The following is a 57,289-nucleotide window of genomic DNA, read 5'->3' as shown; positions in this document are numbered from 1 at the left end:
GCGCGGCGGTGATTCCGTGCGCCCCGAGGGGGAACCCGTCGTCGGGTTCCCCGGCTTCCGCCTACATCGGAATCAACTCGTGGAGTTCACGTGGTCACCTCATCGACAAACCCGTCCCTTCGACGCAGTGCGCTCCGCGCCGACTGCGACCGCTGTTTCGCCCTGTGCTGTGCGGCTTTCGGCTTCGCGCAATCAGCAGATTTCGCGGAGGACAAACCCGCAGGATCACCGTGCCGCCACCTCGACGACCGGCATTCCTGCACCATCCATGCCGTGCTGCGCGACAGGGGATTTCGCGGATGCACCGCCTTCGACTGTTTCGGCGCGGGACAGGCCGTCTCGCAGCGACTGTTCTCGGGGGTGAGCTGGCGGGAACGCCCCGACACCCGACGCCGCATGTTCGCGGCGTTCGGCGTCCTGAGGCAGGTGCACGAGATGATCTGGTACCTCGCCGAGGCACAGGAGCGAACGTACGACGCAGACATCCGGCAGCAGGTGTGTGACCTCACGGAGACGCTCGAGTCGTTGTCGCGCGGGAACGTGGACCGCCTGCGGTCGGCCGACATGGACAGCGTGCACGCGTCGGTGCGGACGCTCCTCGTCGAGGTCAGTGCTGAGGTCCGCGGTTCGTACTTCGCCGACGACGGCGGTCTCGATCTGCGAATCGGGCCCGGCGCCGACCTCGCCGGATGCGACCTGCGTCGCACCCGGTTGTGCGGCGCCGACCTGCGCGGTGCAGTTCTCATCGGTGCCGACCTGCGCGAATGCGACCTCACCGCGGTCGACCTGCTCGGCGCGGACCTACGCGACGCGCGAATGGCCGGCGCCGACCTGTCTGCCTCGTTGTATCTGACGCAACCCCAGATCGCGGCCGCGCGGGGTGACGCACACACACGGCTTCCCACGGCGGTGTCTGCTCCACTCCACTGGTGAGCGGCGGGGTATCCATGCGAATCATCGAATTCCCGGGTCGTCACACGAGCCGGAAGGCAGACTGTCCGGGCAGAGGCGCGGTGCGCGCCGCCCACGGCAGAGGAGTCCCCGACGATGACCGGATCGACCACGCCTGCGCTGCGCCGCTGGGCCGTCCTCACGATGACCGTCGTCGGGTCGTCGATCCTCACGGCGGCACCTGCACTCGCACAGGGATCGGTCGGGTCGAGCGGTTCGGCGAGCGGATCCGATGCCGTGGATGCGAGTTTCGAAACGCTCTGCACACCGACGGAATCCGGACTCGCCGAGATCTCCGGGCTGGCGTCGGACGGTTCCAGGATGTTCGCGATCGGGGACAGCGGAACGGACCGCACTCTCTGGGTACTCGGCGTCGACTGCGCGGTCACCGAGTCGCTGCCGGTGCCCGGGACCCCTGTCGATGTGGAGGACCTCGCACTGTCCGGTGGCAGGTTGTGGCTCTCGGACACCGGCGACAACAACCGGGTTCGGCCGTCGGTCGCACTGACCTCGATGGACCCCGGAACCGGCGCGGGCGGGAGTCGCACACTGACCTACCCGGACGGCGCCCACGACGCCGAGGCGCTGCTCATCGGTGCGGACGGACGGCCGGTGATCGTCACCAAGGAGGTCCTCCTCGCGGCGGGGATCTACACGGCCGATCAGGCGGTCGGCGATCTTCCCGCCGGCCCGACGGTGTTGCGTCGCGCCGGGCAGGTCCGGCTCGGTCCGACAGACACTCCGGGCGGTCCGGTGCCGATCGCCGGGTCGACTCTCGTGACCGGGGGCGCGGTCAGTGCCGACGGCCGCGTCGTCGCGCTGCGGACTTACACCGACGCCTACCTGTTCGGGGCCCCGGACGGTGACATCGTGGCCGCGCTGACCGGTTCGACGCCGGTTCGGGTGCCGATGCCGAACCAGCCGCAGGGGGAGGCCATCGCCTTCACCCCGACCGGTGACCTGCTCAGTGCGTCCGAGTCCGCGGGTGGCGCGCTGCAGCCCGTCCAGATCCTGCGGGGCGCGACTGCGCTCGTGTCCTAGCCCGAGGCACGTCCAGGAGTTTCGGTCACCGACGAGAAGATTGGTGGTGCCGTGCGTCGATGAGGCACTCTGGTCGGCGATCGTTCCCGCGAGCGCAAGCTGTGGAGAAGGAATTTCGATGCCTGACACGAGTGCCATCGTCGACCGGCCCGGCTACCGCCCCTATCGGGCGACGGTCACCGCCGTGCGGCGCCTGAGTCCCACCTTCGTGCGCGTCAGCTTCACCGGTCCGGAGTTCGAGCACTTCGCGGACCACGCCCGCGACCAGCGCGTGAAGGTGGTGTTTCCGAAGGACGACCGGTGCTACGCCGACCTCGGAGTCGACGACGAGGACGCGATCCTGCGCGGTGAGTGGTATGCGCGATGGCGAGCCCTTCCCGACGACCGGCGCAGTCCGTTCCGCACCTACACCGTGCGCGCCGTCGACACCGCGTCGCGCCGCGTCGACATCGACTTCGTCACCCACACGGAGGACGGACACCCGGCCGGGCCCGGCTCCGCCTGGCTGCACACCGCGATGCCGGGCGATGCCGTCGTCATCGTCGGCCCCGATGTGCGCAGCGAGCACTCCGACACCGGGATGGACTGGAAGCCGGGCCACGCCACCGAGTTGCTGCTGCTGGGTGACGAGACGGCAATGCCCGCCATCACGGGCATCCTCGAACGGCTGCCCGCGCCGTGCCGGGCGACGGCCCTGATCGAGGTGCCCGACCGCGGTGACGTGATCCCCGTCGACAGCGTGGCGGACGTTGACGTCCGCTGGTTGCCCCGCGGCGGTGCGCCGGTCGGGTCGCTTCTCGTCCCAGCGCTGCACGAGTGGCGCCGCGCGGATCGTTCCGTGGTCGACGCGGCACACGCCGACACCGTGCAGGAACTGGACGACATCGACGTCGACACGCAGATCCTGTGGGATTCACCCGAACCCGAGTCGACCGGCGAGTTCTACGCCTGGCTCGCAGGGGAGTCGGCGGTCATCAAGCAGCTCCGCCGACTCCTCGTCACCGACTGGGGCGTGGATCGGAGGCGAGTCGCCTTCATGGGGTACTGGCGTCAGGGCGTTGCCGAACGGACCGGCTGAGCGCGCAGAACCCCCGGGCGCACCGGCGGCGAGCAGGACTTGGGCGGTTCGCCCGGGCTGTCCGAATCGTCCTCTGTCCGATTCGTTTTCGGTCGACGACCGACAGATACTGGCGCGATGCCCGGTGCTCACGACGTACTCAGGTCGCTGTCGCGGCTGTCGCTCGTCGGGCCGGTCGCGACGACCGCGATCGTGGTCGTCGGCGTGTGTGCGTCGATCGTTCTCGGCGCGCTCGCGCTGCGATCGTGCCGGCGTGCCCTGTGGTCGACCGGTGTCACTGCCGCGCTGACCGGGGGAGTCGTCCTCGTCTCGTGGGCCGTGTCGCGTCCGATGCCACCGGAGGTGGCCGGGGAGATCGCGGTGGCCGTCTTCATTGCGGTCACGGGGTGGTGCCTTGCGGGTGCCGCGGCCACGGGGGATCGTCGCGCGATCAGGACGACGCTGACTGCGGTTGTCGCGGCCGTCGCACTATCGGTGACGGCGGTCGTCGCGGTCAACCGCGACGTCGAACGCTTCCCGACCGCCGGATCACTGCTCGGGCACGGGCCTGCGCCTGGCGTCCGGTTCGTCGACTTCGCAGAGGTCCCGGGGCCGCAGTCACGCGTGCAGGCGGGGACTCCCGTGGAAGGGGTGTGGCGGCGGCCGCTTCGGTCGGTACGCGACGGGATCGTCACCCACGCGCAGATCCCCGGACTGCGTTCGGGTTTCGCCGCCAGGCCGGCGTTGGTGTACCTGCCGCCCGCCTACCTCGACACTCCACGCGCGCTGCTGCCGGTGGTGGTTCTCGTCGCGGGCAACCCGGGCCGGCCCGACGACTGGCTCGGGATCGGGCTCGCGGGCACGGTCTCCGCCTTCGCCGCTGCACACGACGGTCTGGCCCCGGTCGTGGTGGTACCGGACGCGCTCGGTGCCGACGACGCGCTTCCGCTGTGCCTCGACTCCCGGCTCGGGAACGTGGAAACCTATCTGGCCGAGGATGTCCCGGACTGGGTCACCGGGCATCTGCAGGTGAACACCGCCGCCAGGGCGTGGGCGATCGGCGGCTACTCCTACGGCGGCACCTGCGCGGTGCAGCTGGCCGTCAACCGTCCCGATGCCTACCCGACGTTCCTGGACATCTCCGGTCAGGACGAACCGTCGGTCGGGGACCACGACGGAACGGTCGCGGCGACGTTCGACGGCGACGAGGCGGCCTTCGCCGCGGTCAGTGCTCGTGCCGAACTCGATGCCGGAGCCAGGCCGGATGTGTCGGGAGTGTTCGTCGCGGGTGACGACGACGTGGAGTACCGCCCGCAGCAGCGGCGGATGTACGCGGCCGCGGCCGCCGCGGGCCTGGACGTGCGGTACTACGACCTGCCGGGCGCACACAGCGGACAGGTGTGGGGTCCGGCGTTCGCGGGTGAACTCGGCTGGATCGCCACCCGCACCGGACTGCTCGCGCCCTAGCCGTACGTCCCGGGCACCTCGCGCGCAGATACCTCAGGCGTCGAGGTCGGCCGCCACCAGTTCGGCGACCTTGTCCAGCGTGGGCTGATCCTCACTCGACACGGTCACCTCGACGCCCTTGGTGGCGCCGAGTGTCATGATCATGAGTGCCGAGCCGGCGTCGACCGGATCGGCTCCCTCGACGGCGAGCGTGACGGGGACACCCGCGGCGGCGACGGCGTCCGCGATGACGGCGGCGGGGCGGGCGTGCAGGCCGATCGACGATCCGACGGCGACGGTGATGCTGGGCATGAGACGTCCTTTCAGGGTGTGAATCTCTGGAGTGGGATCAGACGGTCACGGGGGTCAGGTCGACCTCCGCCGAGGAACCACGACGGGTGAACTGCTTCGCGGTGACGACTGCCAGCGCCGAGACGACGGTTCCGGCGGCGAGGGAGACGAGGAACCAGCCGATTCCGCCGATCGCGAAGAAGACGAAGATGCCGCCGTGCGGGGCGCTGAGGGTGACGCCGGTAGCCATGATCAGCGCACCCGTCACGGCGCCGCCCGCCATCATCGACGGGATCACGCGCAGCGGGTCGGCCGCCGCGAACGGGATGGCGCCCTCGGAGATGAACGCGGCGCCCAGGAACCAGGCGGCCTTGCCGTTCTCGCGCTCGGCCTCGCTGAACAGTCCCGGCCGAACGGTCGACGCGAGTGCCATCGCGAGCGGGGGAACCATGCCGGCAGCCATGACCGCGGCCATGATCCGCAGGGTCGCCGGGTCGTTGACGTTCAACCCCGCGACTGCGAAGGCGTATGCCGCCTTGTTCACGGGGCCGCCGAGGTCGAAGCACATCATCAGGCCGAGGATGATGCCGAGGATCACTGCGGAACCGCCGGACAGGCCGCCGAGCCAGTTGGTGAGGCCGGTCGTGACCGAGGCGAGCGGACGACCGAGCACCATGAACATCAGCGCGCCGACGACCAGCGTCGCGAACAGCGGGATGACCACGACAGGCATCAGGCCGCGCAGGACAGCGGGCACCGGCATACGGCCGATCCACAGTGCCGCGAAACCGGCGATGATGCCGCCGACGAGACCGCCGATGAATCCGGCGCCCACGAACACCGCGACCGCGCCTGCGGTGAATCCCGGTGCGAGACCGGGCCGGTCCGCGATCGCGAACGCGATGTAGCCGGCCAGCGCAGGCACCAGGAACGCGAAGGCGAGCGACCCGATCTGGAACAGGACGGCGCCCAGGTACGCGGTGAATCCGCCGGCGGGCAGGTTCCACAGGGAGTTGTCGAGGACGATGTCCTTGGCGCTGTCGCCGATCTCGTAGCCGCCGAACAGGAAGCCGAGTGCGATCAGCAGGCCGCCCGCCGCGACGAACGGGATCATGTAGCTGACGCCGGTCAAGAGGATCTGCCGCAGTCGCGTGCCCCAGCCGACGTCCGACGAGCCCGTGTCGGACGCCGCGTTCTCGACCGACCCGGAGACCGTTGCCGCGGAGGGGTTCTCGGATGCGCGCAGTGCCTCGGCGAGCATCTCGTCCGGTTCGTTGATCGCCCGCTTGACGCCGGACGCGACGACGGGTTTGCCCGCGAATCGTTCACGGCCCTTGACCCCCACGTCGGTGGCGAAGATGACTGCCGACGCCCCGGCGATGACGTCCGGGCTCAGTGCGGTGCCGCCGCTCGACCCCTGCGTCTCGACGCGGACGGGAACCGACGCCCGCTCACCGGCGGCGACGAGGGAGTCGGCGGCCATGTAGGTGTGCGCGATGCCGGTCGGGCAGGCCGTGACGGCGACGATGTAGCGACCGGACGCCTCGGCCTGCTCGGGTTCCGCGGGCGCCGGAGGTGCGGGCGTCTCGGTGGCCGGCCCGCCCGGGACCTCGAGTCCGAGTGCCTCGTGAACCAGCCCGACGACGGCGGCGGCGTCCGGAGCCGCTCGCAGCGCGGCGACGAAGTCGGGTTTGACGAGCGACCGGGCAAGTCCGGACAGCAGTTTCATGTGCTCGGCGCCCGCACCCTCGGGAGCGGCGATGAGGAACACCAGGTCGGCGGGACCGTCGGGGGCGCCGAAGTCGACCTTCGGCTGCAGCCTCGCGAACCCGAGGGACGCGGTGGTGACGGCCGCGGACCGGCAGTGCGGGATCGCGATTCCGCCGGGAAGGCCGGTCGCGGATTGCGCTTCGCGGGCCAGCGCCGCATCGCGCAGCGCGGTGGCGTCGGTCGCGCGTCCCTCGGCGGCGAGCCTGCCCGCCAATGCGCCGATCACGTCGGCCGACTCGGAGCCCAGGTCGGCGTCGAGGTCGATCAGACCGGCGTCGATGATCGCCGGGGAATCTGCGGTGGGAGTGGACATGTCGGATCCTCAGAGATCGGAGGCCGGGTCGGCGACCGGGGTGGATGATGCGACACCCGCGACGGGAACGCCGGGGGTGGTCACAGTGACCGCGTCGCGGTCGACCTGATCGGGGCGGGGGAGCGCGGTGCCGGGAAGGGCCGCCGCCGCGGTGCCGTGCGCAACGGCGAGTTGGAGTGCGCGATCGGGGGACTCACCCGAGACCCGGGCCAGCAGGTAACCGGCGAGCGATGCGTCTCCCGCGCCGACGGTGCTCCGGAGAGTGATCCGCGGTGCCCGGGCGAACCACGCACCGTCGGCCGTGACGAGGACGGCTCCGGCACCGCCGAGGGTGACGAGCACCGTCCCGACGCCGCGGTCGACGAGTGCGCGGGCCGCCCGCACCGTCGGGTCGGGGTCGCCCTGCTCGGCAGCGGCCTCGAGGGCGCCGCCGTCGCAGCCGGTGAGCTGGGCGAGTTCGTCCGCGTTCGGTTTCATCAGGTCGGGTGCCGTGTCGGGGAAGCCTGCGGCGAGCGCCCGCAACGGCAGGTCCGAGGTGTCGACCGCGACGGCGCACGGCAGCGTCCGCAGCGCCCGCACGAGCGTCGCGTACCAGTCGTCGGGTGCCCCCGGCGGAAGAGACCCGCACAGCGCCACCCAGTCTGCGGTGGCCGCGTGCCGGGACACCAGGTCGGCGAGTGCCTCCAGGTGTTCGGCGTCGACAGTGGCGCCCGGCGGATTGATCTTGGTGGTGGTGCCGTCCGGTTCGGTGACGGTGACGTTGGCCCGGACGGGGCGTCCGGTGGAGACGAGTCGGTGAGCGACACCGCGGTCGGCGAGGGCCGTGACCAGGGGGTCGTCGTCGCGGGCGGGCAGGATCGCCAGTGCGGGGCTGCCCGCAGCCGTGACCACCCGGGCGACGTTGACGCCCTTGCCGCCGGGATCGGTTGTCGTGGACCTGGCGCGCTGCACGGCGCCGCGTTCGAGGCGTCCGGCCAGTTCGATGGTGGTGTCGAGGCTCGGGTTGGCGGTGAGTGTGACGATCATGCGAGCACCACTTCCACACCGTGGTCCTCGAACGCCGCACGGGCCAGCGGATCGAGGTCGACGTCGGTCACCAGTACGTCGATCTCGTCGACGGCGGCGAAACGCACGAGATCCTCGCGGCCGAACTTGCTCGAGTCGGCAACGACGACAACGAGATTGGCGCACCTGACGAGCGCGGACTTCACGGCGGCCTCGTCGAAGTCCGGCGTGGACAGTCCGTGCTCGGCGGTGATGCCGTTGGCGCCGACGAAGGCGACGTCGACGCGCAGCGACGTGAGCGTCGCGACCGCCTGATCTCCGACCACTGCCTGTGTGACGCCTCGGACGCGTCCACCGAGGATCTGCAGGGTGTGTCGGCCGGTGCAGCGCGTCGCGACGGGGATCGAGTTGGTGACGACCGTGAGGTCACGATCCGACGGCAGTTGCGCCGCGATCCTCGAGGTCGTGGTTCCGGCGTCGAGGACGATGCTGCCGCCGGTCGACGGCAGGTACTTCAGTGCTGCTGCGGCGATCCGGTCCTTGGCGGGCGCGTTGCTGTGTTCGCGCTCGCCGAGTTCCTTCTCGCCGAGGGTGATCGCGGAGGCCGACACGGCGCCTCCGTGCACGCGGCGGATCAGTCCGAGCCGGTCGAGTGCGGCCAGGTCGCGTCGGACGGTTTCGGTGGTCACGTCGTAGGTGCCGGCGAGATCGGCGACCGACACCCGCCCGCGCTGGCTGATCAGCCCCGCGATCGCCTGCTGTCGCTCTTCCGCGTACATGTGACCTCCTGCCTGAATGAATGTTGGTTTATGTTGTTTTACGCCTGGGTGTGTTGACATGTCAATGGGTTGGAGTAATCCTGGTCACATACGACCGGGTCGGGTGATCTGGAAGTCGAAGCGAGTCGGAGCCGAGGAGTGGACATGGACGGGATCGGGTCGGAAGACGGTTCGGTGCAGCTGGAAGCGGGTGCGCAGGCCGAGGGGCGCGTGCTCGCCGGTACCGCTGTCGTCCCGGGTGTCGGCTACGGCCCGACGATCAGGCCCGGCGAGCGGCCCCGCCGTCCGGCACGCGGCGCAGACCTGCCTGCCGCGGACCGGCCGGCCGAGAAGCAGCGCTTCCTCGACGCCGCGGACGCCGTGTCCTCGAGGCTCCTCGCGCGGGCGGACGGGGTGAAGGGCGCGGGCGCCGGGGTCCTCCGGGCCACCGCTGGTCTCGCCACCGACCGTGGCTGGCTCGGCGCCGCCACCGCACTGGTCGACGCGGGGGCGCCCGCCGAGTCCGCCGCCACCGATGCGACCGACAAGTTCGCCGCAGTCTTCACCAAGCTCGGTGGCCTCATGGCCGAGCGGGTCACCGACCTGAAGGACATTCGCGATCGGGTGATCGCCGAACTGCGCGGGATGCCCGAACCGGGCGTCCCGACGCCGACCGAGCCGTCGGTGCTCGTGGCCCGCGACCTCGCACCCGCGGACACCGCGGTGCTCGACCCGACGCTCGTCGTCGCGATCGCCACCACCCTGGGCGGACCGACCGGCCACACCTCGATCATCGCGCGGCAGCTGGGCATCCCGTGTGTCGTCGGCGTGCCCGGGCTCGACGACATCGATTCGGGTGCACAGGTTCTCGTCGACGGCAGCGCCGGAACCGTCGAGGTGGACCCCGAACCCGGCCGGGCCCGGTCGACCGTCGCACATGCCGAGGAGGTCCGGCAACGCACCGCGTCCTGGACGGGTCCCGGACGCACCCGCGACTGTCATCCGGTGGCGGTTCTCGCGAACGTCCAGGACGGCCCGGGTGCCCGCGCCGCCGCCGAAAGGTCCGCGGCCGAGGGGGTGGGCCTGTTCCGCACCGAACTGGCGTTCCTCGACCGCGACACCGAGCCGGGCGTCGAGGAGCAGACGCAGATCTATCGGGAGGTGTTCGACGCGTTCCCGGAGGGCAAGGTCGTGGTCCGCACCCTCGACGCCGGATCGGACAAGCCGATGAGATTCGCCGCGACCGGGGAGGAACCCAACCCGGCGCTCGGCGTCCGGGGGTACCGCATCGCGGCCGACCATCCCGGACTGCTCGAGCGTCAACTCGACGCGATCGCCACCGCGGCGAGGGAGTCGACGGCGACGGTCCTGGTGATGGCACCGATGATCGCCACGGTCGCCGAGGCCGCCGAGTTCGCGGCCGCCACCCGCGCGCGGGGTCTCGTGCCCGGCGTCATGGTGGAGGTTCCCGCCGCCGCATTGCTGGCCGACCGGATACTCGAACACGTCGACTTCCTGTCGATCGGGACCAACGACCTCACCCAGTACACGATGGCCGCCGATCGGATGTCGGCCCCGCTCGCCGGCCTCACCGATCCGTGGCAGCCGGCGGTGCTCGCGTTGGTCGCGCGGACCGCCGCCGACGGTGCGCGCGCGGGCAAGGGCGTCGGGGTGTGCGGTGAAGCGGCCGCCGACCCACTGCTCGCGTGCGTCCTCGCCGGCCTAGGTGTCACGTCGCTGTCGATGGCAGCCTCCGCGGTCGCGGCCACCGGATCGGCGCTGGCGGCGGTGGATCTGGACCAGTGCCGCCGCGCCGCGCAGGCCGCACTCGATGCCGCCGACCCGGCGACGGCGCGCGAGCGGGCGGCCGAGATCCTGCGCTAGCCGGGCCGATGGAACAGGATGGGGGAATGGACCCCGTCGAGGCGTTACGGGAGATCGCGTTCTGGCTCGAACGCGGTCGGGCGGAGACGCACCGGGTCAAGGCGTACCGCCGCGCCGCCGACGTCGTCGAGGAGCTGACCCCCGAACAACGGAACCGATACGGCCGCACCGACACGTGGACGGCGCTGACCGGGATCGGGCCGAAGACCGCGGCCGTGATTGCGCAGGCGTGGGCGGGGGAGGTGCCCGCCTACCTGTCCGAGGTGAAGGACGCGGCGCAGCAGATCGGCGAGGGCGGACGCGAGCTCCTCGCGGCGCTGCGCGGCGACCTGCACACCCATTCGGACTGGTCCGACGGCGGCAGTCCGATCGAGGAGATGATGCGCCGCGCGGCACTGATCGGTCACGAGTACTGCGCGCTGACCGACCACTCGCCGCGTTTGACGGTCGCGAACGGGTTGTCCGCCGACCGGCTGCGCCGACAGCTCGACGTCGTCGTCGAACTGAACGCCGAGTTGGCGCCGTTCCGCATACTCACCGGCATCGAGGTCGACATCCTCGACGACGGCAGCCTCGACCAGGATCCCTCGCTGCTGGCCGAGCTGGACATCGTAGTCGCCAGCGTGCACTCGAAGCTGCGGATGGATCACCACGCGATGACGCGGCGGATGGTGCGGGCAGTGGCGAACCCGGTCGTCGACGTGCTCGGGCACTGCACCGGCAGGCTCGTCGAGGGTGGCCGGGGCACCAGACCCGAGTCGGACTTCAACGCGGAGGTGGTGTTCGAGGCGTGCAGGCAGTTCGACACCGCAGTGGAGATCAACAGTCGCCCCGAACGCCGTGACCCGCCGTCGCGGCTGATCCGGATGGCGCTCGAGCGGGGATGCCTGTTCTCGATCGACACGGATGCGCATGCGCCGGGCCAGCTGGACTTTCAGGGGTACGGGTGCGAACGGGCGCAGGCCTGTGAGGTGCCCGTGGAGCGGATCGTCAACACGTGGCCGGTCGAGCGGCTACTCGAATGGGCAGAAGCTTGACCATATGGTCAATCAAATCGTAGTGTCGCGACACCGGCCGTGACCACGAACCGGTGTGATCTCGACGAAGGAATCCCCGTGATCCGATCCACCCGACGTCGCGCCGGAGTACTCGGCCTCGCCCTGGCCGTCGGCGGCGTCCTGCTCGGCGCCGCACCCGCAGTCGCGGCACCCGAATCCGCCGCGCCCGGCACCGTCACCGCGAGCGAGACTCTGCCCCGCGACCTCTGGTACCCCGGCTCCGCGGACGCGAAGAAGCTCACCTACTGGACCACCGGAGCCACGGGCGAGCCCGCGCTGAGCACCGGCACCGTCTTCGTCCCCGAAGGTCCGGCACCCGAAGGCGGTTGGCCCGTCCTGTCCTGGGCGCACGGCACCGTCGGCCTCGGCGACGGCTGCGCACCGTCCGTCGTCGGACCCGGCGCGCGTGAGCGGGACTTCGCGTACCTCGGCACCTGGCTCGACCAGGGCTACGCCGTCGTCGCGAGCGACTACGCCGGCCTGGGTACCCCCGGCACCATGGCCTACCTCGACGGCAAGTCCGAAGCGCACAACGTCGTCGACATGGTCAAGGCCGGGCGCGCTGTCGAACCGTCACTGTCGAACACCTGGGTCGCGATCGGGCAATCGCAGGGTGCGGGCGCGGCGATCACCACCGCGCGCTACGCCACCGAGTTCGGCGGACCCGACCTCGACTACCGCGGCGCCGTCGGCACCGGAGTGCCCGCCTACATCGAGAACATCGTCGCGCTCGCCGGTCCGGGCTTCCCGCCCGTCGCGCTTCCCGGCGGACTGACCGTGTACTCGCTCTACATCCTTGCCGGCCTCAACGCGGCGCACCCCGAGCTCGACCTTCCGTCGCTCCTCAACGACAGCGGGCGCAGTTGGCTCGCCAAGGCCGAGACCGAGTGCTACGACCAGCTCAAGAGCTCGGCCGGCGGACTGGTCATCGGATCGCTGTTCGCGAAGCCGCTGTCGACGATCCCGAACATCCAGGGTTTCCTCGCCGACTACATGGGTGTCCCCGAAACCGGTTACGACAAGCCGTTCTTCATGGGTCAGGGCCTCAAGGACACCGACATCATCATGCCCTCGACGCTGCTCCTCGCGTCCACGCTCGCACGGAACGGTGAGCCGGTGACCTTCAAGACCTACCCGACGGACCACAGCGGAACCATGGCCGCCTCGCTGCCCGACACCCTGCCGTTCGTGCGGGCACTGTTCGACGGTGAGACCCCTGCCCCGTCCACCGGGAGCTGATCGACGCTCCCGTCCGGACACCCGGACGTCCTAGGATCTGCCTCGTGACCAAACGAGACATCGCCGCGCGTGGCGGATTCGGATGGACCCTGCACGGTAACGGCAGAACGATCGCCGACGGTGCCGTGGTCGCACCTGACGAGCGACTCAGCTGGCCCCGCACCGTCGGCGTCGGGATGCAGCACGTGATCGCGATGTTCGGTGCGACGCTGCTGGTTCCGACGATCACCGGGTTCCCGGTGACGACGACACTGCTGTTCTCCGGCATCGGCACCGTGCTGTTCCTGCTCATCACGCGCGGACGCGTCCCCAGCTACCTCGGATCGTCGTTCGCCTTCATCGCACCACTGACCGCGTCCGCCGCCGACGGACCCGCCGCGCAACTCGGCGCGGTGCTGTCCGTCGGCGTCGTGCTCATGCTCGTCGGCGTACTCGTGAGGATGGCGGGTGCCCGAGTGCTCGACGCGGTGATGCCGCCCGTCGTCACCGGCGCCGTCGTCATGCTCATCGGCCTGAACTTGGCGCCTGCAGCGGTCGGCTCGTTCGAAGCGCAACCACTGATCGCAGGCGTGACCCTGGTCGCGATCCTCGTCGTCACCGCGGTCGGGCCCGGACTGCTCGGCCGACTCGGCATCCTCGTCGGTGTCGTCGTCGGCTGGGCGTTCGCGGCCGTCACCGGTGGTCTCGACGACGCCCGCGTCGACGCACTGCGCGATGCGGCGTGGATCGGTGTCCCGCACCTGCGCGGCCCCGAGTTCAACTGGTCGGTGATCGCCCTGACGCTTCCGGTCGTCATCGTCCTGATCGCCGAGAACGTCGGGCACGTCAAGGCCGTGTCCGCGATGACCGGCCGCAACCTCGACGCCGTCGCGGGCGACGCGTTGTTCGCGGACGGACTCGCGACCACCCTGGCAGGCGCAGGCGGCGGCTCCGGCACGACGACCTACGCCGAGAACATCGGCGTCATGGCCGCGACCCGCGTCTACTCCACCGCTGCCTACTGGGTCGCCGCCGCGACCGCGATCGTGCTCGCGTTCTCCCCGAAATTCGGAGCCCTCGTCTTCACAGTTCCCGACGGTGTGATCGGCGGCGCCACCCTCGTCCTCTACGGACTCATCGGCATCCTCGGCGTTCGCATCTGGGCTGACGCGAAGGTCGACTTCACCGACCCCGTGAACCTCACCGTCGTCGCCGCAGCGATCGTCGCAGGCATCGGCGACCTCACCCTGTCCATCGGGTCGGTCGAACTCGGCGGTATCGCATGGGGATCCGTCGGCATTCTCGTCGGCTACCCACTGATGCGATGGCTGGCAGGATTCCGCCGCTGACCCCGACTCTCGGTCCCGCTTCCAGCGGCGCGGTGTCACTCGCGCTTCCAGCGGCGGGTCGCCCGCACCACACTCGACCAGTCCTGATACCCGAGCCGTCGAGCGATCTCGTGCCGTGACATCGACCGGTCCAGCAGCAGGTTCTCCGCGACACTGCGGCGCACCTCGTCGAGCAGTTCACGGAACGTCGTGCCCTCGTGCTCGAGATGGCGTCGCAGAGTGCGCGGTGCGTAATGCAACTGCAGCGCAACATCTTCGAGTGTGAGATCCAGCGACGTCCGATCGAGGAGGTGCGCGCGGACCCGAGCGGCGACCCCGGTGTGGTGCAGTCGTTCGGCACGAATGCGTTCGCATTGCGCCACGAGGAGTTGCGCAGTGTGGGTGTTCGCCATCGGTGGCACCTCGTCGAGGTACCCGGCGTCCAGCACCACCTCGGTGCATGGGCATCCGAACACGACCGGAACCTGGAAGAAGTCCGCGAAAACCCCCGTTGGCCCCTCCTTGCCGGTGGCGAGGCGGATTTCGCGGAGCGGCACCCTGCCGGAACCGGGAAAGATCTCGCGATGGATCTGCACGACGGCAGCCGTGTCTCGCTCCAGCACGAACCCCCTGACGTCCTCGGGCACGTCATCGGCCTCGAGAGTCAGCACGTACCGTCCACCCGAATCGATCCGCGCCGTCATCGTCGTGAACGCGAAGGTGAGGAGCGCGAAGTGCAGGCCCCGCTCGACGGTGTCGCGGGCGGTCGCGGACGCGGTGAGCAGATATCCGAGATATCCGTAAGCCGTCAGGTGGTAGAGCGAACCGAGTTCGACCCCGAGTCCGGGTCGATGGCCGATCGCGGTGACGAGGTTGCGGATGACGGCCATCTCCTGCCGGGCCTCGACCAGGACCTCGGGGTCGTTCAGCGAACCCGAGGCGATGCGCGTCCCGCGCAGCAGCGTCTCCACCTCGATGCCGTGGGACGCGCCCCACTCGCACATGAGCGCGACCGAGACCATCGTCCTCGGGTGGTCCCATGGATCGGTGATCGCGGCGATGACCCGATTCGAGGCCTCCGTCACCGCAGGCGCCGCCGGTGACAGTTCGCGACGGACCACGGCACCGGGGATCATGTGGCCAGTTTCACCGACCGCCGGGACCGCGTCAACGAGTCCGATGTCCGGCGAAGGCTCCGGCCGCCGTCGGTCACTGATCCAGTCGAGACCGTCGCCATGATGGCCGGAAATGTTGCGTTGTGGCCCCGACGGTTCTGGTCCATTCCCCGGTCGAGCCCTACCGTGTGATCAGAGTGAGGCATGTCACATTGAGTGGTGACTGTGTCCGCTCGCATACACGAGGAGGCGTTGCATGAAGGTCAAGGCTGCGGTTGTCGAGGAGATCGGTGCACCCTGGACGATCACCGAGGTCGAACTCGGTGATCCGGTGGCGGGGGAGGTTCAGGTACGGCTCGCCGCCTCCGGACTGTGCCACTCCGACGCGCACGTGGTCGCGGGCGCCAGCCCGGTGCCGCTGATGCCCGTCCTCGGCGGCCACGAGGGCGCAGGCGTCATCACCAAGGTCGGCCCCGGCGTCACCGGACTCGAAGAGGGCGACCACGTTGTGCTCGCGTTCATCCCGGCCTGCGGCACCTGTCCGTCCTGCGCCACCGGGCTGCAGAACCTGTGCGACGAGGGCGCCGGGCTGCTGACCGGTCAGGCCATCGCCGACAAGACGTTCCGCGTGACCCGCGACGGCCGGCCCGTCATCCAGATGTGCCTGCTCGGCACCTTCGCGCCCTACGTCACGGTGAGCCAGGCGTCCGTCGTGAAGATCGAGAAGGACATCCCGCTCGAAACCGCGGCGCTGCTCGGATGCGGCGTGTCCACGGGCTGGGGCTCGGCGACGGAGATCGGCAACACCCGCCCCGGCGACACGGTCGTCGTCATCGGTGTCGGAGGCGTCGGCATCAACGCCGTGCAGGGCGCCAAGTTCGCCGGAGCCCGCTTCGTCGTCGCCATCGACCCCGTCGAGTTCAAGCGAAAGAAGGCCATCGAGTTCGGAGCCACCCACACGTACGCCTCGGTCGCGGAGGCCGCCGCCGAGATCGGCGAATTCACCTGGGGCAAAATGGCACACGTCACGATCATCACCGTCGGTGAGATCAAGGGCGAGCACATCCAGCAGGCGCTGAGCCTGACCGGCAAGGGCGGACAGGTCGTCGTCACCGGTATGGGCGACGCCACCCAGTCCACCGTCGACCTCAACCTGTTCGAGCTGACCCTGCTGCAGAAGCGCGTGCAGGGTGCCATCTTCGGCGGCGTCGGCCCCCGCACCCAGATCCCCAAGCTCCTCGACCTCTACCGCTCCGGGCACCTCAAGCTCGACGAGCTCGTCACCACCCGGTACAGCATCGAAGACATCAACCAGGGCTACCAGGACATGTTCGACGGCAAGAACCTGCGCGGTGTCGTCGTCTACACCGACGCCGACCGCTGAGCGGTCCGATCGACACGACCGCTGAGCGGTCCGATCGACACGACCGCTGAGCGGTCCGATCGACACGACCGCTGAGCGGTCCGATCCGCAGCGACCGCCGATTCGACACTCACCGAGCACACGACAGAGAGCAGATTCATGCAGACGCACGACAAGAACTACATCGACGGCAAGTGGGTTCCGTCGAGTGGAACGACACGGATCCCCGTGACGAATCCCGCGAACGACGCGGTGATCGCCGAGGTCACCGCGGGTACCGTCGCCGACGTGGACGCCGCCGTCGCGGCCGCTCGGGCGGCGTTCCCGGGCTGGTCCGAGACGCCGGCTTCCGAGCGCGCGGACCTCCTCACGACGATCGCCGGGAAGCTCGCCGAGCGGGCCGAGGAGATCGCGAGCACCATCTCGTCCGAAATGGGTTGCCCCATCTCGGTGTCGCGGGCGATCCAGGTCCCGTTGCCTCTCAACAGCTTCGCCGAGTCCGCGAACATCGTGCGCGAGTACGAGTTCGAGACCGAGTACCGCGGTTCGACGATCGTCCGGGAACCGTTCGGTGTCCTCGCAGCGATCACGCCGTGGAACTACCCGCTGCACCAGATCGCACTGAAGGTCGCGTACGGCCTGGCGGCAGGCAACACGGTCGTCGTGAAGCCGAGTGAGGTCACTCCTCTCTGCGCGATCATCCTCACCGAGATCGTCGACGAGATCGGCTTGCCCCCAGGCGTGTTCAACGTCGTCTTCGGCACCGGGCCGGACGTCGGTGAGGCGCTCGCGGGCCACGACGACGTCGACATCGTCAGCTTCACCGGCTCGACCCGCGCGGGACGCCGCATCTCCGAGGTCGCGGCCCGCACCGTCAAGAAGGTGTCGCTCGAACTCGGTGGCAAGAGCCCGAACGTCATCCTCGACGACACCGACCTCGCCGCCGTGGTGCCGGCGTCGGTGCAGACGATGATGCTGAACTCCGGTCAGACGTGCACGGCACTCACCCGCATGCTCGTGCCGCGTGACCGGGTCGCCGAGGTGGAGGCGCTGGCAAAGGCGACGGCCGAGGCGCTGCCCGTCGGTGACCCGTCGGACGAGGGGACCGCGGTCGGCCCGCTGTCGTCGCGGGCGCAGCAGCAGCGCGTCCTCGGCCACATCCGCACCGCCCTCGACGAGGGTGCGCGCCTGGTCGCGGGCGGCGAGGTCGACCTCGACGCGCCCGGTGCCTTCGTGCGCCCGACCGTGTTCTCCGACGTCACCGAGGACATGACCCTCCACAGGGAGGAGGTCTTCGGACCCGTCCTCGCGATCGAGGCGTACGACAGCGAGGAGGACGCCGTGCGCCTGGCCAACGCCACCGACTACGGCCTCGCCGGTGCCGTCTGGTCCGGATCGCGGGAGCGTGCCGACCGGATCGCCCGTCGGATCCGGGCCGGCCAGATCCAGGTCAACGACGGCGCCTTCAACGTCAACGCGCCGTTCGGCGGCTACAAGCAGTCCGGCAACGGCCGCGAGGCGGGCGTGTACGGGCTCGAAGAGTTCCTGGAGGTCAAGTCCATTCAGGGCTGACACGCGGCGCCGCCGCAGTACTGATGTGCGGCACCGCCGCAGTACGTCATGTGTGGCTCCGCCGCGGTGGTGCGCTTTCGGAAGTGAGGGGATCGAGAGCGCACCACCGGTGCGGGGCGCCAACCGGAGGAGAATTCATGGCGCTCGAGCCCGTGTCCCAAGCCTTTCTCGCTCTGCTCGCCGAAACGCGTGATCCACCCATACACGAGGGAACACCCGCGCTCGCGCGGATGAGCGGTCCGATCTTCGCCGGTATGAGTGGCCGGGGCCCCGAGGTCGCGTCGGTGCGGAATCTCCGACTCGGCGGGGACGGCGGACGGTTCCGGGTCCGCGTCCTCGTTCCGGAAGGCGAATCCCGGTCGGTGATCGTGTACTTCCACGGCGGCGGATGGGTGATCGGAGACATCGACCTTCAGTACGACCACCTCGGGCGACAGTTGGCGAACCTCACCCGATCGACGGTCGTCCTGGTGAACTACCGCAAGGCACCCGAGCATCCGTTCCCCACCGCGATCGAGGACAGCTGGATCGGATTGAACTGGGCAGCAGAACATTCCGGTGAGTTTGCACCGGACGGCGTGCCGTTGATCGTCGCCGGCGACAGTGCAGGCGGCAACATCGCGGCCGTGATGACGCAGTGGGCGCGCGACCGCGGCGGTCCGCACATCGACTACCAGGTGCTGGTGTACCCGGTGACGGACTGCGACCTCGGCCGCCCGTCGTACCTCGCGCCGGAGAACCAGTTGCTCCTGACCCGCGAAACCATGGCCTGGTTCTGGGGCCACTACTTGCCGAACGAACAGGCGCGAACCTCGCCCGACGCCTCTCCACTACGCGCCGACAACCTTGCCGGGCTGCCCCCGGCCCTGGTGTACGTGGCGGAATGCGATCCACTCCATGACGAGGGTGTGGCCTATGCGAATGCGCTTGCGGCGGCGGGCGTCCCGGTCGCGCTGGAGGACGCGTTCGGACAGATGCATGCCTACTTCCAGATGGTGAACATCCTGCCCGGCGCCGCGACAGGAGTCGCGCTCGTCGCCGACCACATCGGCAAGTTCCTCGGCGAAAGCGGAAAGGTGGTGTGACAGATGGCCGATCACGACGTCCTGATCATCGGCGCGGGGTTCGCCGGTCTCTACCAGCTGTACAAGATGCGCGAGCTCGGGTTCACTGCGCGCGTCGTCGAGGCCGGTCCCGAGGTCGGCGGCACCTGGTACTGGAACCGCTACCCGGGCGCGCGTTGCGACATCGAATCGATCGAGTACTCCTACTCGTTCGACCCCGAGCTGCAGCGAGAATGGAACTGGACCGAGCGCTACGCAGCCCAGCCCGAGATCCTCACCTACATTCGCCACGTCGCCGACCGGTACGACCTGCGTCGAGACATCGACTTCGACACCCGGGTCGTGGCGATGGAGTTCGACGAATCCGCCGACGAGTGGGCCGTGACCACCGACGACGGCACCCGCACGAGTGCGCGGTTCGTGATCGCGGCAACCGGTTGCCTGTCCGTCCCGACCGCACCGCATTTCGAGGGACTCGAGAACTTCGCAGGCGAGGTCCTCCGGACGTGGGAGTGGCCGCTGGAGGGGGCCGACCTCGCCGGTAAGCGGGTCGCCGTCGTCGGCACCGGTTCGTCCGGGCTGCAGACGATCACCGCGATCGCGCCGACGGTCGGGCACCTCACCGTGTTCCAGCGCACGCCCCCGTACGCCGTACCGGCCCAGAACCGGCCGATCGCGGACGAACTCGCGGCGGTGAAGGAACGGTACCCGGAGTTCCGGGAGGTGAGCAGGCTGACGCGGGGCGGCGCGCAATGCGGCGAGGGTCTGGCGTACCCGCCGTTCTTCCCGGATCTCGACACGGATGCGGCCAACGCGGAACTCGGCCGCAGGTGGGAGGGAGGTGGACTGTGCTACCAGCAGGCCTTCTACGACCTGCTCCTCGACCCGGAGGCCAACGATCTCGCCGCCGAGTACGTCCGCGCCCGTATCCGGGACAAGGTCACCGATCCGACGGTCGCGGAGAAGCTGACGCCGCGGTCGTACCCGATCGGTGCCAAGCGGATGTGCGTCGACACGGGTTACTACGAGGTCTACAACCAGGACAACGTCACGCTCGTCGACCTCACCGAGGAGCCGCTGCGCCGCATCACCGAGCGCGGAATCGTCGCGGGCGACACCGAACACGAGGTGGACGTGATCGTCCTCGCCACCGGATTCGATGCAATGACGGGCGCACTCGATGCCATCGACATCCGTAGCGGCGAACGGACGCTGCGGGACAAGTGGGCGGACGGTCCGCGCACCTACCTCGGTCTGATGTCGGCAGGATTTCCCAACCTGTTCACCGTCACCGGCCCGCAGAGCCCGTCGGTGTTGTCGAACATGTTGACCTCCATCGAGTACCACGTCGAGTGGATCAGCAACGCGCTCGAGCACCTCCGCAGCCAGGGGCTCACGCGGATGGAACCGGACCCTGAAGCCGAGGACGACTGGGTGAACGCCACCAACGACACGGCCGACCTGACGCTGTTTCCCGAGGCCGCGTCCTGGTACATGGGGGCGAACGTCCCGGGCAAGCGGCGGGTGTTCCTTCCGTTCGTCGGGGGTGTCGGCATCTACAAGCAGATCGGCGACGGCGTCGCGATCGCGAACTATCACGGCTTCGAGTGCGCCTAGGTGTCCATGGCCTGACCGAACCGTCGGCTCGGTCAGGCCGTTGCGTGTGGCCACGGTTTCGGCGTGGTCCGGGCGTCGACTGTCTCGCCGGTCACACTTTGTGCTCGTTCGGGTCATCGACCGGTCGCTCGACGGCGACCTAGCCTGAGCGTATGGAACGCACTCTCTTCGAGCCCGAGCACGAACTCTTCCGTGAGTCCTACCGCAAGTTCCTCGACCAGGAGGTCGCGCCGAACCACGACCTGTGGGAAGAGCAGAACATCGTCGACCGTGAGGTCTGGAAGAAGGCCGGCGACCAGGGCTTCCTCGGCATGGCTGTGCCCGAGGAGTACGGCGGCGGCGGCGTGCTGGACTTCCGGTACAACGCGATCGTCACCGAGGAGACCACCCGCCGCGGCTTCAGCGGCATCGGCTTCATGCTCCACAACGACGTCGTCGCCCCGTACCTGATGGATCTCGCGACCGAGGAGCAGAAGCAGCGCTGGCTGCCCGGATTCTGTTCCGGCGAGATCATCACCGCGATCGCGATGACCGAGCCCGGCACCGGATCGGATCTGCAGGGCATCAAGACCCGCGCAGTCCGCGACGGCGACCACTGGATCCTCAACGGTTCCAAGACCTTCATCACCAACGGAATCAACGCCGACCTCGTGATCGTCGTTGCGCAGACCGACCCCGACAAGGGCGCGCAGGGCTTCTCCCTGCTCGTCGTCGAGCGCGGCATGGAGGGCTTCGAACGTGGACGCAACCTCGACAAGATCGGCTTGAAGGCCCAGGACACCGCCGAACTCAGCTTCACCGACGTCCGGGTGCCCGCGACGAATCTGCTCGGTGAGGAGGGGATGGGCTTCATCTATCTGATGAAGAACCTTCCGCAGGAACGCCTGTCGATCGCTGTCGTCGCCGCCGCCGCGATGGAATCGGCGCTCGACATGACCATCCAGTACGTCCGCGACCGCAAGGCCTTCGGCAAGTCCATCGGCAGCTTCCAGAACACCCGTTTCGAGCTAGCGGACATGGCGACGCAGACGCAGATCGCGCGTGTCTTCGTCGACAAGTCGATCGAGCTGCTGAATCAGAACAAGCTCACCGTCCAGGAGGCCGCGATGGCCAAGTACTGGACCACCGACCGGCAGGTCGAACTCATCGACCGTTGCCTCCAGCTGCACGGCGGCTACGGCTACATGCGGGAGTACCCGATCGCGAAGGCGTACATGGACTCTCGTGTGCAGAAGATCTACGGCGGAACCAGCGAGATCATGAAGGAGATCATCGGGCGGGGCCTGAATCTCTGACGACGCGATCGCATCACCCGAACCTGTGAGGGGCCGCTCGGGGCCGTGACGGAATCATCCGTCACGGCCCCGAGTGGGTATCACGCCTGGAGCGGACCGCGTCAGATCTTCCGCATCACGGTGACGACCTTGCCGAGGATCTGTGCGTCGTTGCCCGGGATGGGTTCGAACAGCTCGTTGTGCGGCATCAGCCACACCTGACCCTTCGTGCGCTTGAACGTCTTCACGGTTGCCTCGCCCTCGATCATCGCGGCCACGATGTCGCCGTTCTCGGCGACGGACTGCTGCCGCACCACGACCCAGTCGCCGTCGCAGATGGCGGCATCGATCATCGACTCGCCGACCACCTTCAGAAGGAAAAGCGAACCCTGCCCGACCAGTTCGCGGGGAAGGGGGAAGACGTCCTCGACCGCCTCCTCCGCGAGGATCGGGCCGCCTGCCGCGATGCGTCCGAGTACGGGGACCATCGCCGGCTTCACCGACTCCAACTCGGCTCCCTCACCGGCCGTCGTGGAGGAATCCGAGGCCGGGACCACCTCGTCGAGTCCTCGGACGTCGACTGCGCGTGGCCGATTCGGGTCCCGACGGAGGAACCCCTTGCGTTCGAGTGTGCGCAGCTGGTGCGCAACCGACGACGTGGACGTGAGGCCGACCGCATCACCGATCTCGCGGATGCTGGGCGGATAGCCACGCTCGCTGACCGACTCGCGGATCACCTCCAGAACGCGCCGCTGCCGATCCGTTAGCCCCGCCGTCGCGGGCCTGCCGGCAGGCGCGCCTTCGCTGGAGCTGTCGTCCTTCATGGAGCCTCCTGGGCTTGTCCGTCGTCCGTACTGGTCTGTCGTGTCGATTCCTGTGTGCCCACAACCCGCGTGTGATGCGTGTGTACGGGTGAGTCCCATGGGACACCTGGGCGTGGTGTGGCTTCTGACACGAATCTAGACGCATCGAGCGGGCTTATCAAACATCTGTTCGAGATTTTTGCCGTCAGGGGGCGATTTTGTCGGTACGGCGTGGTAGAAATCGAACATGCGTTCTTTCGAACGCGTGATCGAACACCGGTTTCGCGCACATTCCGCACTCGAGTACCAGCGCCGATCGACCGTCATCGATTCGAACGCAGGCGCTGTTCGGACATCAGTGGAGGTTCTCATGAGCGTTGCGACGGACATCTTCGGCGGCCCTGGCTCCACAGGCGGCGGCCCTTCGCGTGGCTCTGCATCCGGTCGCGTGGTCGACACCCGCCGTCGGATCGAGCGCCGACAGGATGCGGACGTTCGTCCCGGTGGCAGGCCGCTGTCATACGAACGGCCCCGCGCAGCGACGTCGCGAACCCCGCATCGGAGCGACACGCAGGACGTCGGGTGGGGGGCGGTCGTGATCACCGCCCTCGTCACGGCACTGGTGATGGCAGGTTTCCTGGGTCTGGCGCAGTGGCGGACGTCGGACCCGGTGCCGGACCGGACTGCCGTCGTTCAGGTGCGCGGCGGTGAGTCCCTCGGGGACGTTGCGGCACGGGTCGCGCCCGGGGTCGACACGTGGCAGGTCGTGGATCGAATCGTCGACCTCAACGCCCTCTCGGAATCCGCGGTGCATCCGGGGCAGACTCTCGTCGTGCCGGTGTCGGCGACCGACTGACCGGGACGTGCGCGGACATGCGTGACACAACGGTATTGTCGAACCCTGTTGGGCCCACCACATCCAGTGGAGCGTGTGGGCTCGGTGCACCTGGGCGTCAGGACGCTCTCGGGGTGCCGGGGACTCACGACCGCCTCTACGGTTCACGCGAAGGACACGCCATGCACTGCCCGTTCTGTCGGCACCCCGACTCGCGCGTCGTCGACTCGCGTGAGGCGGACGAGGGACAGGCGATTCGGCGCAGAAGGCAGTGCCCCGAGTGCGGCCGCCGATTCACCACGGTGGAGACGGCCGTGGTGTCGGTCGTCAAGCGCAGCGGCGTCACCGAGCCGTTCAGTCGAGAAAAGGTGGTGCGTGGGGTGCGACGCGCGTGCCAGGGCCGCGACGTCGCCGACGACGCCCTGTACCAGCTGGCGCAGAAAGTCGAGGAGAACGTGCGCGCCAACGGGTCCGCCGAGATCCCGAGCAACGAGATCGGATTGGCGATTCTCGGTCCGCTCCGCGATCTCGACGAGGTTGCGTACCTGCGCTTCGCATCGGTCTACCGCTCGTTCTCCTCTGCCGAGGACTTCGAGCAGGAGATCAAGGATCTGCGGGTGCACCGCGCCGAATCAGCTCGTGTCGACAGCGATCCGGCCGACGGGTCGGATGCAGACACCCCGTAGCCGGCACCCGTCGAGATCGTCAGCCCGGCACTGCTACCGGGTGATGGCAGACATCGCCTTGCTGATTCGCTTGGCAGACACCGGATACGGCGTCCCCAGCGACTGAGCGAACAGTCCGACCCGCAGTTCTTCGATCATCCACCGGACCGCATCCACGTCGTGGTCGTGGTGCCGCCGCGGGTCGAGGCGCGCAAGCAGTTTCCCGTAGTCGTCGAAAACGCCGTCCAGGACCGTGAGGTTCTGGCGATCGCGGGTCGCCGACCCGGGCAGCGCCTGGAGTCGCGCGATCGCCGCGTCGAGGTAGCGAGGTAGCTCGCGGAGCCTGGTGGCGCCGGTGTCGCCGACGAACCCGCGATAGACGAGGGCGTCGAGTTGCTCGCGGACGTCGTCGTCCGTGTCACCTCGGGTGCCGTCGAGAAGCACGCGGAGCTGCTGTGTTCGAGACAGGATCGGAACAACCAGCCGAACGAGCACCGCCACCTCACGTGCGAGTTCCCCGCGCACCGCGGACTGCAGGGCGTCGAAGGCGTCCGGTGAGCGCGGCGGACCGCCGTGCCGGCTGATCAGTGCGTCCACTGCGCAGGTTCGGCAATCGTCGATGAGCGCGTCGACGCTGCCGTGCGGATTCTGGCTCAGCGCCAGCCGATCGCGGGCGCCGAGTCCGCCGATCGCCGATTTCGTCGGTGTCGGCACCGCGGCCATGAGCAGGACCCGGGTACCTTCGAGCATCGCCCGTCGCTGCTCGGCGGCCGTTGCCATCACCCGTACCGCCACACCGTCGCGTTCGGGAACCAGCGCCGGGTATCCGACGACCTTCTGCCCGCCGAGGGTGCGTGTCACCGTGTCCGGAACCGTTCCCAGCGTCTCGGAGGTCCACACCGTCGCCGCGGGCCGCTCCGTTGTCGCCGTAGCCTTCGACACCGCTGCCGCGACCCGGGTGGCCTGTCCGGCGCGCAGGTCGTCGAGGCTCTTGTTGCGGCCGAGGACCTTCCCCGCCGGATCGACGGCGGCGAACGTCATCCGCAGGTGATCGGGCACGGCGGACAAGTCGAAGTCGCCGGGGTTGAACGGGGTGCCCGCCATCCGCGTCAGCTCTCGGGCGATCGCCACCGTCAGCGGTTCGGTGCGGGGCTTGACGACGGACAGTGCCGCCCGCGCGTAGTCGGGAGCGGGAACAACGGTGCGACGCAACGTCTTCGGAAGGCTCTTGATCAGCGCCGTGACCAACTCTTCCCGCATGCCCGGCACGAGCCACTCGAAACCGACGTTCCGCACCTGGGCGAGCAGCGCGACCGGGATGCGCGCGGTGACGCCGTCCTCCTCGGTGCCCGGTTCGAACTGGTAGGTCAGGGGGAACGAGAGCTCGCCCTGGCGCCACGTGTTCGGGTAGTCGCCGCCGAGGACCGACGACGCCTCGGGATTGACAACGTTCGCCGCGGTGAACGTGAGCAGGTCCGGGTTGCTGCGTCTGGCCTGCTTCCACCACGTGTCGAAGTGCCTCGCGGACACCGCTTCCGGGCCGACGCGCTGGTCGTAGAACTCGTACAGCGCTTCGTCGTCGACGAGGATGTCCCGGCGCCGGGCCCGGGTCTCCATCTCCTCGACGTCGTCGAGGAGGGCGCGGTTGGCGTGGAAGAACTTGTGTTGGGTCTGCCATTCGCCCTGGACGAGCGCGTGCCGGAGGAACAGTTCCCGGGAGGCTTCGGGGTCGATCGCGGAGTAGGTGACCGCGCGTTTGGCGACGAGGGGAATCCCGTACAGCGTCACTCGTTCGTATGCCATCGCGCAGGCCCGCTTGGTCGACCAGTGCGGTTCCGAGTAGGTGCGCTTGACGAGGTGGGGTGCGAGTTTCTCGGCCCATTCCGGTTCGATTCCGGCAGCCATGCGACCCCACAGTCGCGACGTCTCGACGAGTTCGGCGGCCATGACCCAGCGTGGTGGCTTCTTGAACAGGGAGGACCCGGGGAAGACGGCGAAGCGGGCGCCGCGGGCGCCGAGGAAGTCCTTCTTGTCACCCTCCCGCAGCCCGATGTGGGACAGTAGGCCCGCGAGCAGGGCCTGATGAACGGAGTCCGGCGATGCGTCTGCGTCGGCGACGGACCAGCCGAGCGATCGGGTGATCTGGGACAACTGCCCGTGCAGGTCCTGCCATTCCCGGATGCGCAGCCAGTGCAGGAACTCGGCCTTGCACATCTTGCGGAACTGGTTGGAGGACAGCTCCTTCCGCTGTGTGCGCAGGTACTCCCACAGCTTCTGGTACGCCAGGAAGTCCGATCCGGGGACGACGAAGCGGGCATGCTTCTCGTCCGCGGCCTGCTGGTGTTCGGCCGGGCGTTCGCGCACGTCCTGGATCGACAGGGCGGAGACGATGACCAGCATCTCGCGCAGGCAGCCCGTCTCGTTGGCCTGCGCGAGCATCCGCGCCATCCGTGGGTCGACGGGGATCTGGGCGAGTTCGCGGCCGACCGGTGTGAGCTCGGCGGGCGCGTCCTTCTTCGGCTGCGAGATCGCCCCGAGTTCCTCGAGCAGGGCGATTCCGTCGCGTACGGCCCGCGGGTCGGGCTTCTCGACGAACGGGAACGCCTCGATGTCGCCGAGGCCGAGCGCGGTCATCTGCAGCACCACCGACGCCAGGTTGGTGCGCAGGATCTCCGGTTCGGTGAACTCCGGACGCGCGTCGAAGTCCTCCTCCGAGTACAGGCGGATGCAGATGCCGTCGGCGACACGACCGCATCGACCGGCGCGCTGCCGGGCGGAGGCCTGCGAGATCTCCTCGATCGGAAGCCGCTGCACCTTCGTGCGCACCGAGTACCGCGAGATACGGGCGGTACCCGGATCGACGACGTACCGGATCCCGGGCACGGTCAGGGACGTCTCGGCGACGTTGGTGGACAGGACGACCCGGCGGCCGGTGTGCCGCTCGAACACGCGGTGCTGCTCGGCAGCGGACAGTCGTGCGTACAGCGGCAGAATGTCGAGGCCGCGAATCTTGCGCTCGCGCAAGGCGTCCGCGGTGTCCCGGATCTCCCGCTCGCCCGAGAGGAACACGAGGATGTCGCCGTCGCCCTCGGTCAGCAGTTCCTCGACGGCCTCACCGACGGCGTCCACCGGGTCGCGGTCGATCGTCTGCTCGCCGACGTGCACGGTGAGCGGGCGGTAGCGCATCTCCACCGGGAAGGTGCGGCCCGAGACCTCGACGATCGGTGCGGGCACCCCGTCGACGGCGAAGTGCTCGGCGAACCGCTCGGGGTCGATCGTCGCGGAGGTGATGATCACCTTCAGATCGGGACGCCGGGGGAGCAGCTGCTTGAGGTAGCCGAGGATGAAGTCGATGTTGAGGCTGCGCTCGTGCGCCTCGTCGATGATCAGGGTGTCGTAGCGGCGCAGCAGTCGGTCCCGCTGGATCTCGGCGAGCAGGATGCCGTCCGTCATCAGCTTGACCAGGGTGCCGTCCGACACCTGGTCGGTGAAGCGCACCGTGTAACCGACCGCGTCGCCGAGTTCGGTTCCCAGTTCCTCGGCGATCCGCTCCGCGACCGTACGGGCCGCGAGGCGTCGGGGCTGTGTGTGCCCGATCAGCCCACGGATTCCGCGTCCCAGATCGAGGCAGATCTTCGGGATCTGGGTGGTCTTGCCCGATCCGGTTTCGCCGGCGACGATCACCACCTGGTGCTCGGCGATCGCGGCGGCGATGTCGTCGCGGCGCGCACTGACCGGCAGCGCCTCGGGGTAGGTGGTCGCGGGGACGGCGGCTCGACGCGTCGCGACCCGGGCCTGCGCCGTGGCGATCTCCCGCCCGAGCGCGGCGACGGCCTCCGGTGAGCGGGCGCGGTCGAGCTTGCGGCGCAGGCGGTGCTCGTCGCGCAGGGTGAGTTCGGGCAGGAGGCGCGTGAGCTCGCGTCGATTCGGGCCGGACGGCGCGGCGGAAGGCGTGGTGGACATGCTGCGACCAGCGTAGCGGGCGTCGGCAAATCCACGGTGTCGGCGTCACCGCGTGCGACGATCGCCCGGTGACCGACACGCCCGCGAGCACGGCTCCCCACAGTCCCGCCCTCGTTCGAATCCTGCGGTTCGCGTTCGCCGTCCTCGGCTTCGTCGCGCTGGCCTGGATTCCGCTGCGCAACCTCGACACCCCGTCGTTCTCGGTGGCGAACTACTTCAGCTACTTCACCATCCTGAGCAACGTGCTCGCCTTGGTCGTGTTGCTGGTCGGGGCCGTCTCCGACCCGCAGTCCGAGCGCTGGCAGCTCTTTCGCGGCGCTACGACCCTGTACATGGTGATCACCGGGATCATCTACGCGGTCCTGCTGGCGGATGTCGATGTGCAGCTCACCGACAAGTGGATCAACGACACCCTGCACCGCTACATCCCGCTTGTGATCCTGCTGGACTGGCTGATCTGTCCACCGCGCATGCGGATCAGCGACGGGAGGTCCGTCACGTGGCTGTGGTTCCCGTTGGCGTACGGCATCTACACCCTCGTTCGCGGTCCGTTCGCCGACTTCTATCCCTATCCGTTCATCGACCCTCGGCCGAACGGCTATCTCCAGATGGCGATCGGGCTCGTCGTGTTGCTGCTGGCGTTCGTGCTGATGGCGCTGGCGGTGAATGCTGCCGGGCGCCTGGCGGGGCGGTGGCGATACGGTGATGGCAAGGAAGTAGAGACGCACTTCGGCGGCGTCGAGAGAGAGGTCGAGGAATGAGCGATTCGCTCTGGCACGGATTCGCCGACATGGGCGCGGTGCAGCGAGACGGGGCCTTCGTGGTCAGTCGTGGTGAGGGAGCGTACATCTGGGACGACGCCGGAAGGCGTTACCTCGATGCGACCGCCGGACTGTGGTTCACGAATGTCGGCCACGGCCGCACCGAGATCGCGGACGCGGTGGCGAAGCAGCTGTCGACGGTGGCGCACTTCTCGAACTTCGGTGACTTCGCGCCGGAGACGACGGTCGCGCTCGCGGACAAGCTCGCGGAGATCGCGCCGGTGCCCGGCAGCAAGATCTTCTTCACTTCCGGCGGCTCCGACTCGGTCGACACCGCGGCGAAGCTCGCCCGGCGGTACTGGAACGAGGTCGGCAAGCCCGCCAAGCGGATCGTCGTCGGCAGGCAGAAGGCGTACCACGGCATGCACGTCGGCGGAACGGCCCTCGCGGGTATTCCCGTCAACCGGGAGGGCTACGGCGAGCTGATGTCCGATGCCCGAACGGTGGAGTGGGACAACGCGAAGAGCCTGCTGGAACTGATCGAGCGGGAGGGCGCCGACTCAATCGCGGCGTTCTTCGCCGAACCCATCATCGGTGCGGGCGGTATCTACCTGCCGCCGGAGGGCTATCTCTCCGAGGTGCGGGAGATCTGCCGCGAGCACGACATCCTGTTCGTCGTGGACGAGGTCGTCACCGGTTTCGGTCGTATCGGCGGATCGTGGTTCGCGTCCAGCCGATTCGACCTGCAGCCGGACATGGTCACCACGGCGAAGGGCCTGACGTCGGGATACGTCCCGATGGGTGCGGTGTTCATCGCTCCGCGGGTCGCCGAGCCGTTCTTCGCGGGCGGCGTGTGGTGGCGGCACGGCTACACCTACGGGGGTCATGCGGGCGCCGCCGCGGCGGCATTGGCGAACCTGGAGATCATCGAGCGGGAGAACCTGCTCGCCGAGTCCGCTCGCCTGGAGCGGTCACTGCACGAGCACCTGGCGCCGCTGGCGGACCACCCGCGGGTGCAGGAGGTGCGCAGCGGTCTCGGTGCTGTCGCGGCCGTGCAGCTCGCGGACCCGGCAGAGGCGCTTCCCTTCGTGAAGACCCTTCGCGAACACGGCATCTCGGGTCGTGCCGCGGGAGTCGGCGCCATGCAGTTCTCGCCGTCGTTCGTGATGACCGACGAGCAGGTCGCAGAGATGGCGGCAGGCGTCCGCGCGGCACTGGGATAGAGCGGCTCCGCCGTTCGTGCGCGGGTTCGGAGGCAGGAGCCACCGAACCCGCGCACGAGTGCGTCAGCGCCTGCGGAGTCGGTCGCGCAACGATCGGCGGACCGGTGCGAGGTCGACTCGCGGTCGCTGCTCGGCATCTGCGGCGGCCTGCGCGTAGCGAGTGTGCAGCTGCGCGCGCACTTCGTCCGGGGTGTATGCCTGACGTTTGCGCTCGGCGCGGACCGTCAGCGCGCCCGTCGCGGCGACCCCCACGACACCCGCGAGTCCGACGAGCTTCCACAGAGACCTGGCGTTGACCGACATCGCTCTAACCTAGGGGCATGAGTCGGCGCATGCACGAATCCCAGGTCACCCTCGACGTGGCGGTGGACGCTACCCGCACAGGCGACATCTGGATCTTTCGGGGGCACTCGGGCGCCGACCGCGCCATTCAGACGCTGACCAACAGCCCGGTCAACCATGTCGGCATGTCTGTCGTTCTCGACGACATGCCTCCGCTGATGTGGCACGCGGAACTCGGCCACTCGCTCCAGGACATGTGGACCGGAAAGTACCAGCGTGGCGTGCAACTGCACGACCTGCGCGCCGCGGTACAGGTGTGGGGCGCGAAGTACGGCCAGCGAGGCTGGTTGCGGCAACTGGAGTCCCCGGTCACTCGGGACCAGGAGGACGAGTTGCTTCGCACGATCGCGCGATTGAACGGTGCTCCATTCCCGTCGACGGTGAAGTTGGCGTCGCGATGGTTCGGGGGACGCCTGCCCTCCCTGCGTCGACGGCAGGAGGAGAAGGCAGCGGGACTCGAGAGCGCCTACTGCGCGGAGGTGGTCGCGCAGACGTACGAGGCGATGGGTCTGTTGACCGGGCGTCGTAAGACCAACTGGTACGACCCGGGCAAGTTCTGGAGCGGTGATCGCCTTCCCCTGACCGACGGGGTGCGTCTCGGCGACGAGATCGCCGTTCTGCTCGACGATGACGACATGGCGGCGGGTCGCTCGCCTCGATAGGCAACTCCGGGTGACGCCAACCCCTTCTGCGCGTGACCGCCGTCACCAATTGGTGGTGTCGGTCGTCACATTTCCATTCGGAACCGGCCAGTTGGTTTAACGGTAAATCACCATCGTGCCCTGCCGCGACGGCGTTCTATAGCAGCAATTGTGTTGCGCTCGGCGTGGACACGCGGTGCGAGATCGATTCGTGACTTTCGCCTACGGTCGTTACCGGCCCGAGACAACCGGACCACCGCCGACCCGCTACCGCTTGATCCTGTCCCGCGGGCCGGACGCCACCAATTCCCCGGGACAGGAGTGGGACGGAAAGACCTCGAGCGCCGCACGTCGCGCGCTCGGATCGGACTGCCGGCGGCAAGGAGAGGATTTCCCCGTATGTCCAGCTTCACCCCCAAGCGCGCCCTCGGCGCCTTTGCTGCCACCGCTGCCCTCGCCGCCGTCCCGATGGGCCTGAGCGCAGGTACCGCCTCCGCAGCCACCCACAACTGGGATGGCGTCGCGCAGTGCGAGAGCGGCGGCAACTGGTCCATCAACACCGGCAACGGCTACTACGGTGGCCTGCAGTTCTCCCAGAGCACCTGGCAGGCGTACGGCGGCAACGGCTCCGCACACAACGCCAGCAAGGCCGAGCAGATCCGCGTCGCCGAGAACGTCCTCGCGGGCCAGGGTGTCGGCGCGTGGCCGGTGTGCGGTCAGTACCTGACGACCGGTGCCTCCGACATCGCCGAGCCGGTCGCCGAGCCCGCGCCGGCCCCGGCTCCCGTTGCCGACCCGGTCCAGCAGGTTGCGGCCCAGATTGCGGAGTCGGCACCGGTTCAGACCCTCGGTGCGTCGAGCTACGTCGTCCAGGCCGGCGACACGCTCTCGCAGATCGCCCGTGACCACGGTGTCGACCTGTCGGTCCTCGCGTCGCAGGTCCAGAACATCGACCTCATCTTCCCGGGTCAGACGCTCGCGTTCTGAGCCCATTGAGTCGTCAGGCGCTCGCGTTCTGAGCCCATTGAGTCGTCAGGCGCTCGCGTTCTGAGTCTTCCTTTCGCCTACTGCCCGGTGGTCGTCGTCAGACGGTCACCGGGCGGTCGCGTCTGACCTGTCCGCCGATCTCGATCCAGCCGTCGGCGACGATGCGGGTGACGATCTTCGATCCGCGTCCCTGGGTGATGTGCAGGTCGCGGCGGAGGTGGTCGGTGATGCGGATCGCGGCGGCGCCGGTGGCCTCGTCCTCGGGGACGCCGAGTTCGGGTGCGAACATGCGGGATCGGATGGTGCCTTCCCCGGCCCAGGCCCACACGTAGTGGTGGCCGGTCTCGAAGGAGGTTGCGGCGACGGCGGCGACTGCAGCGGTGTCGGGTTCGCAGTGGAGGGTGAACTCCGGTGCCCAGTCGGGTTTGGCTCGCACCCAGGTGTAGTCGCCGGTGGTGTGGGTTGCGACGTCGCCTGCGGGTACGGCGAGGGTGTCGACCGGGAGGCCGCGGTCGGTGAGCCACCAGGCGACTCCGACGGTGGGGTGTCCGGCGAAGGGGAGTTCGGCTGCAGGAGTGAATATCTGCGCCGTCGCCGTGGTGGCGCCTGCTTCGGGTACGTCGACGAAAATGGTTTCGCTGTATCCGAGTGTCGTGGCGATGCGTTGTCGGTCTGGCGGCGCGACCTGTGTCGCGTCGACGATCCCGAGCGGATTGCCGTGGCGCCCTGTGGGATCGGTGAACACCCTGACGACGTCTACCTGTATGCCCATTGTCGAACGATACCGCTCTCCGGGTGTTGTTCGGGTGACAGTGACGCCGCTTTTCGGGCGTTGCGGTGGTCGGCGAATCGCTGACAGTGATCACCAATGAACGGCGCTAAACTCATAGGTATGTCCGATCAGGGATGGCAACCGACGCTGGCGCAGCTGCGCGCATTCGTCGCGGTCGCCGAGTATCGCCACTTCGGAACGGCCGCAACGCGTCTCGGGGTCAGTCAACCCACCTTGTCGCAGGCGCTCGCCGCCCTCGAGAACGGCCTCGGTGTGCAGTTGATCGAACGCAGCACCCGACGGGTACTCGTCACGGCTGCGGGAACCGTTCTCCTCGCGCAGGCGAAACAGATCGTCGAGGGGGCCGACGGATTCGTCACCACCGCCGCAGGTGTGGGGCAGGCACTGGCCGGACCTCTGCGGATCGGCCTGATCCCCACCGTCGCGCCCTACCTGCTCCCGTCGCTGCTCCCGGCGATCAAGGCCGAACTGCCTGCGGTCCTCCCGCACGTCGTCGAGGACCAGACCGCGCGGTTGCTTGCCGCACTGCGCAGTGGGTCGCTCGACGTCGCCGTGCTCGCGCTGCCTGCCGACGCCTCGGGCACCGTCGAGATCCCCGTCTACACGGAGGAGTTCGTCATGGTGCTCCCGCGCGACCACCCACTCGCGGGACGCGTTGACCTGACACCCGCAGCGCTGGACGACCTGCCGTTGCTGCTCCTCGACGAGGGGCACTGCCTCCGCGACCAGACACTCGACCTGTGCCGTTCCGTCGGTGCGCACCCGGTCGCCGGTGACACCCGCGCCACGTCGCTGTCGACGGTGGTGCAATGCGTGTCCGGTGGCCTCGGTGTCACCCTCGTTCCCGAATCCGCCGTCGCGGTGGAAACCGCACGAGGTGACCTGGCCACCGCCCGATTCGCCGCACCGGCCCCCGGACGCACCATCGGACTCGTGTTCCGGGCGTCGAGCGGACGCGGCGAGGCCTACGACCGTCTCGCCGAAGTCATCCGCTCCATCGCCCCGGAGCGAGCCCACCTGCACTCCTGACCGGGATGCGGTGATGGGACCATGGTTGTCGGGCACGCCTGCGGTGGTGTGCCGGAGCAGAAGGAGATCTCAGTCGTGAGCACCAGTGTCATCGTGGCAGGCGCCCGAACCCCGATCGGCAAGCTGTCGGGCGCGCTGGCGTCCCTGACGGCTGCGGACCTCGGCGGCCGCGCCATCGCCGCAGCGATCGAGCGCGCGGGTGTCGGCACCGACGGCGTCGACGCCGTCGTGATGGGCACCGTCGTCCAGGCCGGAGTCGGCCCCAATCCGGCGCGTCAGGCCGCGGTCGCGGCGGGGCTGCCGATGACCGTGCCCGCCACCACCGTCAACAACCTGTGCCTGTCGGGCCTCGAGGCGATCATGCAGGCCGATCGCCTGATCGCGACCGGTGCCGCCAACGTCGTCGTGGCGGGCGGCATGGAGTCGATGACCAACGCGCCGTACCTGGTGCGTGGCGCCCGTACGGGCCTCAAGTACGGCTCCGCCAACTTCGAGGACGCACTCGACCGCGACGCCCTGACCTGTGCGTTCGACGGCATCTCTATGGGTGCGTCGACCGAGGGGTATCAGGCGACGGAATCCGAGGCCATCACCCGCGAGCAGCAGGACGAGTTCGCGGCCCGCTCGCACCGCCTCGCTGCCGCCGCGACCGAGTCGGGTGCGTTCGCCGCCGAGATCGCCCCGGTCGAGATCGCGTCCCGCAAGGGCACCGTCACCGTCGCCGCCGACGAGGGTATCCGCGGCGAGACCACCACCGAGTCGCTCGGCAAGCTGCGTCCCGCGTTCGCGAAGGACGGCACCATCACCGCCGGTGCGGCATCTCAGCTGTCCGACGGTGCCGCCGCTGTCGTCGTGATGCGCAAGGACGTCGCCGAGGCCCGCGGCATCGAGTGGATCGCCGAGATCCGCGCGCACGCACTCGTCGCAGGCCCGGACACCTCTCTGCTGCACCAGCCCGCGAACGCCATCGAGGCCGCCCTCAAGCGGGACGGCGAGACCACCGTCGCGGACCTCGACCTGCTCGAGATCAACGAGGCATTCGCCGGTGTCGCGATCGCATCGATCCGTCAGCTGGGCGTCGACGCCGACAAGGTGAACATTCACGGCGGCGCGATCGCCGTCGGGCACCCGGTCGGGATGTCCGGTGCACGCATCGTCCTGTCCCTCGCGCATTCGCTCAAGGCTGCGGGCGGCGGCACCGGTGCGGCAGCACTGTGTGGTGGCGGCGGCCAGGGCATCGCGATGATCATCTCGGTCTGACGCGCGACCCACTCACGAACGGGTGGTTGTCGGGACGGTCACTCGACCGACGCCCCGGCAACCGCCCGTTCGGCGTTTCGGTCCGTTCAGCGCCGGCCGCGTTTGGGGGCTGATCTGCCCTTGGCGGACTTGCCGGCCTTGCCGGAGCGCTGTGGCGGAATCTTGCCTGCCTCCTCGCGGGCGGCGCGCTTCGCGGCGGCCTTCTGGGACGCGGTGCGCTTCGGGGCGGGTTCGTCGCCGCCGCGTCCCCGCGTGCTGTTCGCGCTGCGTCCGCGGACGATCCCGACGAACTCCTCCACCAGATCCGTGGTCGTGCCTGCGGGCCAGGCCAACGCGACGGGGGAGACCGGTGCGTCGGTGACGGTGCGGTAGGTGAGGTCCTTGCGGTGGTGAAGTCGCGCCAGAGACTGCGGGACCACGAGCACACCTACCCCCGCGGCGACCAGTTCGATCGCATCGGCGGTCGTGTCGGGACGGTGCTGCGCGGCGGTGCCCGGCCTCGACGCCCATTCGAGGGTGTCGTCGTGGGGGTGGAGAACGATCTCGTCTGCGAGGTCCGCAGCGGCCATCTCGTCGGCGGCGGTGAGCAGGTGATCCTTCGGGACCACCACCACGGGTGTCTCCTCGTACAGCGCGATGACGCTGAGCCCGTCACGATCGATCGGCAGTCGCACCAGGCCCGCGTCCGCGCCGCCGCCGCGCAGCAGGTCGACGGCATCGCCCGCGGTCACGGCGATCAGTTCGAGCCGGACGTCAGGCATGCGCTCACCCCAGATTCGCACCCATTTCGCCGGGGTGACACCGGGTACGTAGGCGAGCCGGAACGACGTGGGTGCGGGCTCGGTCATGCAGTCAGGTTACCGGTCGATACCCTTGACCCATGAGTGCCCAGAAGACACCCCAGACGATGAAGCCTGCGACGGCGGCGAAGAAGCTGGACGTGTACCTCGATGCGACGCCCGACGAGTTCCGTGCCGGTGTCGTCACCCGAGACGAACTGGCCGAACTGCGCACCAACCCGCCTCAGTGGCTGCAGGACCTGCGGGCCAACGGACCGCACCCGAAGAACGTGGTCGCGGATATGCTCGGCGTGTCCATCGCCGGACTCGCTCGCGGCGGTGTCACCGACGCGCTCACCACCGAACAGATCGACGCCCTGCTCGCGGACCAGCCCGACTGGCTGGTCGCGGAACGGGCCAGCCTCGTCGAGGTCCGCAAGGACGAGAAGCGGATTCGTGAGCAGCAGGCCGCGAAGCGCGAGGCGTCCAACCGTCAGCAGCGGCGAGCCAAGCCGATCATGCACCCACAGGACTGAATGGGTAACGCCCATCGCGACGGTCGCGATGGGCACTTCGATGTCCGGGCGAGCATCCGGGCATGTCTGTGCGCTGTCACTGTCATGAGGAGGCTCGACCCGTGTCCCATCCGTTCGACATGAATTCCGATCCGACCGTTGTGATCCCACGCGTGGAACCGGAACCGGAACCCGAACCCGAACCGACCCCGGAAGCGCCCGCGTCGTCGGGAGCCCGAGGAAAGATCGTCGCGGTGGGCGCCTCCGTCGCCGCACTGGTGCTCGGTGCCGCCGCCGGCTACTTCGCGGGATCCAGCGGGTCGAGCAGTGAGCCTGCGACCGTCCCTGTCGCAGCGACGACGGTCGCGCCGCCCACCACCACGTCGGCGGCACCGGCGCCAGGCCCCGGGATGTTCCTCGCCGCGTCGGGAACCGTCGACACCATCGCGGGAGACACCTTCGTCCTGAAAGCGGAGGACGGGACCAAGGTCACGATCGGCACCACCGCCGCCACCCGCATCGTCACGCTGCAGGGCGACGAGTTCGAGGACCTCGAGATCGGTGACGCGGCAGTGGTTCAGGGAGAGCAGTCCGGAGGAAACTTCGTCGCCGACCTCGTGATCGCGGGCGCACTGTCCGGGCTTCTGCCGACCACCGAAGCTGCCGCACCGGCGAACGCTGTGCAGCAGCAGACGATGGATCAGGTTCCGCAGCCCACGTGGCGCGCCACGGCGGCACCGACGACAACGCAGGTGCCGGAGTCGGCGCCGATGGACGGAAGCGGCCCGAGCGGCGGCTACGGACCCACCGGCCAGTACGGACCGGACGGTGACTACGGACCGGACGGTGACTACGGACCGAGCGGCAATTACGGACCGGACGGTGACTACGGGCCGAGCGGCAACTACGGGCCGCGTGGGGACTACGGTCCGCGCGGTGGTTACGGACCTGACGGGGGCTACGGACCCGACGGGGGCTACGGGCCGCGGTGACGCCTCGGAGTCGGCGCACAGTCGGTGACCCCATCGACACCGCGCAGTGGCGCCACCGAGTGTGACGCCACTGCGGATCGGGACTACACGCGGCGCCGCGTCACCGACATGCGCACGCCCTCGGGCTTGAGCGTCAGCTGTTCCCGCACGTCGAGCGGGATCGAGGTGTCGATGGTGACGTCGTAGCGGTGCAGGATCGTGGCCAGTGCCAGAATCATCTCGTGGTACGCGAACTGGCGTCCGATGCACGCTCGGATTCCGGTGCCGAACGGCTTGTAGGCGTGCCCCGGTCGGGCGCGCACCCGGTCCGGCAGGAAGCGGTCCGGCCGGAACTCGTCGGCGTCGTCCCCCCACACCGCGGGATCGGTGTGGATGCTCTGCAGCACCACCATCACCATCTGCCCGGCGCGGATGGGGTACCGGCCGCCGAGGACGGTGTCGTGCTTGGCTTCTCGGAAGTAGCCCGGAGCCGTCGGCCACAATCGCAGGGTCTCGTCGAGGATGCGGCGCACGGATCGCAGCTTCGCGACCTGCTCGAAACTCACGGTGGGCGAGTCTGCCCACAGTACGTCGACCTCGGCCCGTGCCTTCTCCACCTCGGCGGGGTGGTGCGCCAGGAGATGCAGTGCGAAAGCCAATGCGGACGAACTGGTTTCATGACCGGCGACGAGGAACGTCAAGATCTGGTTGCGCACGTTGACGGCGTCGAGCATGTCGCCCGTCCCGGGGTCGCGGGTCGTGAGCATCAGGTCGAGCAGGTCGCGCGGGGCGTCGTGTGGATCGGCCTGCCGTTCCGCGATGACGTCGTCGACGACCCCGAACATGTGCTCGATGTTGTTCCGGTGGGCGCGAGCGCGACCCGTGACGGCGTCGTACAGCGCGCGACCGGGGACGGGGACACCCTGCTTCTGGACGTATCCGAGGGCGTTGTTCATCGCCGGGATGAACGGATCGAGTTCGGTGCGGTTGTAGGAGTCGAAGCGGTAGCCGAAACCGCAGCGCCCGATCGTCTCCAACGTCAGCTTGGTCATTTCCGCCGCGACGTCGAGGTCACCGGTGGTCGCGTCCCACGCCGCGCACATCTCGTCGACGACGTCGCGCATCGTGTCGTGATAGGACCGCATCGACGCCTGGGTGAAGGCGGGCGCGAGGATCGCATGCGCCTTCGCCCAGTTCGGTTCGTCATTGCGGGCGGTGAACAACCCGTCGGCGACGATGGGGCGCAGCATCTGCAGCGGACGCGCCACGGACTTCTGCCATGTCGTGTCGTCGTTCACCTCCGCGGCGAGGCCCGCGCCGCCGACGAACGTCAGACGCAGGCCGAGGATGCGACGCTGATAGATCGGACCGAGTTGCGCCAGCATCCGCGCCGTCTTCTGCATCGGCTTGACCGTGTCGATGCCGAGCACATCCCCGAGGATCGGTATGCGGTTCGGGGGGTGGGGAGGTTCGGCGACCCGGGAGACGGACGTCGCGGTCATCCCTCCACCACCTCGAACTCGTCGAACACGACCTCGCCCGCCGCGTCGGACTCCGCGAGGTTGACCTCGCCGACCAGCGCCCAGCCGTGGTCGCCATTGGGGTCGGCGATGGTCTGCCGCACTCGCCACAGTTCCGGCTCCCGCGACACGGTGAACAGCTGTGGGCCGCGGGCGTCGGGGCCGGTTCCGATCTCGTCGTACTCCTCGAAGTACAGCTCCATCAGGTCCGCCCAGTCGTCGGCTTCGAGTCCGTCACCCAACTCGGCGAGCATGTCCCAGCGCTTCCGGGACGCGAGCTCGACCCGCTTGAACATCGCGTTGCGAACCATGACCGTGAACGCGCGGACGTTCGCGGACACCGGCCGCGGGATGTCGGCGCCGAACGCGACCTGCTGGTCGTCGGATTCGACGCCGGGGTTGGTCAGCTGCTCCCATTCGTCGAGCAGTGAGGAATCGACCTGGCGGATCAGCTCACCCAACCACTCGATGAGGTCGTCGAGTTCCTCGGTGCGTGCAGAGTCCGGAACCGTCTGTCGCAGAGCGCGATACGCGTCGGCGAGGTAGCGGAGCACCAGGCCCTCCGAGCGGGCGAGGCCATAGTGGCTGACCAGCTCGGCGAACGTCATCGTCTTCTCGATCATGTCCCGCACCACCGACTTCGGGGACAACGCGAACTCCGACACCCACGGGTGCCCGCCTCGGTACGTCTCGAACGCCGGGTACAGCACGTCGCCCAGAGGTTTGGGCCACGTGACCTCCTCGAGGAGTTCCATCCGCTCCTCGTACTCGATGCCGTCGGCCTTCATCTGCTGCACGGCCTCGCCGCGCGCGGCATGCTGCTGGGCCATCAGGATCTGCCGCGGATCGTCGAGGGTCGACTCGATCACCGACACGACGTCGAGTGCGTACGTGACGGCCTCCTCGTCGAGCAGCTCGATTGCGGCGAGCGCGAACGGTGACAGTGGCTGGTTGAGGGCGAAGTCGCGCTGCAGATCCATCGTGAGCCGCGCCCACGATCCGTTCTCGTCCGGCTCGTCCAGCTGCTCGACGATGCCCGCCTGCAACAACCCGCGGTACAGGGCGATCGACCGGAGAATGTGCTTGCGCTGCTGGGGCCGTGACTCGTGGTTGTCCTCCAGCAGGTGCCGCATCGCGGTGAAGCAGTTGCCGGGTCGGGCAATCACGTTGAGCAGCATCGAGTTCGACACCCGGAACCGCGACGTGAGCTGCTCCGGCGCCGCGGCGACCAGCCGTTCGAACGTGGGCTCACCCCACGAGACGAACCCCTCCGGCGGCTTCTTGCGCTGGATCTTCTTGAGTTTCTTCGGATCGTCGCCCGCCTTCTGTACCAGGCGGTGGTTCTCGATGTCGTGCTCCGGCGCCTGCACGACGACGGTGCCCATCGTGTCGTAGCCGGCGCGGCCCGCGCGGCCGGCGATCTGGTGGAACTCGCGGGCCCGCAGGTGCCGGGTCCGGGTCCCGTCGTACTTCGTGAGACCGGTCATCAGGACGGTGCGGATGGGCACGTTGATGCCGACGCCGAGCGTGTCGGTGCCGCAGATGACCTTGAGCAGGCCGTCCTGCGCGAGCCGTTCGACGAGCCGTCGGTACTTCGGGAGCATTCCCGCGTGGTGGACTCCGATGCCGTGCCGCACCAGTCGCGACAGCGTCTTGCCGAAGCCCGTCGTGAATCGGAAGGCGCCGATCGCATCGGCGATCGCGGCCTTCTCCTCCTTGGAGCACATGTTGACGCTCGTCAACGCCTGCGCGCGTTCCAACGCAGCCGCCTGCGTGAAGTGCACGACGTACACCGGCGCCTGATGTGTGGTGACCAGTTCCTCGATCGTCTCGCCGATCGGTGTCTTCGCATACGAGAAGGTCAGCGGCACAGGCCGTTCCGTTCCGCCGACGACGGTTGTCGGCCGACCGGTGCGGCGAGTGAGGTCGTCCCGGAAGAACGACACGTCTCCGAGTGTCGCCGACATCAGCAGGAACTGGGCGTTCGGCAGCTCGATCAGCGGCACCTGCCACGCCCAGCCGCGATCCGGTTCGGAGTAGTAGTGGAACTCGTCCATCACGACCTGCCCGATGTCCGAGTCCGCGCCCTGACGCAGTGCCAGGTTCGCGACGATCTCCGCTGTCGCGCACACGATCGGCGCCGACGAGTTCACCGATGCGTCGCCGGTCATCATGCCCACGTTCTCGGCACCGAACACCTCGCAGAGGGCGAAGAACTTCTCGCTGACCAGTGCCTTGATCGGCGCGGTGTAGAAAGTGCGTCTGCCGTCGGCGAGCGCGGCGAAGTGGGCCCCGATGGCGACCATCGATTTTCCCGACCCCGTCGGTGTCGACAGGATGACGTTCGCGCCCGACACGATCTCGATCAGCGACTCCTCCTGCGCCGGATACAGCGTCAGCCCACGGTCGGACGCCCAGCCCGCGAAGGCGTCGAAGAGGGTGTCCGCGTCGGGGCGGTCGGGAACCAGTTCGGAGAGCAGCACCGATACAGGTTATGCGAGAGCGATGTGACGGCTCAGGTGGCGCTGCGCTCGTCGGCGCCCATCGCGTCCAGTACCGCCTCGCGCGTCGCGCTGGGTCCGCTGATCTGGGACTCGCCGACGCCGCTGACGAGCATCTGCCGCCACTCGTCCTGACTGAAGTCGTGTGCGCGGGTGGTGGCGACGAAGTCCTCGACGACCCGTAGGAATCGGATGGGATCGTCGTGGAAGGGGAAGTGCCCACTGCCCTCGAAGATGTCGAGCCGGGAGTGGGGGAGCGCGGAGTGCGCGAGGTGCGCGTGACTGACGGGGATGACGGCGTCGCGATCGCCCCAGATGATCTGAACCGGCAGGTCGGCGGTCAGATAACATCGGTCGAGCATGGTCACGACCTGGCCGCGCCAGTCGACGACCGCACGCAACGTGCGGAGAAACGCCTCGCGTGCGGTCGGATCGGGAAGGTCGCGCAGCACCCGCACCAGGTCGGGCGAATCGTGGAAGATGTCCAGCGACTTGAACGGCCCCTTGTACAGGTGGTCGGCGATCATCCCGAGCCCCGCGACGAGGTCGACAACACCAGGTAGCTGCAGTAGCCGCAACGCCTCGTTGGCGATCGGTAGCGCCGCGAACCGCAGTGCCGGATTCACGTCCTTCGTGACGCCACCCGGGGCGACGACCACGAGCCGTTCGATCATCTGTGGGAACTGGTACGAGAACTGCAGCGCCACTCCGCCGCCGAGCGAGTGCCCGACCACCGTCGCGCGGTCGATGCCCAGTACGGTCAGGAGGTCCCGCATCCCGTTCGCGTACGCCGCAATGGAGTAGTCGGCACGCGGCTTGTCGGAGCGCCCGTGCCCGAGCAGGTCGGGGGCGATGACGGTGAAGTTCTTCGCCAGGTGCGGAATGACCTCGTTCCAGGTCGCGGAGTTGTCGCCGATTCCGTGGATCAGGAGGAGTGCAGGACCGCTGCCCGCAATCCGGAACGCCCGGCGATAACCGTGGATCGTCCGGTACTCGAGACGCGGTTCCGTGTCGGGCACGGTGCGAAGTACGCGGGGTCGGTCTCCGCCCATGGGTCACTCCTGTCGTTCGTCGGTCCAGCCAACTAGCTGGACCGACCATTCCGAGCGATGATCTGGACGATCGTATAGATGATCACCCTGGCGCGCCGGGTAACTGTAAAACGAATTCACACACCCCGCTCGCCGGTGTTGGTGTCGGTGTCGTCGTCGCCATCCGAGTCGCCCAGCTCGGCGAGAAAGCGCTCGAATTCGGCACCCAGCTCGTCGCCGCTGGGCAGTTCGCTCTCCGTTGCGAGCAGGCTCGACTGACGTTCCTGCGCGGTGACGTACGTGTCGTACTGCTGCTCGAGCGCCTTGACCACCGACTCGACCTCGTCGTTGCCGTTGACCTGCGCATCGACCTGCTCACGGACCCGTGCGGCGGCCTGACCGAGCGCGGCCAGCGGCAGGGTGAGATCGGCGATCTCGCCGACCCGCTCGAGCAGCGTCTCGGCTGCGGCCGGGTAGTCGGCCTGCGAGAGGTAGTGCGGCACGTGCACCGAGTACCCCATCGACTCGTGTCCGTGCTGCGACATCCGAAGCTCCAACAGCGACGACGCGCTGCCGGGAATGCGCAGATCACCGGGCCAGCCCTCGTTCTCGCCGACCAGATCCGGATTCGCCGAGTGCGCCGTGACACCCAGCGGGCGGGTGTGTGGGACCGCCATCGGGATCGAATTCATCCCGATCGTGCGGCGGACGCCCAACTGCTCCGCGAGCAGCCGAACCGCGGTGGTGAACCGCTCCCACTTCAGGTCGGGTTCCATGCCCGCGAGCAGAAGGAAGGGTGTGCCCTCCGTGTCCTTGAGCGCGTACAGGTTCAGCTCGGGTGCGTCGTAGTCCGAGAACTGGTTCGACTTGAACGTCATCGTGGGCCGCCGCGAGCGGTAGTCGATCAACTCGTCGACGGCGAAGGAGGCGACGAGTTCGGTCTCGAGACTCTCGCGCAGGTGCGTGGTCGCGAGCTTGACGGCATGCCCGGCGTCCGAGTAGCCCTCGAGCCCGTGCACCAGAACGGGGCCCCGGCCGTCCTCCGCGGACACCTGCGGTGCCGGAAACTCCAGCTCGTACATGCCCGACTGCTCGTTCATCGCCAAACCCCTTCACGTTTTCGTTGTGACCAGTGTCCCTTACCGGTCGAGGGTGCGCGCCACCCTGGTCGGGCGCCCAGTCTCCCGCTGCGTTCAACGTGACCGCGGGTGACATCATTCCCATTTCGGCGAGACGCGCCCGCCCGGGGTCGCAGGGGACGGCACCGCCACCTGGCAGAGTTGAGGTGCTTGACCACGCGACCCGAGAGGAAGTTCGTTGAGACGCCGCATTCTGGTGGCCGGATGTGCCGCCGTGACCCTCGCCCTGGCCGGTTGTTCGTCGGATGTGTCCGGCGTCGCCGAGCCCGACGGAGCGGCAGGTGCGGTCGTGCCGGACATCACCGGCCCGGGCACGAGCGGGTCGAACGGGCCTGGAACCGGTACCGGCACGATCGCGGCCCCGCTCTCGTCGATGCTGCTCACCCCGGCCGACTTCCCGGCCAAGTACGAGGCTCTGGTGCTGCCCGACGACGCCGTCGAGCAGGCCACCTCCGACCTCGACGGGATCCCGGCGGGCGCCACCGTCGATCCGGCGGGCTGCAAGCCGCCGCCTCAAGAATTCGGTCCCGATGCCGCCGCCCTGATCGTCGGTACCGACAACGCCGCACGGGCGACGATCTCCGTCGAGCTGGCCCGGGTCGACCGTCCCCTCGCCACCCGCGAAGCGGAACTCGAACAGTGCCCCGAGGTGACGACGACGAGGAACGGTGCCACCGCAACGGTGACGACCACGATGCTTCCCGCGCCGCCGCTGAACGCCGACGACACGATGGCGATTCGTCAGACCGTGACGTCCGGCAACGCGGACCAGACGGTGACCCAGTCGATGCTGCGACTGGTGGCGCAGGTCGACGACGTACGGATTTCCGCGACGCACATGTCGTTCGGCGACGCGGCGCCCGACTCCGCCGCGCTCGATCAACTGTTCACCGAAGCCGTCCAGAAGGTCACGGCAGCGCAGAAGTAAACCTCGCCTCCGAACCTGTGGACGGAGGTGGACCGCCGTCCACAGGTCGGTCGATTCCGGTCGTTGCGGGCGGGGGTGAGGTCGGACGCGTCGGGGACGGTTCGTGGCATGGCAACCACACAACCGAATCCTCTGCCCGACGGTCGATCACGAGTGAAGATCAGCAAGCCGGGCGATCTGATCGCAGCCCTCCCTGCCCTGCTCGGATTCCGGCCGCACCGCTCGCTCATCGCGGTCTGCCTCGGCGGCGACCCGACCGTGGTCCAGTGCGTCATGAGGCAGGACCTGCCGCGCGGGGTCGTCACTGCCGACGACAGTTTCGGCCTCGAACACATTGCCGGGGTGTGCGCGCAGGCAGGTGCCGAGGCCGTCGTGACGGTCGTCGTCGACGACCGGTACGGCGAAGCCGCGGCGGCGAGCAACGATGTGTTCGTCGACCACTTCGTCGACTGCCTCGACGAGGTCGGCATCGCCGCGATCGCAGTACACGCCACGACCGCGCTGGTCGCCGGACGGCGCTGGTGGAGCCTGGCGGGTGACAGTGCGGGCGGGCTCCTGCCCGACCCGAGAGCATCGAGAGTGGCTGTGGCGCAGGTGCTTCGCGGCCGACCCATTCTCGAATCGCGCGACCAACTCGTGGACGTTCTCGCCCCGCTGCACCGGCGGGAACAGCGCGCACTGGGACGCCTGCTGGCGCTCGCGCGGCACCCGGCATCGGGACATCGCAGCGATCGGGAGCAGCTCGAGTTCGTGCTCGTGAGGATCGCAGCGATGGAGTCGACCGGTCACCTCACGGACAACGAGATCGCCGCGCTGTCGGTCGCACTCGAACGGGTACCGGTGCGGGACTCCGTCCTCGGATTGGCTCTGACGGACGCGGCCGACGTCGCCGAGCAGGTGTGGATCACGCTCGCCCGTGCGCTCCCCGGCCGCGCCAGGGCGGAACCGGCCGCGCTGCTCGGGTTCAGCGCGTACGTCCGTGGCAACGGTCCACTCGCCGGAATCGCACTCGCCGCCGCACTCGACGCCGATCCGGAACACCGGCTCGCCGGCCTCCTCGACATGGCCCTGCGCCACGGACTTCAGCCCAGCGCGATCGTCGACCTCGCCGAAACCGGTCGGGACAGCGCCGCGGATCTCGGGGTGACCCTGCCGCCCGTCGCACCGACCTGACGGGCGAGCCGCCGCAGTCAGCGAAAATTGCGTGCGACGAGCTCGTCGACCAGTTCCGCGGTGGGATAGTCGGCCATCACCGCACCGGTGCGCCCGATCGGGTTCGCCTCGAGATAGTCCTCCGTACGGTCGAGGATCCCGACGGTGCCGGGGACGCCCCGTGCCACCGTCACGGGGACGGTTCCGGTCACGAGCGCGGCTGGGTTACCGGTCGCGCTGAGGTGGTTGACGAAGAACGTCTGCGCGTCGCCCGACGCGGCCCGGTCGAACTGGGTCCGGACCAGGTCCCACTTGCGGTCGACGTCGCCGATCCCCGTGAGCTCATAGGTGTCCTGGATGTCCATGCCCGCAGTGCCCCAGCGGGGACCGAACGTCTCCTCGGCATCGAAACCCTCGATCACCACGATCTTCCCGCGTGCCTCACCGAGTGTCGGGAAGCGGTTCCCGTCCGCCGGCCACAGATGTTCGCGCAGCCGGGGGCCGGTCTCGGGATTGTCGTGGATGTACCAGTTCAGGGTGTCCTCGTAGCTGCGCGTGTTCTCCGCGGGCGTGTACTCCTCCTTCAGTCGCATCACCACGGTCTCGGTGGGGTGCTCGCGAAGGAAATCGGTGAGCTGCACAACGACATTCGTGAAGTTGGTGTTCAGGTACTCGAGCCCGTGATGGATCGGGAAGACGTCCCGGAAATGTCGGGTCCGGATGTCCACTGCCCGCACACCTGCCCGAAGCTGGGTGGGCAGGTCCACATCCTGTGTGTCGGCGAACACCGAGGCCCGCGCCGCCATCGTGTCGTGTGTTCCGGGCAGTGACAGCTCGGATAGGCCGGTGTCGTCGGGAAGCGCGCTCATCCAGTCCGGGTTGTGCGCCTGCTCGAGCCCGCTGGGCTCGAGGGAGCCGGAGGAACTGCCGCCTCCGGGCGCACTGGCGGTGTCGACGGATGCCGCGGTGGCGAGTGGCGCCGGAATTAGGAGGAGCGCAGTCAGGAGGACGAACAGCGAACGCGCCGCAGGTGCTGCCCACCTGGTCCGGGAATGCACGGTTCGGATATGCACGGTCACGGGGATTCGTCCTTTGCTCACACACATCGGCGGCGAGCCTGCGACGGCTCTCGAACGGTGTGCAGCATTGCACGTTGCATCCCGTGGCGGTGCGGTATCGGCCGTCTCGGTAGGGGAGCAGCGTGAAACGAGTGAACTCGCGGACCGGCGGTCTGCGCGGTCCGCGAGCTCGTGTCAGTTCCGACGCGCGGCGTGCGAGCGGTCGCCGAGATCCTGCAGGTACTGCCATGCGTCGGCCACGATCACGTCGAGGTCGGTGCGCTTCGGCTGCCAACCGAGATCGGCGATGGCGCGGTCGCTCGACGCGACCAGCACCGCCGGATCGCCTGCCCGGCGCGGGGCGTCCTCGGAGGTGATCGGCAGTCCCGTCACCCGACGGCACGCCGAAATGACCTCGCGCACACTGAAACCGGCGCCACTGCCGAGGTTGTACACCGAGTGGGTCCCCGCCGTGGCGTGGTCGAGTGCCAGCAGGTGGGCGTCGGCGAGGTCGAGCACATGGATGTAGTCGCGGACCGCGGTACCGTCCGGGGTCGGCCAGTCGGTTCCGAACACCGAGATCTTCTCCCGCTGCCCCAACGCCACCTGCAACACCAGCGGAATCAGATGCGTTTCCACGACCCGGTTCTCGCCTGCGCCGCGATACGCGCCCGCCACATTGAAGTACCGCAGACTCGTCGCGGCCAGGCCGTACGCGTTCGCGTACGACGTGATCGCGTGATCGATCGCCAGCTTCGTCGCGCCGTACGGATTCGTCGGTCGCGTCGGATCGTCCTCGGTGATCGGGGTGCTGTCGGGTTCGCCGTAGGTGGCGGCGGTGGACGAGAACACCAGCTTCGGGGTGCCCGCCTCACGCATCGCCTCGAGCAGCGTCAGGGTCGTCACCACGTTGCCCTGCCAGTACTTCGCCGGTTCCTCGACGGATTCGCCCACCAACGACTGAGCCGCGAAGTGCAGCACGCCGTCGAAGTTCTCGCTGCCGAGCACCCGCCCCGCGACATCGGCGACGTCACCCTCGACGAACTCGGCGCCCACCGGCACCGCGTCCGCGTTGCCGGTCGACAGGTTGTCGACGACCACCACGTCGTGTCCGCGCTCGAGCAGCACTGTCGCGCACACGCTTCCCACGTATCCGGCTCCGCCGGTGACCAGAAGTCGCACCCGCGTCAGACCTGCTTGACCTGGACGGCGTGCGCCATCTCGGAGGGAAGGTCCACACCGTCGTGGCCGGGGACGGTGATCGTCACCGAGTCCGGGTGGGTCTCGACCGTCACACGGGCGTCGGGCACGACACCGGCGGCGCGCAGCAGCGCGATGATGTCGGGATCGGACTGCACGTGCTCGGCGAGCCGGCGGACCACCACTGCCGTCGGCTGCCCGGCGGGCACCTCGGTCAGACGGATCAGCGTCTCGGCCTCACTGTCGGGCCGTGTGAGCCCGAGCTGAGCGAGACCGGGGATCGGGTTGCCGTACGGCGACGTCGTCGGATTGTCGAGCACCTGCACCAGACGTCGCTCGACCTCTTCGCTCATCACGTGCTCCCAGCGGCACGCCTCCGCATGCACCTGGTCCCAGTCGAGACCGATCACGTCGACGAGCAGCCGCTCGGCGAGACGATGCTTGCGCATCACCGCCACCGCCAGCTCCCGACCCTTCTCGGTCAGCTCCAGGTGACGGTCGCCCGCGACGAGCAGCAGCCCGTCGCGTTCCATCCGCGCCACCGTCTGGCTCACGGTCGGCCCACTCTGCTCCAGCCGCTCGGCAATGCGAGCCCGCAGTGGGATGACGCCCTCTTCTTCAAGGTCATAGATCGTCCGGAGGTACATCTCCGTGGTATCGACCAGATCCTTCACGCTCACGCCCCTTCGTTCCCGGTGATTCTACCGGGGGTGTCCGACGAACACGTGCCACACGCGCGGACAATGCGACCCGTGCCACACCCGCGTCGCGCGTCGTCGCGCTCGGACACCGCCACCGACACGTCGACAAGTACAACAACCCCCACCGCTCGCGGCTTCCCCGACGGCGCAAGTAGCGTGACAGACATGGACGCAACGACCAGTCCAGGCACTCCGACGCCCGCCGCAGACGGGGTGGTCGTGTGGAGTCCGGACTACCTGAACTATCGGTGGAGCGCAGACCATCCGATGAATCCGACCCGGCTCGACCTGACGATGTCGCTGGCGACCGGCCTCGGCCTGATCGAGGGCGCGGAAGTCGTGGCGCCCGAGCCCGCAACGGACGCAGACCTGCTCCGAATCCACACGCCGGGGCTCATCGCGGCGGTGAAGGAGGCGGGATCCGCTGGGCCGCCCGCGCAGCGGCTGACCGACGCGCGTGCCGACAGCGACGTCGCCCCGCACGGGCTGGGCAGCGAGGACAATCCGATCTTCCCGCGGATGCACGAGGCCAGCGCGATCCTCGCGGGAGGCACCCTCGCTGCGGCTCGGGAGATCGCCTCCGGGCGTGCCCGCCGGGCGGTGAGCATCGGCGGCGGCATGCACCACGCGATGGCGGACTGGGCGTCCGGCTTCTGCGTGTACAACGACGCCGCGATCGCGATCTCCTGGTTGCTGGACAACGGATTCGACCGGATCGCCTACATCGACGTCGACGCGCATCACGGTGACGGCGTCCAGCACGCGTTCCTCGGCGACCCCCGGGTCCTGACGGTCTCCGTCCATCAGCATCCCGCCACCCTGTGGCCGAACACCGGCTGGTCCAGCGAGGTCGGGTCGGGCGCCGGTGAGGGCACGTCCGTGAACGTCCCCGTGCTCCCCGGAACGGTGGATTCCGTGTGGCTGAGAGCATTCCACGCGATCGTTCCTGCCGCTGTCGCCGCGTTCAAACCCCAGATCGTGATCAGTCAGTGCGGCGCGGACAGTCACCGCGAGGATCCGCTCGCCGACCTGTCGTTGACCGTCGACGGCCAGCGCGCCGCGTACCGGGCCATGCGCGACCTCGCAGACCGATATGCGGACGGACGATGGATCGCGGTCGGCGGCGGCGGATACGGCCTCGTCCGGGTGGTGCCGCGGTCATGGACGCACCTGATCGCGACCGTGCTCGGCCGCGATCTCGACCCCGGCGTCGCGGTGCCGGAATCCTGGCGGCAGGCGGTGGCCGCGAAGGCGCCCGCTGTCGACCTGCCGACCACGATGACCGACAACGGCGACACCGACTACCTGCCCTGGGACGGGCCGGGCGGAACGCCCGAGACCGGCGTGAACGCCGTCGATCGCGCGTTGATTCGCGTCGACGCGGCGATCATCGCCACGCGGAGGGCCAGTTTCCCGCTGCTCGGCCTCGACCCGGAGGATCCCCGTGACTGACCCCGGCACCGACGGCACCGACCGAGACACTGCCGCCACGGGACCGGACAAGCCGGTCTTTCCCGCCCACTGGATCGCCGACGTCCTCGCGACCGACGGCGGCGCCGTGCACCTGCGCCCCATCACCCCCGAGGACGCCGACCGGCTCGTCGCCTTCCACGCGAAGCTGTCCGAGCGCACCCGCTACCTGCGGTATTTCGGGCCGTATCCGACGATGTCCCAGCGCGACCTGGTGCGGTTCACGACCGTCGACCACCACAATCGGGTCGCGTTCGTCGCGATCCTCGGAGACGCGATCATCGCCGTCGGGCGGTACGAGCGACTGCTCGACGTCGGGGACGGCAAGTCCGCGGAGGTCGCGTTCGTCGTCGCCGACGAACACCAGGGCCGCGGACTGGGCCCGATCCTGCTCGAACACCTCGCCGGTGCGGCCGCAGAGAACGGTTTGACGATGTTCGTCGCCGAGGTGCTCGCCGAGAACCGCAACATGGTCGCGGTCTTCCGGGGGGCCGGCTATCAGGTCAGTCGCAGCTTCGAAGGCGGTGTGCTGCGACTCGAGTTCGCGATCGACCCCACCGAGGCACTGCTGACGGTCCGCAACGCGCGCGAGCGGGCCGCCGAGGCACGCAGTGTCCGTAATCTGCTCAGCCCGCAGTCGGTTGCGGTGATCGGTGCGTCCACCGACGACGCCAAGGTCGGAAACGCGGTGCTGCGGAACCTGCTCGGCGCCGGATTCGCGGGACCGGTGTTCCCCGTCAACGCCGAACGCCGATCCGTGCGCGGTGTTCGCGCGTACTCGTCGGTGCGCGACATCCCGGACCCGGTCGACCTGGCGGTGGTCGCGGTGCCCGCCGAGGCGATCGACTCGGTCCTCGATGACTGCCTCGCCAAGGGCGTCAAGGCGCTCGTCGTCGTCTCCTCGGGATTCGGCGAGACCGGCTCCGACGGATACGCGAAGGAACGTCGCCTCGTGCACGCCGCGCGGGCACACGGCATGCGTCTGGTCGGACCGAACGCACTCGGCGTCGCGAACACCAACCCGGCCGTCCAGTTGAACGCCACGCTCGCGCCGGTCCTGCCACACGGCGGCAAGGTCGGGTTCTTCTGCCAGTCCGGTGCGCTCGGCATCGCGATCCTCGACGAGGCCGCGCGGCGGCGAATCGGATTGTCCACCTTCGTCTCCGCGGGCAACCGCGCCGACGTCTCGGGCAACGACCTGCTCCAGTACTGGGACACGGACCCCGAGACCGAAGTGGTGCTGCTCTACCTGGAATCGTTCGGAAATCCGCGCAAGTTCTCCCGGATCGCACGGCGCGTCGCCCGTAACAAGCCGGTGGTCGCGGTGAAGTCGGGCCGCCACGCCGTGCCCGCCGCTCTCCGGGCCACCGGAGTCGAGATCGACGACACAATCGTCCACGACCTGTTCGCCCAGGCCGGTGTCGTGCAGGTCGGATCGATCGCCCAACTCTTCGACTGCGCTGTGCTTTTCGGCTACCAGCCCCTGCCCGCTGGGCCCCGGCTCGCCGTGATCGGGAACTCGTCGGCACTCGGACTGCTCGCGGTCGATGCCGCGCGTTCCGAGGGACTCGTCGCCGCCGAGCCCGTCGACCTCGGTCCGCAGGCCACCCCCGAGCAGTTCGCGGGTGCGGTCAGTGCCGCCATCGAGGATCCGGAGGTCGACTCGGTGGTCGCGGTGTTCGTCCCGCCGGTCGCGATGGACCCGGAACCGTACGCGAAGGCGCTACGGGACGCCGCCAGTGATTCCGAGAAGCCGATCGTCACCACCTTTCTCGCCGCCGAGGGCATTCCCGACGTCCTGGCGGTGCGCGGTCCCGACGGTCACCCGGTTCGGGGTTCGGTCCCGTCGTTCCCGGGGCCCGAACGCGCCGCGCTCGCGCTCGCGCGGGCATGGAGGTACGCGCAGTGGCGCGAACGTCCGGTCTCGAGCGTCGTGCGCCCCGACGGGATCGACGCCGAGCGCGCCGCCGCACTCGTGGACAGCTGGCTCGAGGACAGTGGGGGAGAAGGCCGCTGGCTCACCGACTTCGAGGCGGCGGAACTGCTGGCGTGCTACGGCGTCGGTGTCGCCCGGTTCGCGGAGGCGTCGAGCGAGGCGCACGCCGTCGCCGCGGCGGAGAAGCTCGGATACCCGGTCGCGGTCAAGGCGACCCGCGAGCAGTGGCGTCACCGGCCCGACCTCGCCGGGGTGCGTCTCGACCTCGACACAGCGGACGCCGTGCGTCGCGCGTACCGCGACCTCGCGGAGGCGTCCGGGGACCGGCGACTGTACGTGCAGAAGATGGCGACCAAGGGTTTCGGATGCGTCATCGGAGTCCAGGACGACCCGTCGTTCGGGTCGCTGATTTCGTTCGGTCTCGCAGGGGTCATCTCGGGTCTGCTCGGCGACCGGGCGTACCGGGTGCTGCCCCTCACCGAGGACGAGGCGGGAGAACTGATCGACGCGCCGAAGGCGGCGCCGCTGCTGGCCGGCTACCGCGGCGGTCCCGGCGTGAACCGGGCGGCGCTCGTCGAATTGTTGCAGCGCATCTCGGCGCTCGGCGACGACCTGCCCGAGGTTCGGGAGTTGGTGTGCGAGCCGGTGCTGGCGAGCGCGTCCGGCGCTGAGCTCACCGACTCGCGGGTGCGCATCGGTCCCGAGCCGAGCACCCGACTCGACCTGGGCCCGCGCCGCCTGCGCTGAAACCCGAAAGGGTGAGGGGAACCCCTGACCGGTCAGGCCGGTCGGGGGTTCCCCTCACCCTGGGTGGAAAGTCGATCAGCTGGCGTAGGAGCGGAGACGGTCGGCGCGCTCGCCCTGGCGGAGCTTGCCCATCACCTCACGCTCGATCTGCCGGACCCGCTCACGCGAGAGCCCGAAGATCTTGCCGATCTGGTCGAGCGTCCGGGGCTGACCATCGTCGAGGCCGTAGCGGAACCGGATCACCTGCTGCTCGCGCTCGTCGAGCGTGGCCAGCACGCTCCGCACATCGCTGTGCAGCAGACCGGCGATCACGGCGCTCTCCGCTGACGTCGCCTCGGAGTCCTCGATGAAATCGCCCAGCGGGGCTTCCTCGTCGGCACCGACCGGCATGTCCAGGCTCACCGGGTCGCGGCTGTGGTCGAGCAGGTCCGCGATCTTCGCGGCGGGGATGCCCGACTCCTCGGCCAGCTCGTCGTCCGTCGCCTCGCGGCCGAGCTGCTGGTGGAGCTCCCGCTTGATGCGGGCCAGCTTGTTGACCTGCTCCACGAGGTGGACGGGCAGGCGGATGGTGCGCGACTGGTCGGCCATTCCGCGGGTGATGGCCTGCCGGATCCACCACGTTGCGTAGGTGGAGAACTTGAAGCCCTTCGCGTAGTCGAACTTCTCCATCGCCCGGATCAGGCCCAGGTTGCCTTCCTGGATCAGATCCAGCAGCGGCATTCCGCGGCCGGTGTACCGCTTCGCCAGGGACACCACGAGGCGCAGGTTCGCCTCCAGGAGGTGACGCCGCGCCGCCTCACCGTCGCGGACGATCGCCGCGAGGTCGCGCTTCTTCGTTGCACTGAGTCGCTTGCCGGTCTCGAGCACATGAACGGCATACAGTCCCGCCTCGATCCGCTTCGCGAGTTCGACCTCGTCCGCGGCTGTCAGCAGGGCGGTCCGCCCGATCCCGTTCAGGTAGACACGGACCAAGTCTGCGGACGGGGACTGGGCATCCAGATCCTCGGCGGTGGGGCGCGCTCGGCGGGTGGTGGTGGGGCTCGTCATGACTTGCCTCCTCGTCGGTGTTCTCTCATGAGCTTCAACGCCACACGAGTCGGCAAAGTTCCCGAGCGGCCTGCGTCACATCCGCTCTGACCTGCGAGTTCCGCAGGTCCGGCCTGAGAAGTTGCTGAGAAGAACACGCACCCGGAACCGGGCGGTCACCGGGTGGCGGGAACCAGCAGTCCGTGCCGGACCAGGCCGTGCACGAGCGGAACGGAGGCATCGACCAGCTCGTCGGCGTCCTCGCCGTGCGCCGCGGCCAGCAACTCCACCAACTCACCCAACGCCAGGCCGTCCGCGCGCATTCCGCCGAGCAGCGCAGCGGCGAGGTCGTCGATCTCGTGCTGCCACGCGGGCCCGTCGCCTCGGTGCACCCGCGCCACAACCTGACGCCAGCCTTCCTCGCCCGGCAGATAGACCCGCTCGAGTGCGGTCGAGGGGGCGAGCGCGAAGCGGGCCTCCAGCACGTCTCGATCACGCAACCACGCGGCCCGATCCAGGTACCCGAGCGCCTCGTCGCCCAGCGGATCGCTGTACGCGTGCCGCAGATCCTCCGCGAGCACGTCGGACGGCTCGTCGGTGCGTCGCAGGTACACGAACCCGAAACCGATCCCCTCGACCTCGTTGGCGGCGAAATGCGCCAGCCACGCCTCGGCCTGTGCGGCCGTCGCGGGATCGCGGGGGTCGAGACCGGCATCGCGCATCCAGGTCCCGACGTACAGCGCGGGATCCGCGACGTCGCGCTGGACGATCCACGCGTCGACCCCGTGTGCAGGCAGCCACGACGCCACCCGTGCGCGCCAGTCGTCGTCGGCCACGTGCACCCACGACGCCAGCATCGACGCCGTGCCACCCGGATTGAGGTGGTCGACGGCACGGGAGATCATCAGTTCGCTCGCACCGTCGAGGTCGAGCCCGGAGTCCCGGTAGGTGTGCTCGACCCGCGCCCGGCCCACCACGAACGGCGGATTCGCGACGATGCGGTCGAAGGTGCGTCCCGCGACCGGCTCGAACCACGACCCTGCGAGCAGGTCCGCGGTCACGTCGTTGAGCGCGAATGTCGCCGCCGAGAGGTCGAGAGCGCGGAGGTTGACGTCGGTCGCGGTCACCGACTCGGCGTACCCGGTGGCGTGGAGGGCCTGGATGCCGCACCCCGTCCCCACATCGAGGACGCTGCCCGTCGGGGCGGTCGGGGTACCGCGCAGCAGCGACAGCGAGGCGTGCCCCACACCGAGGACGTGGTCCGGCGCGGTCGCCCGAGGTCGCATGCTGCCGTCCAGGTCGGAGACCACCCACACGTTTCCGCGACCGAGGTCCATCGGGCGGAGATCCAGCGCGGCCCGGACGACGTCGCCGTCGCGCTCGAGCAGTCCTGCCGCCACCGCGTGGTCGAGATCGACCGGGGCGAGCGCGGACGCGATCTCGGCTGCCGGGCAGTCGTCGACGAGCAGGAACAGTCGTACGAGGACACCGATCTCACCGGCGTCGCGGGTGGCGCGGCGCACCGGAACCGGCTCACCTCGTCCCAGGGCCGCGTGGGCATCGTCGCCGAGCGTGGCGAGGACCGCGTCAGCGGTGTAGTCGGTGCGGTGCAGGGCCTCGCGCAGCGGGCCGCAGAGGGAGAGGAGGTCGCGGTTCACGCGGCCCATTCTCGCGCAGCGACACGGTGGTCGCGGTGTCAGCCGTCGATCGTGCGGTGGTTCGCCGACTCGATCGCCCCGGCCGATGTGGGGCGGTGGTCGAACCGGCGTGGTTCGTCGGCCCGGCGCGGCGGTGCGTCGTTCGCCACCAGAACCGCGATCCAGGGCAGCGGAATCGAGGCACCGATGATCAGCAGGCTGATCAACCCGTTGCCCCAGGCGCTGTATGCGATCGCGGCCAGGACGAGCGCCGGGATGCGGATTCCCATCATGATCGTGTACTTGCGGACGCGGGCGCGGTGCTGCTCGTCGAACGACTGCGCCGCGTCGGTGATCAGGACCGGATTCCGCGAGTCCTCGTCGCCGTCGCGCGGCGAGTGCTGTGAACTCGAAGCCATGCGTCCAGCCTCCCACTTGTGGGCCCCCGAGTCACGACCGGGGCCTCGCCGGGCGCCGACGGATGCGTCATCATGGACTGGTGAGCACTGTGACCAAGGAACGTCCCGACACCACCACCGACGAAACCACGGACGACGACGCCCCCAAGTTCTTCCACTACGTCAAGAAGAACAAGATCGCCGAGAGCGCCGTGATGGGTACCCACGTCGTCGCACTGTGCGGCGAGGTGTTCCCCGTGACGAAGTCGGCCAAGCCCGGATCACCCGTGTGCCCCGAGTGCAAGAAGATCTACGAGGGACTTCGTCCGGGGGAGTGACCCTGGTCGACCGGCGCGGCCGGCTGGCGTGTCGGTAGTTCGCAGGCGTCCGCATCCGCGGAGTCGGGCGTCTCGTGTCTGCCCCGGTCCGGGTTCACGATGCGGATCGGAGCGGATGCGAGACGCCTCGTCAGTGTGGTCACCGCGCCGGAGTCGGTCGGGTTCGATGCGGTCTGCGCCGCCAGCCATTCCCGGACCTGCTCCATTCGTGTCGCCCGCGCCGGCCAGAACTCCTGGATCGTGGCGTTGAACTGTGCACCGAGAACGACGGCGAAGCCGAGGAAGAACGTGAACAGCAGGAACGCGATCGGTGCTGCCAGTGCGCCGTAGGTGTACCCGGTCTGGGTGATCCACGTCAGATAGCGCCGCAGCACCGCGCTCGCCGCCATGAAGAACACCCCCGCGAGCAGCGATCCCCCGAGCAGTCGGTGCCACGGCAACGACTTCGGCAACGCCACCTTGTACAGGGTCGTGAGTCCCGCGATCAGCAGCAGGCCGACCGCCGGATAGTAGAAGGTGTCCACCAGCTGCGATCCGACGTCGTACCAGGCCTCGGGCATCGCCCGGCCGACCAGGGTCGGACCCAGTGCCACCAGTGGCAGTACGAACACCGCCACGATCAGGAACATCACGTACAGCAGCAGCGCGAAGATCCGCTGCCACACCGGGTGCCGGGCGTCCTTCTGCCCGTGCGCCTCGACGATCGAGTCGACGAACGTGGCGATCGCCGACGACCCCGCCCACAGGGACAGCAGGAAGCCCGCGGAGATGATCTCCGGCCGGCCCCGGCCGAGCACGTCCGTCAGCGTCGGCTG

General features: G+C 68.9%; 49 protein-coding genes (1 of these 49 only partly in view). 28 read left to right on the top strand and 21 right to left on the bottom strand.

Annotation, left to right across the window (positions count from 1 at the left end; translation table 11 throughout):
• The first annotated feature begins 273 nt into the window (after window positions 1-273).
• The 4 genes from RHCRD62_RS25560 (at window position 274) to RHCRD62_RS18315 (ending at window position 4,516) form a co-directional block, all read left to right on the top strand.
• A complete protein-coding gene (locus RHCRD62_RS25560; RefSeq protein ID WP_253277373.1) occupies window positions 274-933 on the top strand; it encodes a pentapeptide repeat-containing protein in 660 nt (219 codons plus the stop codon).
• A gap of 114 nt (window positions 934-1,047) precedes the next feature.
• Window positions 1,048-1,992: a hypothetical protein gene (locus tag RHCRD62_RS18325; protein ID WP_084734347.1), complete on the top strand. Its 945-nt coding sequence runs from the start codon at window positions 1,048-1,050 to the stop codon at window positions 1,990-1,992.
• Between the two features lie 118 nt (window positions 1,993-2,110).
• A complete protein-coding gene (locus RHCRD62_RS18320; protein WP_050066155.1) occupies window positions 2,111-3,070 on the top strand; it encodes a siderophore-interacting protein in 960 nt (319 codons plus the stop codon).
• Window positions 3,071-3,187: 117 nt separating this feature from the next.
• Window positions 3,188-4,516 carry an alpha/beta hydrolase gene (locus RHCRD62_RS18315; RefSeq protein ID WP_050066154.1) on the top strand — a complete coding sequence of 443 codons (1,329 nt, stop codon included), beginning with the start codon at window positions 3,188-3,190 and terminating at the stop codon, window positions 4,514-4,516.
• A gap of 33 nt (window positions 4,517-4,549) precedes the next feature.
• Here RHCRD62_RS18315 and RHCRD62_RS18310 read toward each other — a convergent pair whose 3' ends face one another.
• From RHCRD62_RS18310 to RHCRD62_RS18295, 4 genes are read right to left on the bottom strand one after another with little or no spacing between them, the layout of a single operon-like run.
• Window positions 4,550-4,807: an HPr family phosphocarrier protein gene (locus RHCRD62_RS18310; RefSeq protein WP_050066153.1), complete on the bottom strand. Its 258-nt coding sequence runs from the start codon at window positions 4,805-4,807 to the stop codon at window positions 4,550-4,552.
• Window positions 4,808-4,844: 37 nt separating this feature from the next.
• Window positions 4,845-6,869: a PTS fructose transporter subunit IIABC gene (locus RHCRD62_RS18305; RefSeq protein WP_050066152.1), complete on the bottom strand. Its 2,025-nt coding sequence runs from the start codon at window positions 6,867-6,869 to the stop codon at window positions 4,845-4,847.
• Between the two features lie 9 nt (window positions 6,870-6,878).
• Window positions 6,879-7,895, bottom strand: a complete 1,017-nt coding sequence (locus RHCRD62_RS18300) for a 1-phosphofructokinase family hexose kinase (protein WP_050066151.1) — start codon at window positions 7,893-7,895, stop codon at window positions 6,879-6,881.
• On the bottom strand, window positions 7,892-8,653 hold the full coding sequence (locus RHCRD62_RS18295) for a DeoR/GlpR family DNA-binding transcription regulator (protein WP_050066150.1): 762 nt from the start codon (window positions 8,651-8,653) through the stop codon (window positions 7,892-7,894). Before RHCRD62_RS18295 ends, RHCRD62_RS18300 begins: the two co-directional genes overlap by 4 nt.
• 144 nt (window positions 8,654-8,797) lie before the next feature.
• Here RHCRD62_RS18295 and RHCRD62_RS18290 point away from each other — a divergent pair, with 144 nt between their 5' ends.
• The 4 genes from RHCRD62_RS18290 to RHCRD62_RS18275 all read left to right on the top strand — a co-directional run bounded on the left by RHCRD62_RS18290 (window position 8,798) and on the right by RHCRD62_RS18275 (window position 14,141).
• A complete protein-coding gene (locus tag RHCRD62_RS18290; RefSeq protein WP_050066149.1) occupies window positions 8,798-10,516 on the top strand; it encodes a phosphoenolpyruvate--protein phosphotransferase in 1,719 nt (572 codons plus the stop codon).
• A gap of 26 nt (window positions 10,517-10,542) precedes the next feature.
• The gene (locus RHCRD62_RS18285; RefSeq protein ID WP_050066148.1) at window positions 10,543-11,553 is read left to right on the top strand and encodes a PHP domain-containing protein; all 1,011 of its coding nucleotides are present in this window, start codon (window positions 10,543-10,545) and stop codon (window positions 11,551-11,553) included.
• A gap of 123 nt (window positions 11,554-11,676) precedes the next feature.
• A complete protein-coding gene (locus RHCRD62_RS18280) occupies window positions 11,677-12,813 on the top strand; it encodes a lipase family protein (protein ID WP_253277384.1) in 1,137 nt (378 codons plus the stop codon).
• A gap of 59 nt (window positions 12,814-12,872) precedes the next feature.
• Window positions 12,873-14,141 (top strand): uracil-xanthine permease family protein, encoded by a 1,269-nt coding sequence (locus RHCRD62_RS18275; RefSeq protein ID WP_050066274.1) that lies wholly within the window; start codon window positions 12,873-12,875, stop codon window positions 14,139-14,141.
• A gap of 35 nt (window positions 14,142-14,176) precedes the next feature.
• Here the strand turns inward: RHCRD62_RS18275 and RHCRD62_RS18270 are convergent, their stop codons facing one another.
• Window positions 14,177-15,256, bottom strand: coding sequence for an AraC family transcriptional regulator (locus tag RHCRD62_RS18270; RefSeq protein WP_050066147.1), 1,080 nt, complete (start codon window positions 15,254-15,256; stop codon window positions 14,177-14,179).
• A 235-nt stretch (window positions 15,257-15,491) separates the two neighbouring features.
• Between RHCRD62_RS18270 and RHCRD62_RS18265 the strand changes: the two genes are divergently transcribed.
• The 5 genes from RHCRD62_RS18265 (at window position 15,492) to RHCRD62_RS18245 (ending at window position 22,146) form a co-directional block, all read left to right on the top strand.
• Window positions 15,492-16,619, top strand: a complete 1,128-nt coding sequence (locus RHCRD62_RS18265) for an NDMA-dependent alcohol dehydrogenase (RefSeq protein WP_050066146.1) — start codon at window positions 15,492-15,494, stop codon at window positions 16,617-16,619.
• A 138-nt stretch (window positions 16,620-16,757) separates the two neighbouring features.
• Window positions 16,758-18,170, top strand: coding sequence for an aldehyde dehydrogenase family protein (locus RHCRD62_RS18260; protein ID WP_050066145.1), 1,413 nt, complete (start codon window positions 16,758-16,760; stop codon window positions 18,168-18,170).
• A gap of 137 nt (window positions 18,171-18,307) precedes the next feature.
• Window positions 18,308-19,255, top strand: coding sequence for an alpha/beta hydrolase (locus RHCRD62_RS18255; protein ID WP_050066144.1), 948 nt, complete (start codon window positions 18,308-18,310; stop codon window positions 19,253-19,255).
• Window positions 19,256-19,258: 3 nt separating this feature from the next.
• Window positions 19,259-20,851 carry a flavin-containing monooxygenase gene (locus RHCRD62_RS18250; protein WP_050066143.1) on the top strand — a complete coding sequence of 531 codons (1,593 nt, stop codon included), beginning with the start codon at window positions 19,259-19,261 and terminating at the stop codon, window positions 20,849-20,851.
• A 152-nt stretch (window positions 20,852-21,003) separates the two neighbouring features.
• Window positions 21,004-22,146 carry an acyl-CoA dehydrogenase family protein gene (locus RHCRD62_RS18245; RefSeq protein WP_050066142.1) on the top strand — a complete coding sequence of 381 codons (1,143 nt, stop codon included), beginning with the start codon at window positions 21,004-21,006 and terminating at the stop codon, window positions 22,144-22,146.
• A 101-nt stretch (window positions 22,147-22,247) separates the two neighbouring features.
• On the opposite strand, the gene lexA is transcribed toward RHCRD62_RS18245, so the two are convergent.
• Window positions 22,248-22,949 (bottom strand): transcriptional repressor LexA, encoded by a 702-nt coding sequence (gene lexA, locus RHCRD62_RS18240; RefSeq protein ID WP_050066141.1) that lies wholly within the window; start codon window positions 22,947-22,949, stop codon window positions 22,248-22,250.
• Between the two features lie 349 nt (window positions 22,950-23,298).
• On the opposite strand from lexA, the gene RHCRD62_RS18235 reads away from it, so the two are divergent.
• Entirely contained in the window at window positions 23,299-23,784 is a 486-nt protein-coding gene (locus RHCRD62_RS18235; protein ID WP_157050975.1) for a LysM peptidoglycan-binding domain-containing protein, read from the top strand.
• A 161-nt stretch (window positions 23,785-23,945) separates the two neighbouring features.
• Window positions 23,946-24,449, top strand: coding sequence for a transcriptional regulator NrdR (gene nrdR, locus RHCRD62_RS18230; RefSeq protein ID WP_050066139.1), 504 nt, complete (start codon window positions 23,946-23,948; stop codon window positions 24,447-24,449).
• Between the two features lie 33 nt (window positions 24,450-24,482).
• Here the strand turns inward: nrdR and hrpA are convergent, their stop codons facing one another.
• Window positions 24,483-28,391: an ATP-dependent RNA helicase HrpA gene (gene hrpA, locus RHCRD62_RS18225; protein WP_050066138.1), complete on the bottom strand. Its 3,909-nt coding sequence runs from the start codon at window positions 28,389-28,391 to the stop codon at window positions 24,483-24,485.
• A gap of 68 nt (window positions 28,392-28,459) precedes the next feature.
• On the opposite strand from hrpA, the gene RHCRD62_RS18220 reads away from it, so the two are divergent.
• Together RHCRD62_RS18220 and RHCRD62_RS18215 are read left to right on the top strand one after the other, a co-directional pair.
• A complete protein-coding gene (locus tag RHCRD62_RS18220) occupies window positions 28,460-29,152 on the top strand; it encodes a Pr6Pr family membrane protein (RefSeq protein ID WP_050066137.1) in 693 nt (230 codons plus the stop codon).
• Window positions 29,149-30,375 carry an aminotransferase family protein gene (locus RHCRD62_RS18215; RefSeq protein ID WP_050066136.1) on the top strand — a complete coding sequence of 409 codons (1,227 nt, stop codon included), beginning with the start codon at window positions 29,149-29,151 and terminating at the stop codon, window positions 30,373-30,375. Before RHCRD62_RS18220 ends, RHCRD62_RS18215 begins: the two co-directional genes overlap by 4 nt.
• 63 nt (window positions 30,376-30,438) lie before the next feature.
• On the opposite strand, the gene RHCRD62_RS18210 is transcribed toward RHCRD62_RS18215, so the two are convergent.
• Window positions 30,439-30,678, bottom strand: a complete 240-nt coding sequence (locus RHCRD62_RS18210) for a hypothetical protein (RefSeq protein ID WP_050066135.1) — start codon at window positions 30,676-30,678, stop codon at window positions 30,439-30,441.
• Between the two features lie 17 nt (window positions 30,679-30,695).
• Between RHCRD62_RS18210 and RHCRD62_RS18205 the strand changes: the two genes are divergently transcribed.
• Entirely contained in the window at window positions 30,696-31,379 is a 684-nt protein-coding gene (locus tag RHCRD62_RS18205) for a hypothetical protein (RefSeq protein WP_050066134.1), read from the top strand.
• A gap of 378 nt (window positions 31,380-31,757) precedes the next feature.
• Window positions 31,758-32,345 (top strand): LysM peptidoglycan-binding domain-containing protein, encoded by a 588-nt coding sequence (locus tag RHCRD62_RS18200; RefSeq protein ID WP_050066133.1) that lies wholly within the window; start codon window positions 31,758-31,760, stop codon window positions 32,343-32,345.
• 97 nt (window positions 32,346-32,442) lie between these two features.
• On the opposite strand, the gene RHCRD62_RS18195 is transcribed toward RHCRD62_RS18200, so the two are convergent.
• Window positions 32,443-33,117, bottom strand: coding sequence for a PhzF family phenazine biosynthesis protein (locus RHCRD62_RS18195; protein WP_050066132.1), 675 nt, complete (start codon window positions 33,115-33,117; stop codon window positions 32,443-32,445).
• Window positions 33,118-33,237: 120 nt separating this feature from the next.
• Between RHCRD62_RS18195 and RHCRD62_RS18190 the strand changes: the two genes are divergently transcribed.
• Together RHCRD62_RS18190 and RHCRD62_RS18185 are read left to right on the top strand one after the other, a co-directional pair.
• Window positions 33,238-34,167 carry a LysR substrate-binding domain-containing protein gene (locus RHCRD62_RS18190; RefSeq protein WP_050066131.1) on the top strand — a complete coding sequence of 310 codons (930 nt, stop codon included), beginning with the start codon at window positions 33,238-33,240 and terminating at the stop codon, window positions 34,165-34,167.
• Between the two features lie 75 nt (window positions 34,168-34,242).
• A complete protein-coding gene (locus RHCRD62_RS18185) occupies window positions 34,243-35,427 on the top strand; it encodes an acetyl-CoA C-acyltransferase (RefSeq protein ID WP_172671092.1) in 1,185 nt (394 codons plus the stop codon).
• An 86-nt stretch (window positions 35,428-35,513) separates the two neighbouring features.
• On the opposite strand, the gene RHCRD62_RS18180 is transcribed toward RHCRD62_RS18185, so the two are convergent.
• Window positions 35,514-36,275, bottom strand: coding sequence for a LysR substrate-binding domain-containing protein (locus RHCRD62_RS18180; protein ID WP_050066129.1), 762 nt, complete (start codon window positions 36,273-36,275; stop codon window positions 35,514-35,516).
• Between the two features lie 32 nt (window positions 36,276-36,307).
• Here RHCRD62_RS18180 and RHCRD62_RS18175 point away from each other — a divergent pair, with 32 nt between their 5' ends.
• On the top strand, window positions 36,308-36,742 hold the full coding sequence (locus RHCRD62_RS18175) for a DUF5997 family protein (RefSeq protein ID WP_050066128.1): 435 nt from the start codon (window positions 36,308-36,310) through the stop codon (window positions 36,740-36,742).
• A 101-nt stretch (window positions 36,743-36,843) separates the two neighbouring features.
• A complete protein-coding gene (locus RHCRD62_RS18170; RefSeq protein WP_050066127.1) occupies window positions 36,844-37,713 on the top strand; it encodes a hypothetical protein in 870 nt (289 codons plus the stop codon).
• Between the two features lie 83 nt (window positions 37,714-37,796).
• Here the strand turns inward: RHCRD62_RS18170 and RHCRD62_RS18165 are convergent, their stop codons facing one another.
• The 4 genes from RHCRD62_RS18165 to RHCRD62_RS18150 all read right to left on the bottom strand — a co-directional run bounded on the left by RHCRD62_RS18165 (window position 37,797) and on the right by RHCRD62_RS18150 (window position 43,844).
• The gene (locus RHCRD62_RS18165; RefSeq protein ID WP_050066126.1) at window positions 37,797-39,194 is read right to left on the bottom strand and encodes a cytochrome P450; all 1,398 of its coding nucleotides are present in this window, start codon (window positions 39,192-39,194) and stop codon (window positions 37,797-37,799) included.
• Window positions 39,191-41,695, bottom strand: coding sequence for a DEAD/DEAH box helicase (locus tag RHCRD62_RS18160; protein ID WP_050066125.1), 2,505 nt, complete (start codon window positions 41,693-41,695; stop codon window positions 39,191-39,193). The genes RHCRD62_RS18165 and RHCRD62_RS18160 overlap by 4 nt, the downstream gene beginning before the upstream one ends.
• A 32-nt stretch (window positions 41,696-41,727) precedes the next feature.
• A complete protein-coding gene (locus RHCRD62_RS18155; protein WP_050066124.1) occupies window positions 41,728-42,765 on the bottom strand; it encodes an alpha/beta fold hydrolase in 1,038 nt (345 codons plus the stop codon).
• A gap of 116 nt (window positions 42,766-42,881) precedes the next feature.
• Window positions 42,882-43,844: a proteasome assembly chaperone family protein gene (locus tag RHCRD62_RS18150; RefSeq protein WP_050066123.1), complete on the bottom strand. Its 963-nt coding sequence runs from the start codon at window positions 43,842-43,844 to the stop codon at window positions 42,882-42,884.
• A gap of 217 nt (window positions 43,845-44,061) precedes the next feature.
• Here RHCRD62_RS18150 and RHCRD62_RS18145 point away from each other — a divergent pair, with 217 nt between their 5' ends.
• Together RHCRD62_RS18145 and RHCRD62_RS18140 are read left to right on the top strand one after the other, a co-directional pair.
• Window positions 44,062-44,811: a sensor domain-containing protein gene (locus RHCRD62_RS18145; RefSeq protein WP_253277372.1), complete on the top strand. Its 750-nt coding sequence runs from the start codon at window positions 44,062-44,064 to the stop codon at window positions 44,809-44,811.
• Window positions 44,812-44,919: 108 nt separating this feature from the next.
• Window positions 44,920-45,984, top strand: coding sequence for a DUF4192 domain-containing protein (locus RHCRD62_RS18140; RefSeq protein WP_253277371.1), 1,065 nt, complete (start codon window positions 44,920-44,922; stop codon window positions 45,982-45,984).
• Window positions 45,985-46,001: 17 nt separating this feature from the next.
• Here RHCRD62_RS18140 and RHCRD62_RS18135 read toward each other — a convergent pair whose 3' ends face one another.
• The 3 genes from RHCRD62_RS18135 to RHCRD62_RS18125 all read right to left on the bottom strand — a co-directional run bounded on the left by RHCRD62_RS18135 (window position 46,002) and on the right by RHCRD62_RS18125 (window position 48,895).
• Window positions 46,002-47,042, bottom strand: coding sequence for a phosphatidylinositol-specific phospholipase C (locus RHCRD62_RS18135; RefSeq protein ID WP_253277370.1), 1,041 nt, complete (start codon window positions 47,040-47,042; stop codon window positions 46,002-46,004).
• Window positions 47,043-47,216: 174 nt separating this feature from the next.
• Complete coding sequence (gene galE, locus RHCRD62_RS18130; protein WP_050066121.1) at window positions 47,217-48,203, bottom strand: UDP-glucose 4-epimerase GalE; 987 nt, start codon at window positions 48,201-48,203, stop codon at window positions 47,217-47,219.
• Between the two features lie 5 nt (window positions 48,204-48,208).
• Window positions 48,209-48,895, bottom strand: coding sequence for an iron-dependent transcriptional repressor DtxR (locus RHCRD62_RS18125; RefSeq protein ID WP_050066271.1), 687 nt, complete (start codon window positions 48,893-48,895; stop codon window positions 48,209-48,211).
• A 192-nt stretch (window positions 48,896-49,087) separates the two neighbouring features.
• Between RHCRD62_RS18125 and RHCRD62_RS18120 the strand changes: the two genes are divergently transcribed.
• Both RHCRD62_RS18120 and RHCRD62_RS18115 read left to right on the top strand, forming a co-directional pair.
• Window positions 49,088-50,374: an acetoin utilization protein AcuC gene (locus RHCRD62_RS18120; protein WP_050066120.1), complete on the top strand. Its 1,287-nt coding sequence runs from the start codon at window positions 49,088-49,090 to the stop codon at window positions 50,372-50,374.
• Between the two features lie 73 nt (window positions 50,375-50,447).
• Complete coding sequence (locus RHCRD62_RS18115; RefSeq protein WP_157050981.1) at window positions 50,448-53,075, top strand: bifunctional acetate--CoA ligase family protein/GNAT family N-acetyltransferase; 2,628 nt, start codon at window positions 50,448-50,450, stop codon at window positions 53,073-53,075.
• Between the two features lie 75 nt (window positions 53,076-53,150).
• Here RHCRD62_RS18115 and RHCRD62_RS18110 read toward each other — a convergent pair whose 3' ends face one another.
• The 3 genes from RHCRD62_RS18110 to RHCRD62_RS18100 form a co-directional block, all read right to left on the bottom strand.
• Window positions 53,151-54,122, bottom strand: coding sequence for a sigma-70 family RNA polymerase sigma factor (locus tag RHCRD62_RS18110; protein WP_050066118.1), 972 nt, complete (start codon window positions 54,120-54,122; stop codon window positions 53,151-53,153).
• Between the two features lie 155 nt (window positions 54,123-54,277).
• Window positions 54,278-55,759 (bottom strand): DUF7782 domain-containing protein, encoded by a 1,482-nt coding sequence (locus tag RHCRD62_RS18105; protein WP_050066270.1) that lies wholly within the window; start codon window positions 55,757-55,759, stop codon window positions 54,278-54,280.
• Window positions 55,760-55,797: 38 nt separating this feature from the next.
• On the bottom strand, window positions 55,798-56,157 hold the full coding sequence (locus RHCRD62_RS18100) for a DUF3099 domain-containing protein (protein ID WP_050066117.1): 360 nt from the start codon (window positions 56,155-56,157) through the stop codon (window positions 55,798-55,800).
• Window positions 56,158-56,237: 80 nt separating this feature from the next.
• On the opposite strand from RHCRD62_RS18100, the gene RHCRD62_RS18095 reads away from it, so the two are divergent.
• Window positions 56,238-56,474 (top strand): DUF3039 domain-containing protein, encoded by a 237-nt coding sequence (locus RHCRD62_RS18095; RefSeq protein ID WP_050066269.1) that lies wholly within the window; start codon window positions 56,238-56,240, stop codon window positions 56,472-56,474.
• Here the strand turns inward: RHCRD62_RS18095 and RHCRD62_RS18090 are convergent.
• Window positions 56,447-57,289: the 3' portion of a YihY/virulence factor BrkB family protein gene (locus RHCRD62_RS18090; RefSeq protein ID WP_084734345.1), read on the bottom strand. It continues 360 nt past the right edge of the window; only the last 843 of its 1,203 coding nucleotides appear in the window; the start codon falls outside the window, past its right edge; it ends in the stop codon at window positions 56,447-56,449. The two genes, RHCRD62_RS18095 and RHCRD62_RS18090, sit on opposite strands and share 28 nt — an antisense overlap.

The sequence above is a fragment of the Rhodococcus sp. RD6.2 genome (assembly GCF_001040705.1).
In the GTDB taxonomy this organism is placed as follows: Bacteria; Actinomycetota; Actinomycetes; order Mycobacteriales; family Mycobacteriaceae; genus Rhodococcus_G.
This window is presented reverse-complemented; position numbering and strand designations above follow the sequence as displayed.

What these genes read in the sequence shown, in the direction of transcription:
- RHCRD62_RS18320 (WP_050066155.1), top strand. Translation starts at nt 2,111, where the DNA reads ATGCCTGACACGAGTGCCATCGTCGACCGGCCCGGCTACCGCCCCTAT.
- RHCRD62_RS18290 (WP_050066149.1), top strand. Translation starts at nt 8,798, where the DNA reads ATGGACGGGATCGGGTCGGAAGACGGTTCGGTGCAGCTGGAAGCGGGT.
- RHCRD62_RS18260 (WP_050066145.1), top strand. Translation starts at nt 16,758, where the DNA reads ATGCAGACGCACGACAAGAACTACATCGACGGCAAGTGGGTTCCGTCG.
- RHCRD62_RS18265 (WP_050066146.1), top strand. Translation starts at nt 15,492, where the DNA reads ATGAAGGTCAAGGCTGCGGTTGTCGAGGAGATCGGTGCACCCTGGACG.
- RHCRD62_RS18155 (WP_050066124.1), bottom strand. Translation starts at nt 42,765, where the DNA reads ATGGGCGGAGACCGACCCCGCGTACTTCGCACCGTGCCCGACACGGAA.
- hrpA (WP_050066138.1), bottom strand. Translation starts at nt 28,391, where the DNA reads ATGTCCACCACGCCTTCCGCCGCGCCGTCCGGCCCGAATCGACGCGAG.
- RHCRD62_RS18245 (WP_050066142.1), top strand. Translation starts at nt 21,004, where the DNA reads ATGGAACGCACTCTCTTCGAGCCCGAGCACGAACTCTTCCGTGAGTCC.
- RHCRD62_RS18300 (WP_050066151.1), bottom strand. Translation starts at nt 7,895, where the DNA reads ATGATCGTCACACTCACCGCCAACCCGAGCCTCGACACCACCATCGAA.
- RHCRD62_RS18310 (WP_050066153.1), bottom strand. Translation starts at nt 4,807, where the DNA reads ATGCCCAGCATCACCGTCGCCGTCGGATCGTCGATCGGCCTGCACGCC.
- RHCRD62_RS18250 (WP_050066143.1), top strand. Translation starts at nt 19,259, where the DNA reads ATGGCCGATCACGACGTCCTGATCATCGGCGCGGGGTTCGCCGGTCTC.
- RHCRD62_RS18165 (WP_050066126.1), bottom strand. Translation starts at nt 39,194, where the DNA reads ATGACCGCGACGTCCGTCTCCCGGGTCGCCGAACCTCCCCACCCCCCG.
- nrdR (WP_050066139.1), top strand. Translation starts at nt 23,946, where the DNA reads ATGCACTGCCCGTTCTGTCGGCACCCCGACTCGCGCGTCGTCGACTCG.
- RHCRD62_RS18270 (WP_050066147.1), bottom strand. Translation starts at nt 15,256, where the DNA reads ATGATCCCCGGTGCCGTGGTCCGTCGCGAACTGTCACCGGCGGCGCCT.
- RHCRD62_RS18190 (WP_050066131.1), top strand. Translation starts at nt 33,238, where the DNA reads ATGTCCGATCAGGGATGGCAACCGACGCTGGCGCAGCTGCGCGCATTC.
- RHCRD62_RS18110 (WP_050066118.1), bottom strand. Translation starts at nt 54,122, where the DNA reads ATGACGAGCCCCACCACCACCCGCCGAGCGCGCCCCACCGCCGAGGAT.
- RHCRD62_RS18305 (WP_050066152.1), bottom strand. Translation starts at nt 6,869, where the DNA reads ATGTCCACTCCCACCGCAGATTCCCCGGCGATCATCGACGCCGGTCTG.
- RHCRD62_RS18315 (WP_050066154.1), top strand. Translation starts at nt 3,188, where the DNA reads ATGCCCGGTGCTCACGACGTACTCAGGTCGCTGTCGCGGCTGTCGCTC.
- RHCRD62_RS18175 (WP_050066128.1), top strand. Translation starts at nt 36,308, where the DNA reads ATGAGTGCCCAGAAGACACCCCAGACGATGAAGCCTGCGACGGCGGCG.
- RHCRD62_RS18285 (WP_050066148.1), top strand. Translation starts at nt 10,543, where the DNA reads ATGGACCCCGTCGAGGCGTTACGGGAGATCGCGTTCTGGCTCGAACGC.
- RHCRD62_RS18255 (WP_050066144.1), top strand. Translation starts at nt 18,308, where the DNA reads ATGGCGCTCGAGCCCGTGTCCCAAGCCTTTCTCGCTCTGCTCGCCGAA.
- RHCRD62_RS18295 (WP_050066150.1), bottom strand. Translation starts at nt 8,653, where the DNA reads ATGTACGCGGAAGAGCGACAGCAGGCGATCGCGGGGCTGATCAGCCAG.
- RHCRD62_RS18120 (WP_050066120.1), top strand. Translation starts at nt 49,088, where the DNA reads ATGGACGCAACGACCAGTCCAGGCACTCCGACGCCCGCCGCAGACGGG.
- RHCRD62_RS18215 (WP_050066136.1), top strand. Translation starts at nt 29,149, where the DNA reads ATGAGCGATTCGCTCTGGCACGGATTCGCCGACATGGGCGCGGTGCAG.
- RHCRD62_RS18150 (WP_050066123.1), bottom strand. Translation starts at nt 43,844, where the DNA reads ATGAACGAGCAGTCGGGCATGTACGAGCTGGAGTTTCCGGCACCGCAG.
- RHCRD62_RS18100 (WP_050066117.1), bottom strand. Translation starts at nt 56,157, where the DNA reads ATGGCTTCGAGTTCACAGCACTCGCCGCGCGACGGCGACGAGGACTCG.
- RHCRD62_RS18195 (WP_050066132.1), bottom strand. Translation starts at nt 33,117, where the DNA reads ATGGGCATACAGGTAGACGTCGTCAGGGTGTTCACCGATCCCACAGGG.
- RHCRD62_RS18205 (WP_050066134.1), top strand. Translation starts at nt 30,696, where the DNA reads ATGAGTCGGCGCATGCACGAATCCCAGGTCACCCTCGACGTGGCGGTG.
- RHCRD62_RS18140 (WP_253277371.1), top strand. Translation starts at nt 44,920, where the DNA reads ATGGCAACCACACAACCGAATCCTCTGCCCGACGGTCGATCACGAGTG.
- RHCRD62_RS18180 (WP_050066129.1), bottom strand. Translation starts at nt 36,275, where the DNA reads ATGACCGAGCCCGCACCCACGTCGTTCCGGCTCGCCTACGTACCCGGT.
- lexA (WP_050066141.1), bottom strand. Translation starts at nt 22,949, where the DNA reads ATGAAGGACGACAGCTCCAGCGAAGGCGCGCCTGCCGGCAGGCCCGCG.
- RHCRD62_RS18200 (WP_050066133.1), top strand. Translation starts at nt 31,758, where the DNA reads ATGTCCAGCTTCACCCCCAAGCGCGCCCTCGGCGCCTTTGCTGCCACC.
- RHCRD62_RS18325 (WP_084734347.1), top strand. Translation starts at nt 1,048, where the DNA reads ATGACCGGATCGACCACGCCTGCGCTGCGCCGCTGGGCCGTCCTCACG.
- RHCRD62_RS18235 (WP_157050975.1), top strand. Translation starts at nt 23,299, where the DNA reads ATGAGCGTTGCGACGGACATCTTCGGCGGCCCTGGCTCCACAGGCGGC.
- RHCRD62_RS18210 (WP_050066135.1), bottom strand. Translation starts at nt 30,678, where the DNA reads ATGTCGGTCAACGCCAGGTCTCTGTGGAAGCTCGTCGGACTCGCGGGT.